Annotated in this window: 51 protein-coding genes (2 of these 51 running past the window's edge); 35 read left to right on the top strand and 16 right to left on the bottom strand. The window is 57.5% G+C overall.

The genetic code is table 11. From position 1 onward, the window contains the following. The 3 genes from ACR0B3_RS01690 to ACR0B3_RS01680 form a co-directional block, all read left to right on the top strand. Window positions 1-39, top strand: the end of a protein-coding gene (locus ACR0B3_RS01690) for a Do family serine endopeptidase (RefSeq protein ID WP_480807584.1). Its footprint begins 1,398 nt before the window's first position; only the last 39 of its 1,437 coding nucleotides appear in the window; the start codon falls outside the window, past its left edge; it ends in the stop codon at window positions 37-39. 163 nt (window positions 40-202) lie between these two features. Next, entirely contained in the window at window positions 203-883 is a 681-nt protein-coding gene (locus ACR0B3_RS01685; protein ID WP_170682905.1) for a response regulator transcription factor, read from the top strand. Beyond that, window positions 876-2,246: a sensor histidine kinase gene (locus tag ACR0B3_RS01680; RefSeq protein WP_480807583.1), complete on the top strand. Its 1,371-nt coding sequence runs from the start codon at window positions 876-878 to the stop codon at window positions 2,244-2,246. The genes ACR0B3_RS01685 and ACR0B3_RS01680 overlap by 8 nt, the downstream gene beginning before the upstream one ends. A 34-nt stretch (window positions 2,247-2,280) precedes the next feature. Here ACR0B3_RS01680 and ACR0B3_RS01675 read toward each other — a convergent pair whose 3' ends face one another. Continuing rightward, window positions 2,281-3,504 carry a cytochrome P450 gene (locus ACR0B3_RS01675; protein WP_480807582.1) on the bottom strand — a complete coding sequence of 408 codons (1,224 nt, stop codon included), beginning with the start codon at window positions 3,502-3,504 and terminating at the stop codon, window positions 2,281-2,283. A 92-nt stretch (window positions 3,505-3,596) separates the two neighbouring features. On the opposite strand from ACR0B3_RS01675, the gene ACR0B3_RS01670 reads away from it, so the two are divergent. Next, window positions 3,597-3,944, top strand: a complete 348-nt coding sequence (locus tag ACR0B3_RS01670; RefSeq protein ID WP_170682908.1) for a TfoX/Sxy family protein — start codon at window positions 3,597-3,599, stop codon at window positions 3,942-3,944. A gap of 60 nt (window positions 3,945-4,004) precedes the next feature. On the opposite strand, the gene ndk is transcribed toward ACR0B3_RS01670, so the two are convergent. After that, window positions 4,005-4,427, bottom strand: coding sequence for a nucleoside-diphosphate kinase (ndk, locus tag ACR0B3_RS01665; RefSeq protein WP_008757405.1), 423 nt, complete (start codon window positions 4,425-4,427; stop codon window positions 4,005-4,007). Window positions 4,428-4,531: 104 nt separating this feature from the next. Next, window positions 4,532-5,734, bottom strand: coding sequence for a multidrug effflux MFS transporter (locus ACR0B3_RS01660; RefSeq protein WP_480807581.1), 1,203 nt, complete (start codon window positions 5,732-5,734; stop codon window positions 4,532-4,534). A 105-nt stretch (window positions 5,735-5,839) separates the two neighbouring features. Between ACR0B3_RS01660 and ACR0B3_RS01655 the strand changes: the two genes are divergently transcribed. The 7 genes from ACR0B3_RS01655 to ACR0B3_RS01625 all read left to right on the top strand — a co-directional run bounded on the left by ACR0B3_RS01655 (window position 5,840) and on the right by ACR0B3_RS01625 (window position 12,761). Then, on the top strand, window positions 5,840-7,693 hold the full coding sequence (locus ACR0B3_RS01655) for an ABC-F family ATP-binding cassette domain-containing protein (RefSeq protein WP_480807580.1): 1,854 nt from the start codon (window positions 5,840-5,842) through the stop codon (window positions 7,691-7,693). Next, window positions 7,690-8,310: a MarC family protein gene (locus ACR0B3_RS01650; protein ID WP_480807579.1), complete on the top strand. Its 621-nt coding sequence runs from the start codon at window positions 7,690-7,692 to the stop codon at window positions 8,308-8,310. Before ACR0B3_RS01655 ends, ACR0B3_RS01650 begins: the two co-directional genes overlap by 4 nt. A 41-nt stretch (window positions 8,311-8,351) precedes the next feature. After that, the gene (locus ACR0B3_RS01645) at window positions 8,352-8,933 is read left to right on the top strand and encodes a retropepsin-like aspartic protease family protein (protein ID WP_480807578.1); all 582 of its coding nucleotides are present in this window, start codon (window positions 8,352-8,354) and stop codon (window positions 8,931-8,933) included. A 49-nt stretch (window positions 8,934-8,982) separates the two neighbouring features. After that, window positions 8,983-9,609 carry an ImuA family protein gene (locus ACR0B3_RS01640; protein ID WP_480807577.1) on the top strand — a complete coding sequence of 209 codons (627 nt, stop codon included), beginning with the start codon at window positions 8,983-8,985 and terminating at the stop codon, window positions 9,607-9,609. Window positions 9,610-9,652: 43 nt separating this feature from the next. Beyond that, on the top strand, window positions 9,653-10,867 hold the full coding sequence (locus tag ACR0B3_RS01635) for an MFS transporter (RefSeq protein WP_480807576.1): 1,215 nt from the start codon (window positions 9,653-9,655) through the stop codon (window positions 10,865-10,867). After that, the gene (locus tag ACR0B3_RS01630; RefSeq protein WP_480807575.1) at window positions 10,864-11,460 is read left to right on the top strand and encodes a YceI family protein; all 597 of its coding nucleotides are present in this window, start codon (window positions 10,864-10,866) and stop codon (window positions 11,458-11,460) included. The genes ACR0B3_RS01635 and ACR0B3_RS01630 overlap by 4 nt, the downstream gene beginning before the upstream one ends. A gap of 80 nt (window positions 11,461-11,540) precedes the next feature. After that, window positions 11,541-12,761, top strand: a complete 1,221-nt coding sequence (locus ACR0B3_RS01625) for an MFS transporter (protein WP_170682916.1) — start codon at window positions 11,541-11,543, stop codon at window positions 12,759-12,761. Between the two features lie 33 nt (window positions 12,762-12,794). Here the strand turns inward: ACR0B3_RS01625 and ACR0B3_RS01620 are convergent, their stop codons facing one another. The 3 genes from ACR0B3_RS01620 to ACR0B3_RS01610 form a co-directional block, all read right to left on the bottom strand. Continuing rightward, a complete protein-coding gene (locus tag ACR0B3_RS01620) occupies window positions 12,795-14,468 on the bottom strand; it encodes a flotillin family protein (RefSeq protein WP_480807574.1) in 1,674 nt (557 codons plus the stop codon). Window positions 14,469-14,503: 35 nt separating this feature from the next. Beyond that, window positions 14,504-15,220, bottom strand: a complete 717-nt coding sequence (locus ACR0B3_RS01615) for an OB-fold-containig protein (protein WP_480807573.1) — start codon at window positions 15,218-15,220, stop codon at window positions 14,504-14,506. A gap of 203 nt (window positions 15,221-15,423) precedes the next feature. After that, window positions 15,424-16,299, bottom strand: a complete 876-nt coding sequence (locus ACR0B3_RS01610) for a hypothetical protein (protein WP_480807572.1) — start codon at window positions 16,297-16,299, stop codon at window positions 15,424-15,426. A 275-nt stretch (window positions 16,300-16,574) separates the two neighbouring features. On the opposite strand from ACR0B3_RS01610, the gene metG reads away from it, so the two are divergent. The 3 genes from metG (at window position 16,575) to ACR0B3_RS01595 (ending at window position 22,905) form a co-directional block, all read left to right on the top strand. Continuing rightward, a complete protein-coding gene (gene metG / locus ACR0B3_RS01605; protein ID WP_480807571.1) occupies window positions 16,575-18,293 on the top strand; it encodes a methionine--tRNA ligase in 1,719 nt (572 codons plus the stop codon). 293 nt (window positions 18,294-18,586) lie between these two features. Next, window positions 18,587-19,768 (top strand): efflux RND transporter periplasmic adaptor subunit, encoded by a 1,182-nt coding sequence (locus ACR0B3_RS01600; protein ID WP_480807570.1) that lies wholly within the window; start codon window positions 18,587-18,589, stop codon window positions 19,766-19,768. Continuing rightward, entirely contained in the window at window positions 19,768-22,905 is a 3,138-nt protein-coding gene (locus tag ACR0B3_RS01595; RefSeq protein ID WP_480807569.1) for an efflux RND transporter permease subunit, read from the top strand. The genes ACR0B3_RS01600 and ACR0B3_RS01595 overlap by 1 nt, the downstream gene beginning before the upstream one ends. A gap of 59 nt (window positions 22,906-22,964) precedes the next feature. Here ACR0B3_RS01595 and glpD read toward each other — a convergent pair whose 3' ends face one another. Next, window positions 22,965-24,542, bottom strand: a complete 1,578-nt coding sequence (glpD, locus tag ACR0B3_RS01590; protein ID WP_480807568.1) for a glycerol-3-phosphate dehydrogenase — start codon at window positions 24,540-24,542, stop codon at window positions 22,965-22,967. A gap of 191 nt (window positions 24,543-24,733) precedes the next feature. Here glpD and ACR0B3_RS01585 point away from each other — a divergent pair, with 191 nt between their 5' ends. From ACR0B3_RS01585 to ACR0B3_RS01570, 4 genes are all read left to right on the top strand, one after another. Beyond that, window positions 24,734-25,492, top strand: coding sequence for a DeoR/GlpR family DNA-binding transcription regulator (locus ACR0B3_RS01585; RefSeq protein ID WP_480807567.1), 759 nt, complete (start codon window positions 24,734-24,736; stop codon window positions 25,490-25,492). A gap of 88 nt (window positions 25,493-25,580) precedes the next feature. Continuing rightward, complete coding sequence (locus tag ACR0B3_RS01580) at window positions 25,581-25,943, top strand: DUF3302 domain-containing protein (protein WP_480807566.1); 363 nt, start codon at window positions 25,581-25,583, stop codon at window positions 25,941-25,943. A gap of 21 nt (window positions 25,944-25,964) precedes the next feature. Continuing rightward, a complete protein-coding gene (locus tag ACR0B3_RS01575) occupies window positions 25,965-27,110 on the top strand; it encodes an HlyD family secretion protein (RefSeq protein ID WP_480807565.1) in 1,146 nt (381 codons plus the stop codon). Between the two features lie 11 nt (window positions 27,111-27,121). Then, window positions 27,122-28,672 (top strand): efflux transporter outer membrane subunit, encoded by a 1,551-nt coding sequence (locus ACR0B3_RS01570; RefSeq protein ID WP_480807564.1) that lies wholly within the window; start codon window positions 27,122-27,124, stop codon window positions 28,670-28,672. A 3-nt stretch (window positions 28,673-28,675) separates the two neighbouring features. Here ACR0B3_RS01570 and mprF read toward each other — a convergent pair whose 3' ends face one another. Both mprF and ACR0B3_RS01560 read right to left on the bottom strand, forming a co-directional pair. Next, the gene (gene mprF / locus ACR0B3_RS01565; RefSeq protein ID WP_480807563.1) at window positions 28,676-31,282 is read right to left on the bottom strand and encodes a bifunctional lysylphosphatidylglycerol flippase/synthetase MprF; all 2,607 of its coding nucleotides are present in this window, start codon (window positions 31,280-31,282) and stop codon (window positions 28,676-28,678) included. A 91-nt stretch (window positions 31,283-31,373) separates the two neighbouring features. Next, entirely contained in the window at window positions 31,374-31,802 is a 429-nt protein-coding gene (locus ACR0B3_RS01560; RefSeq protein WP_170682928.1) for an Lrp/AsnC family transcriptional regulator, read from the bottom strand. 86 nt (window positions 31,803-31,888) lie between these two features. On the opposite strand from ACR0B3_RS01560, the gene rocF reads away from it, so the two are divergent. The 3 genes from rocF to ACR0B3_RS01545 are packed head-to-tail and all read left to right on the top strand — an operon-like array spanning window position 31,889 to window position 34,779. Beyond that, entirely contained in the window at window positions 31,889-32,809 is a 921-nt protein-coding gene (gene rocF / locus ACR0B3_RS01555) for an arginase (protein ID WP_170689881.1), read from the top strand. Beyond that, a complete protein-coding gene (gene ctlX, locus ACR0B3_RS01550) occupies window positions 32,809-33,729 on the top strand; it encodes a citrulline utilization hydrolase CtlX (RefSeq protein ID WP_480807562.1) in 921 nt (306 codons plus the stop codon). Before rocF ends, ctlX begins: the two co-directional genes overlap by 1 nt. Before the next feature lie 6 nt (window positions 33,730-33,735). Beyond that, window positions 33,736-34,779 carry an ornithine cyclodeaminase gene (locus ACR0B3_RS01545; protein ID WP_480807561.1) on the top strand — a complete coding sequence of 348 codons (1,044 nt, stop codon included), beginning with the start codon at window positions 33,736-33,738 and terminating at the stop codon, window positions 34,777-34,779. A 48-nt stretch (window positions 34,780-34,827) separates the two neighbouring features. On the opposite strand, the gene ACR0B3_RS01540 is transcribed toward ACR0B3_RS01545, so the two are convergent. From ACR0B3_RS01540 to ACR0B3_RS01530, 3 genes are read right to left on the bottom strand one after another with little or no spacing between them, the layout of a single operon-like run. Then, the gene (locus ACR0B3_RS01540) at window positions 34,828-36,231 is read right to left on the bottom strand and encodes a TRAP transporter large permease (RefSeq protein ID WP_170682932.1); all 1,404 of its coding nucleotides are present in this window, start codon (window positions 36,229-36,231) and stop codon (window positions 34,828-34,830) included. 3 nt (window positions 36,232-36,234) lie between these two features. Then, window positions 36,235-36,864 carry a TRAP transporter small permease subunit gene (locus ACR0B3_RS01535; protein WP_480807560.1) on the bottom strand — a complete coding sequence of 210 codons (630 nt, stop codon included), beginning with the start codon at window positions 36,862-36,864 and terminating at the stop codon, window positions 36,235-36,237. A gap of 60 nt (window positions 36,865-36,924) precedes the next feature. Next, complete coding sequence (locus ACR0B3_RS01530) at window positions 36,925-37,941, bottom strand: C4-dicarboxylate TRAP transporter substrate-binding protein (RefSeq protein ID WP_480807559.1); 1,017 nt, start codon at window positions 37,939-37,941, stop codon at window positions 36,925-36,927. 408 nt (window positions 37,942-38,349) lie between these two features. On the opposite strand from ACR0B3_RS01530, the gene acs reads away from it, so the two are divergent. The 8 genes from acs to ACR0B3_RS01490 all read left to right on the top strand — a co-directional run bounded on the left by acs (window position 38,350) and on the right by ACR0B3_RS01490 (window position 47,743). After that, on the top strand, window positions 38,350-40,314 hold the full coding sequence (acs, locus tag ACR0B3_RS01525) for an acetate--CoA ligase (RefSeq protein WP_480807558.1): 1,965 nt from the start codon (window positions 38,350-38,352) through the stop codon (window positions 40,312-40,314). Window positions 40,315-40,321: 7 nt separating this feature from the next. Further along, entirely contained in the window at window positions 40,322-41,005 is a 684-nt protein-coding gene (locus ACR0B3_RS01520) for an adenylate kinase (RefSeq protein ID WP_480807557.1), read from the top strand. A gap of 182 nt (window positions 41,006-41,187) precedes the next feature. Then, the gene (locus ACR0B3_RS01515) at window positions 41,188-41,472 is read left to right on the top strand and encodes a DUF4212 domain-containing protein (RefSeq protein WP_010439512.1); all 285 of its coding nucleotides are present in this window, start codon (window positions 41,188-41,190) and stop codon (window positions 41,470-41,472) included. Window positions 41,473-41,477: 5 nt separating this feature from the next. Then, complete coding sequence (locus ACR0B3_RS01510; RefSeq protein WP_480807556.1) at window positions 41,478-43,262, top strand: sodium:solute symporter family protein; 1,785 nt, start codon at window positions 41,478-41,480, stop codon at window positions 43,260-43,262. A 108-nt stretch (window positions 43,263-43,370) separates the two neighbouring features. Beyond that, complete coding sequence (locus ACR0B3_RS01505) at window positions 43,371-45,194, top strand: DUF294 nucleotidyltransferase-like domain-containing protein (RefSeq protein WP_480807555.1); 1,824 nt, start codon at window positions 43,371-43,373, stop codon at window positions 45,192-45,194. Between the two features lie 27 nt (window positions 45,195-45,221). Then, window positions 45,222-45,740: a hypothetical protein gene (locus tag ACR0B3_RS01500; protein WP_480807554.1), complete on the top strand. Its 519-nt coding sequence runs from the start codon at window positions 45,222-45,224 to the stop codon at window positions 45,738-45,740. A 2-nt stretch (window positions 45,741-45,742) separates the two neighbouring features. Next, on the top strand, window positions 45,743-47,155 hold the full coding sequence (locus tag ACR0B3_RS01495; RefSeq protein ID WP_480807553.1) for a 3'-5' exonuclease: 1,413 nt from the start codon (window positions 45,743-45,745) through the stop codon (window positions 47,153-47,155). A gap of 87 nt (window positions 47,156-47,242) precedes the next feature. Next, window positions 47,243-47,743: a flavin reductase family protein gene (locus ACR0B3_RS01490; RefSeq protein WP_480807552.1), complete on the top strand. Its 501-nt coding sequence runs from the start codon at window positions 47,243-47,245 to the stop codon at window positions 47,741-47,743. Here the strand turns inward: ACR0B3_RS01490 and ACR0B3_RS01485 are convergent. From ACR0B3_RS01485 to ACR0B3_RS01475, 3 genes are read right to left on the bottom strand one after another with little or no spacing between them, the layout of a single operon-like run. Then, a complete protein-coding gene (locus ACR0B3_RS01485; RefSeq protein ID WP_480807551.1) occupies window positions 47,740-48,219 on the bottom strand; it encodes a DUF6505 family protein in 480 nt (159 codons plus the stop codon). The genes ACR0B3_RS01490 and ACR0B3_RS01485 overlap by 4 nt on opposite strands. Next, window positions 48,219-48,914, bottom strand: coding sequence for a biotin/lipoate--protein ligase family protein (locus tag ACR0B3_RS01480; RefSeq protein WP_480807550.1), 696 nt, complete (start codon window positions 48,912-48,914; stop codon window positions 48,219-48,221). The genes ACR0B3_RS01485 and ACR0B3_RS01480 overlap by 1 nt, the downstream gene beginning before the upstream one ends. Next, entirely contained in the window at window positions 48,911-49,972 is a 1,062-nt protein-coding gene (locus ACR0B3_RS01475; protein WP_480807549.1) for an Mrp/NBP35 family ATP-binding protein, read from the bottom strand. The genes ACR0B3_RS01480 and ACR0B3_RS01475 overlap by 4 nt, the downstream gene beginning before the upstream one ends. Window positions 49,973-50,104: 132 nt before the next feature. Here ACR0B3_RS01475 and ACR0B3_RS01470 point away from each other — a divergent pair, with 132 nt between their 5' ends. After that, the gene (locus ACR0B3_RS01470; RefSeq protein ID WP_480807548.1) at window positions 50,105-50,833 is read left to right on the top strand and encodes a hypothetical protein; all 729 of its coding nucleotides are present in this window, start codon (window positions 50,105-50,107) and stop codon (window positions 50,831-50,833) included. On the opposite strand, the gene ACR0B3_RS01465 is transcribed toward ACR0B3_RS01470, so the two are convergent. After that, window positions 50,827-52,782, bottom strand: coding sequence for a 4Fe-4S binding protein (locus ACR0B3_RS01465; RefSeq protein ID WP_480807547.1), 1,956 nt, complete (start codon window positions 52,780-52,782; stop codon window positions 50,827-50,829). The genes ACR0B3_RS01470 and ACR0B3_RS01465 overlap by 7 nt on opposite strands. Window positions 52,783-53,034: 252 nt before the next feature. Between ACR0B3_RS01465 and ACR0B3_RS01460 the strand changes: the two genes are divergently transcribed. The 5 genes from ACR0B3_RS01460 to ACR0B3_RS01440 form a co-directional block, all read left to right on the top strand. Continuing rightward, entirely contained in the window at window positions 53,035-53,589 is a 555-nt protein-coding gene (locus ACR0B3_RS01460; protein WP_480807546.1) for a DUF3305 domain-containing protein, read from the top strand. After that, window positions 53,586-54,158: a DUF3306 domain-containing protein gene (locus ACR0B3_RS01455; RefSeq protein ID WP_480807545.1), complete on the top strand. Its 573-nt coding sequence runs from the start codon at window positions 53,586-53,588 to the stop codon at window positions 54,156-54,158. Before ACR0B3_RS01460 ends, ACR0B3_RS01455 begins: the two co-directional genes overlap by 4 nt. Window positions 54,159-54,162: 4 nt before the next feature. Then, on the top strand, window positions 54,163-54,774 hold the full coding sequence (locus tag ACR0B3_RS01450) for a TorD/DmsD family molecular chaperone (protein ID WP_480807544.1): 612 nt from the start codon (window positions 54,163-54,165) through the stop codon (window positions 54,772-54,774). A gap of 56 nt (window positions 54,775-54,830) precedes the next feature. Beyond that, on the top strand, window positions 54,831-55,019 hold the full coding sequence (locus ACR0B3_RS01445; RefSeq protein WP_170652826.1) for a ubiquinol-cytochrome c reductase iron-sulfur subunit N-terminal domain-containing protein: 189 nt from the start codon (window positions 54,831-54,833) through the stop codon (window positions 55,017-55,019). A 105-nt stretch (window positions 55,020-55,124) separates the two neighbouring features. Then, window positions 55,125-57,671, top strand: partial view of a formate dehydrogenase subunit alpha gene (locus ACR0B3_RS01440; RefSeq protein ID WP_480807543.1) — the 5' portion only. 348 nt of this gene lie beyond the right edge of the window; the window shows 2,547 of its 2,895 coding nt (coding positions 1-2,547); it begins with the start codon at window positions 55,125-55,127; its stop codon lies beyond the right edge, outside the window.

Genomic DNA, 57,671 nt, shown 5'->3' with positions numbered 1-57,671 from the left:
GGTGGCAACCAGATCTTCGTCGCGGTCGAGATCGCCTAACCCAACACCTAAGCGCGCCACATGATGGGGAAATCTGGAGCGCTTAATCTGGCCGGCACGGATTGTCCACGCGCCGCCGGAGCTGCCGGGTGCGAAATCGCACCCGGCATGTTTTTTTCAAAGAGTATGTATGTTTATATCCCAGTTAGAAGGAGCCCTGACCATGAGCAGACGCTTATTGATCGTTGAAGATGACCAGGACACGCGGGACTTCATCGCCAAAGGGTTTGGTGAAGAAGGCTATGTTGTCGAGGTCGCATCGGACGGGCGTGAAGGCCTGTATCACGCCACGGATGGCGGGTTCGATGCGGTCGTACTGGACCGGATGTTGCCGGGGCTGGATGGGTTGTCTCTGATCAAATCAATGCGCGCGGCTGGGTTGAAGACCCCTGTTCTGATGCTAACCGCGATGAGCGCGGTGGACGAGCGGGTAAAAGGCCTGCGCGCAGGTGCAGATGATTATCTGGTCAAGCCCTTCTCGTTTCAGGAGCTCCATGCCCGGATTGAGGCGCTGTTGCGACGTCCACAAGAGGCGGAAGAGGCTCCAACTCTTGCCTGCCGCGATCTTGAAATGGATCTATTGACACGAAAGGTTACGCGAAATGGTCGTGAGATCACGCTAACCCCGCGCGAGTTTCAAATTCTGGAGTATTTTCTGCGTCGTAAAAACCGCGTCGTATCGCGCACCATGTTGCTAGAAGGTGTATGGGACTATCACTTTGACCCGAACACCAATGTGGTTGACGTGCATATCTCAAAGCTGCGCCGTCAGCTTGACGAAGACGGGGCAACCCCGATCATTGAAACGGTCCGAGGGGCCGGTTACATGGTTTCGGATGGATAACCTGCGCCTGTCGCTGAAAAATTCGCGCACGAGACTGGTTCTTGCCAGCATGGTTCTTAGCACGTTGCTGACAGCGGCTGTTCTGACCATGGTCTATGTCACCGCCAATCGCACGATTACAGGCGAAACACGCTCGGTCGTCTCAGCGGAACTGACCGGTCTGGCGGATGAATATGAACGGCGCGGCATGATCGGGCTGATTACCGCGATTGAGCGGCGTTTACCCACGGCTGCCGAACGCGATGCGTTGTATCTGCTGACCGGCCCCCAAGGCGGCAAACTGGCAGGCAATTTAGTGCGCTGGCCTGAAGGGATCGCGCCGGGTAGTGGCTGGGTCGACCTGCAGCTCCGCAAGGGTGACACGGAGCAATTTGTTCCGATTTCGGCGGCCTCGATCAGATTGCCAGGCGGAGAACGACTGCTTGTCGGGCGCGATGCGCTGGCGCGGCAGCAGTTTGACCGCGTTCTGTTTCGCTCGGTCGCGCTTGCTCTGGTAACCGCGCTGGCGCTCAGTTTGCTGACCGGCTGGCTGCTGACCCGGCTGGTGTTTTCGCGGCTGAAAGACATTGCCGACACTGCCGACAATATCGTTTCGGGCGATCTGGCTCTGCGCATGCCAATGCGCGGCACGGGGGACGAATTCGATCAGGTTTCGGGCACATTGAACAACATGCTGGACCGCATTGAAGAACTGATCAGCAACCTGCGCACCACATCGAATTCAATCGCGCACGACCTGCGCTCCCCCCTATCGAGGCTGCGCCAAAGGGTTGAGTCGCTGGCCGAGCCCGGTAAAAGCGAGCAGGATCGCGAAATTGATCTGGCGCGTGCGACTGGGGAAATCGATCATCTGCTGCGCGTTCTCAGCCAATTGACCGAGATTTCGCGGGCTGAGGCTGGCCTAGGGCGCGAACAGTTTGAACCAGTTAAGCTGCTGCAACTGGTTGGCGATGTGGTTGAACTCTATGAGCCGGTCGCCGCCGATCAGAACATTCGGCTTGAAGTTGTTGGTAATGCTCAGCCGATCCAGGGCCATCGCCCACTGCTGTCTCAGGCGCTGTCAAACCTTCTTGAAAACGCGATGCGCTATGCACCGCCCGGCACGGCAATCACGATCGAAATCAAGGATGAAGACGACAATGCGCTGCTGAGTGTTCGCGACCGTGGTCCCGGAGTACCCGAAAGCGATCTGCCCCGATTGCAGATGCCGTTCGTCACGCTTGACCCGGCCCGGACCGAACGCAATGCGGGCCTGGGCCTCGCACTTGTTGCGGCGATTTCGCATATGCACGGGGGCACATTTCTGGCCCGCAATCGGAAGCCCGGGTTAGAGACGACCTTAAAGCTCTCACGCAACGCTTAGGTGCATAAAGAATGCCACCCAAACGTTGCCTACGTCACAGAACTGCAGGCAGCGATGCATAACCGTGAAAGCGAATGCGACCGCCTTGCACCCGTTCCTTCAGAATTCCGTAGTTGGGGAACCGGTTCAATAACCGACCTAGTGCGATGCGGCCTTCAAGCCGTGCCAAGGTCAGGCCGACACAGACATGCGGTCCGCCTGCAAAGGCCAGATGCCTGTTCGGCTTGCGCGTAATGTCAAATCGGGTTGGGTCGACAAAAACCCCGGGGTCACGGTTCGCCGCCCCGATACATAGATGCAGGTTTGTTCCCTTCGCGATCCGTTGGCCCCCGATCTCTACCTGCGTCGTCGTTTCCCGATTGCCAAACTGGTTCGGGGATCGAAAGCGCAGCACCTCCTCAATCGCTGGAACAATCAGCTCGGGATTTTCCAGTAAGCGTCCCCGTTGATCGGGATAATCGTTTAACAGCGCCAAGCCGTTGCCGATCAGATTGGTGGTTGTCTCGTGCCCGGCATTCAGGATGAAGATACAGTTTTGCAAAAGCTCAATTTCGCTCAACATCTCTACTGCGCCTTCGCCACGGATCAAGCGCGTCAGAACATCTGTCTCGGGGTCACCCGGATCGGCACGGCGACGGGCAACAAGATCGCGAAGATACGCTTTGAATTCGCGCACCGCGTTGTGTCCGATTTCAAGCTGAGCTTCCGTCAAGGCAGGCTCCAAAGCGCCGAGGATAGCCAAGGACCAATCTCGCAACGGTGCGCGTTCATCCATGGGCACGTCCAGCAGATTACCGATGATCTGGATCGGGATTGTCGAGGCAAAGTCCTCAATCAAATCGACCTGCCCTTTGCCAGCCATACCGTCCAACAGAGCATCAACGGTATCGATCAGGCCCGGCTCCATTCGCGCGATTGCGCGCGGCGTGAGGGCTGAGGTCATGATCTTGCGAACCCGTGTGTGCAGTGGCGGATCGGAAAACACCAGTGAGGTTGTGTGATGTTCGAACAGAGGCGACCCAACACCGAATTTCGGGCCAAACGCCGCCTCTTTATCCGAGGAATAAAGCGTCGTGTTGCGGTAGATTGCATCCAGATCCGCATGACGCGACAATAAAACTGAACCGTCCGGTTGCCGCAGAATAGGCGCATGCAATAGCAAGGCGTCGTAGAACTGAAATGGATCATCAACAAACCCGTCAGGCGGGTTCATCAGGTCCAGATTTTGCGCTATATTCTCAAGGCTTAGATCATTCATACTTCGCTCTCCCAACATTTGGGTAGCGGAAAGGGACGCTTCAAACAACCATGTGCAGGTGACACGTCGGAAAGGGCGGGATAAGACGGGGCATGTCTGACCCGATCTCATCCATTCGCAACCTTGGTCCCGCGTTCGAGCAAGCCTGCGCACGCGCTGGTATAATGACCGCTCAGGAGTTACGCACCCTCGGCGCGGATGAGGCCTATTCGCGCCTGCTCCAAGCCGGAACGCGCCCGCATTTCATTGGCTATTATGTCCTGGTTATGGGTCTGCAAGGCCGACCCTGGAACGACTGCAAGGGCGAGGAAAAGAAGGCGCTGCGTGAACGGTTCGATGCGATTAAGGCCAGTACCAGTCGGGCCCCTGAAAGCCAGTTGATCTCGGATCTGGATGCCGTTGGCGTGCGCGTTACGGCCAAAGATCTCAAACCCGTTTGAGCAATGAAAAAGGCCGCGCCCCCGCAAGAAGGCACGGCCTAGATTTAATCTGACGACAGATTAGCCAACCAGTTCGATACCCGAAAAGAAGTAGGCGATCTCAACCGCGGCAGTTTCTGGTGCGTCCGAACCGTGGACCGAGTTTTCGCCAACCGACTCGGCGAACTCGGCGCGGATGGTGCCGGGGGCTGCGTCTGCGGGGTTGGTTGCGCCCATGACTTCACGGTTCTTCGCGATGGCGCCTTCGCCTTCCAGAACCTGGACAACAACCGGTGCCGACGACATGAATTCGCACAGTTCGTCATAGAACGGACGCTCAGCATGCACGTCATAGAACTTGCCTGCTTGGGCTTTGGTCATGTGAATGCGCTTTTGCGCGACGATACGCAGACCAGCTTCTTCGAACTTGGCATTGATCTTGCCAGTCAGGTTGCGGCGGGTTGCATCGGGTTTAATGATCGAGAATGTGCGTTCCAGTGCCATATTGGCCTCTCCTTGACTTAAGGGCGCGGTCCTCGCGCCGAAATCTATCGCGCGCCGCCTAACATGGTATTTGCCTCATGAAAAGCGTTATGATCGTTTATCACTCAGATCGCATCAGGCAGCGGGTCGGTACGGTCAAGCCTTCTGACGTAGAGCACCGCCAAAAGGCCTGCGAAGCTGCTGCCAAACATCATGCTAAGCACCAGATAGGGCCCGTTCTCAGGGCTTACAAATGTCCCAGTCATCAGGGTCAAAACCGCCCCTAACGCCACGATCAACGCACCCGACAAGCCCGCCGCGCTGCCAGCCAGTTTTGGGCGCACTGACATCACCCCGGCCGAGGCATTTGCATTGGTCAGGCCATTGCCGAACCCGACGCAGATGGCCGATCCAAAAAACACCCAGACCGAACCCATGTTGCCGATGAACAGCAACAGCCCCCAGAACGGCCCGACAGACGCCACGATCCGACCGATCAGGATCATTGTGGTGAGCTGTGTGTGCTTGGCGATGCGCCCCGTCACAAAGTTGCCGACCATAAACCCGCCAGTAATGATCCCGATGCCAAGGCCCAGCATTGCAGGGCTCAGATCAAACCACGCCGCAGCGACCAGGGGTGCTCCGGTAATAAAGCTGAAAAACCCGCCAATGGAAAACGATGCGCATAAGGCGTAACCCCAGAATCTACGCGCGCGGAACAAGTGCGGGTACTCGCGCATCTGCGCCGCAAAAGTGGAAGATCGATTGGTGTTGGTCTCTCCCATGTCGAACCACAGCAGCAGCAGCACCCCTGCCCCAAGCAGCGAATACAGCACGAACCCGGCTCGCCAACCAAACAGCATGTCCAATGCGCCGCCCAGCATTGGCCCAAGCATCGGTGCCAGTGCCATGGCCATCGCAACATAGCCGAGTTTGCTGGCGGCCTCATTTGGTGGATATCGGTCGCGGATTGAGGCACTCGACAACACGGGCCCGGCTACCACTGCGGCCTGAATCATTCGGAACGAGAGGAAAGCCCAGATCGACTCGGCCAAGACGCATCCAATTGATGCAGCAACAAAAACAGCCATCGCAATCAGGAGGACTGGCCTGCGCCCGTAGCGATCTGACAAGGGCCCAACGATCAACTGCAAGACCCCCGAGACACAGAGATACCCGGCCACGGATACGTTCATCAGGCCATACTCCACACCAAAATCTTCGCTCATATGCGCCAGCGACGGCAGGAACATGTTCAATGTCAGAACCGACAATGCCGTCGCAAAGATCAGTGTTATCAGGGTCGGAGGTGTTTGAGCCGCACGCATAGCGAAACCAATTGGAGGACGAACCGGAACAGCGCTAACACATTGCTTCTGAATTGAACATGGCGACCTCTGGCGGCGGTTAGGATGCTCTGGTAAGAGCGGCTCATGCTACGGATCGAGAACATCACCTACGCCGTTGAAGGGCGACTCCTGTTTGATGGGGCCAGTGCAACCATTCCGGATGGTCACAAGGTGGGCCTAGTGGGGCGGAATGGCACCGGTAAAACCACGCTCTTTCGATTGATCCGGGGCGAGTTGTCTTTGGAATCGGGCAATATCGCGCTGCCGAAGCGCGCGCGGATCGGGGGCGTGGCGCAGGAAGTGCCCTCATCAGATGTTTCGCTGATCAACACGGTTCTGGCAGCGGATGTCGAACGCAGTGCTTTGATGGCCGAGGCTGACAGCGCGGCCGATCCGGATCGAATTGCTGAGATTCAGACCCGTCTAGCCGATATCGACGCTTGGTCGGCTGAGGCGCGTGCCGCGTCGATTCTCAAAGGATTGGGCTTTGATGATGAGGATCAGCTCAAGCCCTGCTCGGACTTCTCGGGCGGCTGGCGGATGCGCGTGGCGCTGGCAGCGGTGCTGTTTTCGCAGCCCGATCTGCTGCTGCTGGACGAACCGACCAACTATCTGGACCTTGAAGGTGCATTGTGGCTTGAAAGTTATCTGGCCAAATACCCGCACACTGTCATCATCATCAGCCACGACCGTGGTCTGTTGAACCGCGCCGTGGGGTCAATCCTGCATCTCGAAGACCGCAAGCTGACCTACTACGCGGTGCCTTACGATAAATTCGCCGAACGCCGTGCGGAACGCCTGGCGCAGGCTGAATCCGAAAATGCCAAAGCCAAGGCGCGCATCGCCCATTTGCAGAGTTTCGTGGATCGGTTTCGCTACAAGGCGTCTAAGGCTGTTCAAGCCCAATCTCGCCTTAAAATGATCGAGCGCATCCAGCTGGTCTCAACCCCGCAAGAGGCAGCCCTGCGCGCCTTTTCTTTCCCCGAACCGGAAGAACTGTCGCCCCCAATCATTCAGCTTGAGGGCGGAGTGACCGGCTATGGTGAGACCGAAGTTTTGCGCCGCCTGAACCTGCGCATTGATCAGGATGACCGCATCGCATTGCTCGGCAAGAACGGTCAGGGCAAATCGACTCTTTCAAAGCTGCTGTCCGACCGCCTGCCCCTGATGGCTGGCAAAATGACCCGCAGTTCCAAACTGCGCATCGGCTATTTCGCGCAGCACCAGGTGGATGAGCTGCATGTTGATGAAACACCTCTGGACCATCTGCGCCGTCTGCGCCCCGACGAAGCTCCGGGCAAGTGGCGCTCGCGGCTGGCTGGGTTCGGATTGAGCGCAGATCAGGCCGAAACGCTGGTCGGTCGCTTGTCGGGAGGGCAAAAGGCGCGTTTGTCTTTGCTGATCGCAACCATCGACGCGCCGCATATGTTGATCCTTGACGAACCGACCAACCACCTGGACATCGAAAGCCGCGAAGCGTTGGTCGAGGCACTGACCGCCTATTCCGGCGCGGTTATTCTGGTCAGCCATGACATGCACCTGCTGTCGCTGGTCGCCGACCGGCTTTGGTTGGTTTCGGATGGTACCGTCAAACCGTTCGATGGCGACCTCGAGGCCTATCGCGCCCTTCTTTTGGCCCGCGAAAAACCGGTCAAAGAGAAGCCACAGACCGCCAAACCCAAACGTGCATCACGCGAGACGGTATTGGCACTGCGCGCAGATCTGCGCAAATGTGAAGATCGGGTCGAGAAACTCACGGATATGCACGACAAGCTATCGGCCAAGCTGGCGGACCCGGCGCTCTACGAAGATGACCGGATCAACGATTTAGAAACCTGGAACCGTAAGTTCGCCGAAGTGGTCGAAGCCATGCAAAAGGCCGAGTCGCTTTGGGTCGCCGCCGCAGAACGTCTGGAACAGGCTGAGAACGCCGCATGATCGACATGGGCTTTTTTATTACGGCTTTCACCACGATGTTCGTGGTGATTGACCCGTTCGGCACCACGCCAATCTTTGTCGCCCTGACACAAGAAATGGACGCTGCCGCGCGCCGTAAGATCGCGATCCGCAGCTGCCTGACAGCTGTTTTTATCCTGATCGCCTTCGCCGCGTTTGGTGAGGCCGTTCTGGGCTTTGTCGGGATCTCAATGCCTGCATTCAAAGTGGCTGGCGGCGCTTTGTTGTTCCTGACCGCGCTTGACATGCTGTTCGAGCGGCGCACCAAACGGCGAGAAAACCGCGCGGAGGAGGAAGAGCATCCTGACCCGTCGGTGTTCCCGTTGGCCATTCCGCTGATCGCTGGCCCCGGCTCGATCGCGACCATCATTCTTTTGGCTGGGCAGAACCCGGGCATTCAAGGGATCGCAGCCGCCTGCGCCGTTATGCTGGCCGTTATGCTGGTGGTTTTTGTGTTCTTTCTGGCAGGCGGGCTGATCGCCCGTATCTTGGGTAAAACCGGGCTGAACGTGCTGACCCGGCTGCTGGGTATGCTGCTGGCCGCACTGTCGGTTCAGTTCATTCTTGATGGGCTCAAAGCCTTTGGTTTCGCTTCGTGAACTACCATATTGGTATGAGATAACTGACTCCGGGTGATGGAATGGACGGCTACGATATTGGGCGCTTGACCTATTTGGTTCTGCTGGGTGCGGCCCTGTTGATGTGGTTTATCACTCAGAACCGTCAGTCCTTGGGCAAAACCATGCAGCAGGTCGCGGCTTGGGTGTTTATCTTTATCGGCGTTATCGCTGTTGTCGGCCTGTGGGAGGATATCCGCTCGACCGTCAGCCCCACGCCGCAGCTCACCGTGACGGATCAAAGGATCGAGGTGCCGCGTTCATTTGACGGGCATTATTACTTGCCGATGTTGGTGAATGGTACGGCGGTGACCTTTTTGGTCGATACCGGGGCCAGCAATATCGTCATTAGCCCGAAAGACGCTGAACGAATTGGTATCGATACGGATCAGTTAAATTATCTGGGTCGCGCCTCCACCGCCAATGGCATCGTGCGAACCGCCCCGGTTCGGCTAGACAGCCTGTCTTTAGGCCCGATCACTGATCACGATATCCCGGCCTCGGTCAACGAAGGCGATCTGGATCAATCTTTGTTGGGGATGGCGTATCTGCACCGCTTTTCGAACATCCAGTTTGCCGACGGGCGGTTAATATTGTCGCGCTGACGGCATTCCCTGATTGAGAACAAAATAGGAACATGCTAGGTTGATCAGCATGTCCACCCATCTTCTTGGCCGCAAGCCCGCGCGCACTCCGCCCGGGGTCGCCCTGCACCCACAGATCAGCCTGCAACTGGCCCGTGTGCACGAGGCCTGCGGCCCCGCCCGGCGCAGCTTTGCCCTGTGGCTGGCAGGGCAGATGCGGGGCCCGGTGATGTGGATTGCCCCGGCGTGGGAGGTCGCCCAACTGCACCCCGAGGGCATGTTGCCTTTTGCCGACCCGTCCCGGTTTCTGCTGATCCGCCCTGACAAACCCGAAGACCTGCTGTGGTGCATGGAAGAAGCCTTGCGCAGCGGGGCCGCCCCGCTGATCGTCGGCGACCTGCCCGGCCCGCCGGGTCTGACCCCGGTGCGGCGGATGCATCTGGCCGCCGAACAGGGCGGCACATCGGGGCAGGCTCCGCTTGGGTTATTGCTGACACCTGACGATGGCGGCGCGCAGGGGATCGAGACGCGCTGGCATATGGAGCCGACTTATCAAGACGCGGCCTGCAGTTGGTGCCTGACCCGCCGCCGCGCCCGCGCCCTGCCCCCGGCCAGTTGGCACGTGACGCGGGCCGCCCCTCATTCCGAGCTACAATTGCAGCAGATCAAATCCAAAGACGCGCCCGCGATCACATAACTTGTGACTGGCCAAAACCGGACTTGCCCCCTAGCGTGCCGGAATGACACATCCGATCCATGACAGCCGATACTCTTGGCTTCGCCTGCTGATCACACTGGCCATCGCAACTGTGGTCAATGTCGGCATGTGGGCTGTGGTCGTCGTGATGCCTGCCATCGAAACCGATTTTGGAGCTGGCAGGGCCGCAGCATCGATGCCCTACACACTCACCATGATCGGTTTTGCGTTCGGCAATATGTGGCTTGGCAGGCTGGTGGATCGTCTGGGGGTAACAAAAGCGCTGATCGGGGCGGCCCTGCTAAGCGCCTTAAGCTATCTGCTGGCAACTCTTGCGCCAAACATAGGCCTACTTTCGGTTGCGCATCTGTTGCTGGGATTGGGAACATCGATCGGGTTTGGCCCCCTGATCGCCGACATCTCACACTGGTTCATGCGCCGCCGTGGGATAGCTGTGGCGCTGGTAGCCAGTGGCAACTATTTGTCGGGCGCAATTTGGCCGACATTGTTGTCAGGCATGCTGCAACGTGAAGGATGGCAGCAGGTCTATTTGAGCCTCGCCGTCATCACTCTGATCGTTGTCATTCCCCTGTCCCTGCTCCTGCGTCGCCAGGTCCCGGATGAGGCCCACAGCACCGCCGCAGCCGCCGCACAGATCAAAGCGCAAAGCGTCGGCTTTTCGCCGCGTACCCTTCAGTACATCCTTGGGCTGGCTGGTATCGGCTGTTGCGTCGCCATGTCGATGCCACAGGTTCACATCGTGTCCTACTGCGTCGGCCTTGGCTACGGCCCAGCCGTCGGAGCCGAAATGCTGTCACTGATGCTACTGGGCGGTGTGGTTAGCCGCGTGATCTCAGGCTTGGTCGCAGACCAATTGGGAGGGTTGTCGACACTGCTGATCGGTTCGGTCCTGCAATGCATCGCGCTGTTTCTGTTCCTGCCGTATAACGGCATGGTATCGCTATATGTCGTCAGCATGCTGTTTGGACTGGCGCAAGGCGGCATCGTCCCGAGCTATGCGTTGGTTGTGCGCGAATACATGCCCCCGCAAGAGGCTGGCGCACGCGTGGGCTTTGTGATGATGATGACCATTCTGGGCATGGCTTTGGGCGGCTGGATGTCCGGCTGGATCTACGACGTGACCGGAAGCTATCAACTTGCCTTCATCAACGGTATCCTGTGGAACGGGTTGAACATCGCCATCGTGCTGATGCTCATGAAACGCTCAAGACCGCGTGGAACCGCGGCGATGGCATGACCGATCTTACCCGACGGACACTGATCGCGGGGCTTTCAGCAGCACCTTTTGCGCGCGCGGCACATGCAGCACTAACCCCATATGTTCTGGCGAATGCGCGCAACTCAGTCGAGTTTACCTACAGTTTGTCTGGCACAGCGCAATCAGGGACAATGCCAGTACAGTCAGCGCAAATTCTCATCGACACGCACCGCCTTCAAGACAGTCGGGTCGATGTTGTGATGGACGTGACCCGCGCACGCACGAAATTGCCCTTTGCGCGTGGCCCAATGCTGGGCAACAGCGTGTCGAACTCAGCCCGCTATCCCACCATTCGGTTCACCACGACGAAAATACAATTGGGACCCACGGGCCGTATCTCGGAAGGCGCAACCGTGACCGGCGATCTGACGGTGCGCGATGTCACCCGCCCTTTGACATTGAGGGCAGATCTATACAGAAAACCAGGCAGCGCGGCGGACGATCTGGATGAGTTGTCGATCAGATTGGTGGGCGCACTCAATCGAAACGAATTTGGTGCTTCGGGCTATCCCGATCTTGTGCATCCAACTATAGGTCTGGACATCCACGCCGAGATTCTACGGCAAGAATAATGGCCCAAAGGCAAAAAACGACCTAAGGGCGTCGAATAGGCGCGCGCAATTCGTGGCAGCCGAGACAAGTTGACCTTATCATGCGTACGATCATTTCATTTGCTGCCCTATTTCTTTCCGTAATCCTGCTGCAACTCTCAACAGGTGGCGTTGGTCCTTTGGATGCGATCTCGGGCCTGACGCTTGACTTTTCAACCGAGCAAATCGGTCTGCTGGGGTCGGCACATTTTGTTGGCTTCTTTGTCGGCTGCTGGTGGGCACCGCGCCTGATGGGCAGCGTTGGCCACTCGCGCGCCTTCGCCGTGTGTACCGCTTTGGGCGCGATGGGGCTGATCGGGCATACGTTGACCGAGAACCCCTATATCTGGGCCGCCCTTCGGATCGCCTCGGGCACTTGCGTCGCTGGTTGCTATACGGTGATCGAGGCTTGGCTGAACGCAAAAGTCACCAATGAAACTCGCGGTCGCGCGATGGGCACCTATCGCATTGTTGATATGGGCGCGTCACTCTGTGCTCAGTTGATTATCGCAGTTTTACCCCCGGCCTCGTACGTTTCCTACAACTTGCTGGCCATCCTGTGCTGCGCGTCGATCCTGCCCCTCGCACTGACCCGTGCTAGCCAGCCCGAAACCCCTGCCGCCCCTCGCCTGCGTCCAAAGCTGGCGTGGAATAGTTCGCCACTGGCCGTCGCAGGTGTAATTGTGGCCGCCCTCAGCTCGGCATCATTCCGGATGGTTGGTCCGGTTTATGGACAAGAGGTTGGTCTGGGCGTCGATCAGATCGCCTTCTTCCTCGCGTCCTTCGTCCTTGGAGGAGCGCTGGCGCAGTACCCAATGGGGTGGCTCGCGGACAAATATGACAGGCGTTGGGTGCTGATCTGGCTCTCGGCCGCAGCGGTCGTCAGCTGTGCGATTACAATGGCTGCAGGCGGCACTGGGACACTCGGGGTGATGCTATCCGCCGGTCTGTTTGGCTTTACCACCTTCCCAATCTTCTCGGTTTCATCCGCCCACGCAAACGACTTTGCCACAACCGAACAAAGGGTCGAGCTCTCAGCTGCGCTGATGTTCTGGTACGCGCTCGGGGCAATCGCCTCGCCCTATATTTCCTCCACCCTGATCCAGAACTTCGGCCCACCCGCGCTGTTTGCATTTGTCGCTTTGGGCCATGTCTTCCTGATCGGGTTTGGATTGGCGCGGATGCGCTCTCGCCCAACGCCCGAGGAAAGAACGAATTATGTTTATGCGCCTCGGACCTCCTTTATGATTGGCAGGCTGCTCAAGGGATCGCGCGAGAAGTAATGAAAAGGGCCGGGAAATCCCGGCCCTTATGGCTTATTGCTGTGTCGGTGCGGTGTCGTCTTCAACCACCTCAACCACTTCCGAGGCCTCAACCGTGGGCTCAAGCGCCCCGTTAACCACGCCGCCGACGCCGTTCTCCATTGACAGGCCCAGCTCTTCGCCCAGCTTCTTGAGCGCGGGCATCTGCACCGCCATCCCCATGATCGAGTCCAGCGCCTGATTGACCACTGGTTTATCGTTGTTGGCCGCCCCACCCGCAGAGCCTGCCCCGATCCCTCCAACCTGGTGGATCTTGATCGAGTCGATCTTTTCAGCGGGTTTGACCATTTCCGAGATGATCGACGGCATGGTCTCGATCCGTGCCAGATCAACCTTCATGCGGATTTGTTCAACCGACAGGGCGTTATCCGCCTCGACAATCGCGCGCTTACCTTCTGCTTCGGCCAACATGTCGTTCTTCTTGGCCTCGGCGCGGATGTTCAGCGCATCCGCTTCGGCTTGCGCCTCTTCACGACGGGCTTCGGCGCGGTCAGCAGCAGCCTCTTTCTCGGCCTGCGCAGCCAGACGGATCGCGGTGGCCTGACGTTCGGCTTCACGGGTGGCCTCGATCAGAGCGATCTGCTTGAGACGTTCAGCCTCAGCCACTTCGCGCGCGGTTGCCACAGCTTCGGTTGCCTTGGTCGCTTCGGCCCGGGCCAGATCAGCGGAGGCACGTGCGCGGCTTTCCTCTTCGGATTTCTGCGCGATGATGATCTGACGCTCTTGCTCGGCGACTTCGATCTCACGCTCCTTGGCAATCTCGGCATCGCGGATATTGCGCTCACGCTCGATTTCGGCCGCACGAATAGCTTCTTCACGGGCGATCCGAGCACGCTCGGTCTCGCGCACCGAATCCTCTGTCCGCGCTGCAATCTCGGCCTCTTGCGCCACGCGCAGGGTCTCAACCTGCTGCGTCTGCTCGATGCGTGCCTGCTCTTCGTCCTTTTCAATCAACAGCTTCTGGCGCTGTGCTTCCATCGCCGCACGACGCACTTCCACCTCAGCTTCGGCATCAATTTGCGCGCGCTCTTTCTTCGAGGTCGCTATCACCTCAGCCAGTTTGCGCATACCCACCGCGTTAAAGGCGTTGTTTTCATCCAAAGCTTCAAACGGCGTCTGGTCCAATGCAGTCAGCGATACCGATTCCAGCGACAGACCGTTTTTCAGAAGATCCTCGGACACCGCATTCTGCACCTCTTGCACAAAGTCGGCACGATTTTCATGCAGACCGTCCATGGTCATCTGAGCCGCCACAGCGCGTAGACCATCGATCAGTTTGCCTTCGATCATCTCGCGCAGCTGCTCGACGTCAAAGGTACGATCACCCAGCGTCTGAGCCGCGCGCGCGATCCCCTCTTCGGTCGCCATGACCGAAACGTAGAATTCGACGCCCACATCAACGCGCATGCGGTCCTTGGTGATCAGCGCGGCCTCGCCGCTGCGCTGCACCTCAAGGCGCAGGGTTTTCATGTTTACAGGGCTCACCTCATGCAGCAGTGGCACGATGATGACGCCGCCATCCATAATAACCTTTTTGCCTCCCGCGCCGGTTTTCACCAGGCTAACCTCGCGGGTCGCGCGTCGATAAAGGCGGCCAAGCACAAGGCCAATGAACAAGAGTACCGCTAAAATGGTCACAATTGTGACGGCTAGGAATGGAAGTTCCATGCAATATCCTCCGGATTGGGGTTAAGTTTTTTGGGTTAATTAGACATGCGAACCAGAACGAACCGGTCGCGCCGTCGGTCGCGCAGAACAAGGACGTCTGTACCTTGCTCCAGCGCATCTTTGTCCTGCAGCGGCTCGGCGCGCAGGTAATGGGTGTTGCCAAAGCGATCCATCACGCGGACTTCGGCAGGGCGGCCACGCGAGGCTGTTCCCTGGGTGATCACGCCCCGGCGTCGGGCAAGCATCCGCTCCGACATCGCTTCGGTCTCAGTCTTGGGCAATAGGCGAGCGAAGACACCGCCGAAGCCACGTGCAAACCACAAGCCGAATGCCGCAGCCGGAATCGCGGCCAGCCATGAAGGCAGGTCAAAACCCAACAGATCGCGCAACGCCAATTGCAATCCCATGCCGGTAAGGCCGAAACCGGCAAATAAAACGACGAGCCAGATCATGAACGGCATCTTACCGATGCCCAGCCATCCAAATGGACCAGCGGGCGCAGCCTCGGGCACGTCGGCTTCGATCTCTGCCAGCTCCAGATCACCCAGATCGCTATCGGCGTCGATATCCAGATCAAAATCGGCCACGTCCAGATCGGGTGCGTCGATCGTATCCAGATCAACCTCGCCCTCACCCGCCAGCAGACTTCCGCCCAGAACCAACGCGATCAGTTCCAGGCCCAGCAGACCGAACAATAGCGCAAGAGATAGGGTAAAGGGCACAAACGCGCCCTCTAGAAGAAAGTCGAACATAAGCAGGCTGCCCTCGTTATTGTATACTTTTGTATACACCCAAGATGGGAAGTCATCACTACTATTTCAAGAGGTTGTGATTCCGTGGTTCAACCAGAGGTTATTCACAGCACAAAATTACGTGCAATCAGCAATTCTGAAAAACCCAATTTCTGCCCACCCCTGCAATACGCGACGCTTGTCTGCATTAGTTAAGAAAACCTTTAGTCTGCGGGCTTTGGCGGAGGTGCCGGGATCATCTCATCCAAGATCGCTCCGGCCTCATATCCCAGCAGATCAACCCGCATCCGCCCCGGATCACCAAACGCCCAGGCACCAACATGCCTCTGCATCCGGACGTAACCGGCGTATCCAGCCAGGGCATCGTTTCCGTGTGCGTTCTCAGCAAACAAAACCTGCCCGGCGGCGACCTTTTCCGGCATCACACGCTGCAAATATAGGAGCACAACATTCACGTCTTTGACGCTGGAGCCACCGTGATGCACGACGTACATCCTCGCCCATTCGTCCTCACTCATCGCTGCGCGCGCGTCTGACACGGCGGAATGCAGCGCGTTTAACTCTGCACGCGCAGATTTCTCCATATTCTCAGCCCAAATTGGTCGCATGTCGTTGATCGCCTGCGAAACGGCCTCGCGTGTGATCTGATCCTTATCGAGCGCGGCCTGAGCGAAATCGCGCGCCATCTCGAGCATTTGGCGCTGGTTCGCCGCGTCGTCCTCGGCGATATTCAACTCATCAAACGCTGCAAGAAACGTGTCTATTTCTTTGATGATACTCGCAAACTCTGCCTTCCAACGCGCATCGTCAGTATCTTCATCCGGCCATGGCGTCACCGCCCCGATCAATCCCAGTACAACGTGCGAGGTTGATTTCAGATGCTGATAGGCCGGCGCATCCCTTGGATAGCTCGCCTCTCCGTCCTTGGTCATGACCGTTACATCTCGTGCGATGATCATCACGGGCCGGGTTTCTTTGGTCAGCGCGTCCTGACCTCGGTGAAAGATCGAGAGCATTGCATGATCAAATGCATGAACCGGATCATCTGCGGCTTTCTGGTCGGCGAAGGCGCTAGTCATCAATGATATAGCAGTTCCAAATACAACAGCGACGACTGCACTGCAGCGAGACCATATATTTCGCATATTGAAATCCCCCTGAACTGGGCTTGCCTTATCATCATACACGATCGATGCGCTCGAGGTGAGATTGCCGATGCGGGCAGCGCAATTGACTGAGCGTATTCAAAGGTGCCTTGGAATTCCAGCTAAATTCAAACGGGTATGAATGCGGGCTTTTGCTTGCGGGCCACATAAGGTAGACGGGCGCGCAGACAGATATGTGGAAGCGCATTATGGCCCGGATTCTCATCACCTCGGCGATCCCTTACATCAACGGGATTAAACACCTCGGCAACCTGATCGGCTCGCAATTGCCAGCTGATTTGTACGCACGCTATCAGCGTGGCCGGGGGAACGAGGTCATGTTCCTTTGTGCGACCGATGAACATGGCACCCCGGCCGAACTGGCCGCCGCCAAAGCGGGTAAGCCGGTGGAGGAATACTGCGCCGACATGTACGCGGTGCAGGCCGAAATCGCCAAGCGCTTTGGCCTGAGCTTTGATCACTTTGGCCGCTCATCCAGTGAACAGAACCGCAAGCTGACCCAGCATTTCGCGGGCAAACTGGATGAGGCCGGGCTGATCCGGGAAGTCAGCGAAAAGCAGGTTTATTCCAACGCCGATGGCCGTTTTCTGCCCGACCGCTATATCGAAGGCACCTGCCCCAATTGCGGCTATGATCGCGCACGTGGCGACCAGTGCGAGAACTGCACCAAACAACTGGACCCGACCGACCTGATTGAGCCTCGCAGCGCGATCAGCGGCTCGACCGATCTGGAAGTGCGCGAAACCAAACACCTGTATCTGCGTCAGTCGGCGATGAAAGATCAATTGGATGCCTGGATCGACAGTAAGACTGATTGGCCGATCCTGACCACATCTATTGCCAAGAAGTGGTTGCACGATGGCGACGGCCTGCAGGATCGCGGCATCACCCGTGATCTGGATTGGGGTGTACCAGTCAAGAAAGGTGATCAAGATTGGCCCGGCATGGAAGGCAAAGTCTTCTATGTCTGGTTCGATGCCCCCATTGAATACATCGCCTGCGCCAAGGAATGGGCCGACGCCAATGGTAAGTCTGATGCCGATTGGGAACGTTGGTGGCGCACCGACAAAGGCGCGGATGATGTGCGCTATGTTCAGTTCATGGGCAAGGACAACGTGCCCTTCCACACGCTGAGCTTCCCCGCCACCATTCTGGGGTCGGGCGAGCCGTGGAAGATGGTCGACCACCTGAAATCGTTCAACTATCTGAACTATGACGGCGGCCAGTTCTCGACCTCACAAGGTCGCGGCGTGTTCATGGATCAGGCGCTGGATATCCTGCCCGCCGACTACTGGCGCTGGTGGCTGTTGAGCCATGCGCCAGAAAGCAGCGACAGCGAGTTCACGTGGGAGAACTTCCAGCAATCAGTGAACAAGGATCTCGCGGATGTGCTGGGCAACTTTGTCAGCCGGATCACCAAATTCTGCCGCTCGAAATTCGGTGAAGCGGTTCCCGAAGGCGGCGCATACGGCGAACGGGAACAGAACCTGATTGACGAACTCACCAAACGCATCCGCGCTTACGAAGGCCATATGGAAGCGATGGACGTACGCAAATCGGCGCAAGAGCTGCGCGCGATTTGGGTCGCAGGCAACGAGTATCTGCAGGCTGCAGCGCCATGGTCAACTTTCAAGGAAGACCCGGAACAGGCTGCCGCGCAGGTGCGCCTGGGTCTGAACCTGATCCGGCTTTATGCGGTGCTAAGCGCGCCGTTCATTCCGGATGCCTCGGCAAAGATGCTAAGCGCTATGAACACGTTGGATACCAGCTGGCCTGACGATATCTCTGCCGCACTAAGCGCCCTGCCCGCTGGCCATGAATTCACGGTTCCCGACGTTCTGTTTGCCAAGATCACCGATGAGCAGCGTGAAGATTGGCAGAATCGGTTCGCAGGAACACGTGAATAACAACAAAATGCTATTTATGAATGCCGTAGCGGGGACCTGAGGGGTCTCCGCTGCGAATGCTGTTGACTATTTTGGTGTGCTCGCATCAGTTCGTTCCGGGCAGATAAATCCCTGCGCACGCAGGCTAAGTCTGCCAATTGGCAAGAAATTCCGAACGCTTTCTTCCGATCTCATCGCCTCAACACGCTTGAGTAACTGCGATAAACCCGCCATCCTGCCTTTAAAATCAATCGACTCGTCCGGGTGCATCCGTTGCCCGGTTGTGTAATCTTTAGTTTGAACGAGGCGCCATCATGTCCCTTGCATTTAAGAAACCAATAGAACGTCCAAGCGGATATCTCAGGGCACTCGGCGTATCTGCTGCATTGATTGCATGTTCGAACCTGCCGCAAATGGTGATGGCACAAGATCAGAGCGATGCCCCGGCGCCCAAAGTGTCCATCGCGGCGGCTTACACAGAAGAGATCACCGATCAAGCCACGTTTATCGGGCGGGCCGAGGCGATCGACAAAGTTGATATCATTGCTCGGGTCAGCGGGTTTCTAGATAGCCAGAACGTGGCAGATGGCTCTCCGGTGGAGAAAGATGAACTGCTGTTCACGATTGAGCCGGATCTATATCAAGCCACACTGGACGCACGTAAAGCCGATCTGGACCGGGCGCAGGCAAATCTCGAACTGGCCAAGGTCGATCTGGCGCGTAAAGAAGAGCTGTACAAGCGCGATGCGACACCAGAATCCGAACGTGATATCGCCCGCGCCAACGAACTGGTTGCTGAGGCCGAAGTCAAAGCCGCCAATGCCGCGATCCAACAGGCAGAGCTTGATCTGAGCTACACCCAGATTCACGCCCCGTTTTCAGGCCGGATCGGTCGGGTTGAGACCAGCGTTGGTGATGTGGTCGGCCCCAACAATCCGCCGCTCGTGACACTGGTCAGCGAAGCCCCAATCTATGTGAATTTTTCGTTGAATGAAAAGCAGTTCACGTCGGTTCTTGAACAATTTGGTGAGGACCCGGCCACGCTGGCTGAAAGCAATAAAAGCCCGAATGTACATGTGACTTTGCCGAACGGAACAGAACTGGATGAAACGGGTGAAATAATCTTTGTCGATAACCGCATCGATCCATTAACAGGCGCGATCACGATCACCGCGGAGTTCGAGAACGCCAAGCGGCTGCTTGTCGATGGCGCGTTCATCAACGTCCAGATCGAGGCGCTTGAGCCAACTCTGCAGGTATTGATCCCCCAAGCAGCGCTGCAGCGGGATCAGCGTGGCGAGTTCGTTCTGGTCGTCAATGACAAGCAAATGGTCGAGCAGCGCTATATAACGACCGGCGATACCGTGGACACGGCGATTATCGTGACAGATGGTCTGCGCGAGGGAGAAAGCGTCATTGTCGAAGGCCTGCAACGCGTGCGCCCCGGCGTTGCTGTTGATGCGGTTGTCGCGTCTGAGCAGCCGGAGAATAACTGATGTTCTCAGCCCTGTTTATCAGCCGGCCCAAGCTGGCGCTTGTCATTTCGCTGGTCCTGACCATTCTGGGCGGGATCGGGTATCTGGTTCTGCCGGTTGCGCAGTTTCCTGATATCACACCCCCCGTCGTCAGCGTGACAGCCACCTATACGGGCGCAAACGCCGAAACCGTCGAAAACACCGTTGCCGCCCCGATCGAGGCGCAGGTCAACGGTGTGGACGACATGATCTATATGACGTCCACGTCATCGGATAATGGCTCCTATTCGTTGAACGTTACCTTCGAGGTGGGCACTGACCCCGATATCGCCTCGGTCAACGTTCAGAACCGCGTGGCGCAAGCGATGGCATCTCTGCCGTCCGAGGTGACCTCTTCCGGTGTCGTCACGCAAAAAGCCTCGACCAACATGTTGCTGCTGGTCACGCTGACCTCGCCCAATGGCACTTATGACAGCGTGTTCCTGTCGAACTACGCCTCAATCAACCTGAAAGACGCGCTGGCGCGAGTTCAAGGTGTGGGTAAAGCAGATGTTCTGACCAATCTGGAATACGCCATGCGCATCTGGATGGATCCGGATAAGATGGCCGCGCTGTCGATCACTCCGGGCGATGTGATCAACGCCATCCTCGAACAGAACATCGAAGTCTCTGCAGGCTCAATCGGATCACCTCCAGTGCCAGAGGGCCAGACCTTTCAATACACGATCAAGACAAAAGGCCGCCTGACGTCCGCCGACGAATTTGGGGATATCGTGATCCGCACCGGTGAAGCTGGCGCGATTGTGCGCGTCAAAGACATCGCGCGGGTCGAGTTAGGGGCTCAGTTCTATTCCGCCTCGGGCTATTTCGAAAGCGTGCCCGCCACAGTGATCGGCATCTATCAGGCCCCCGGTGCGAACGCCCTTGCGGTATCTGAACGTGTTCAGGCCGAACTTGAACGTCTGTCACGTTCCTTTCCGACGGATGTCGAATACGATGTTCCATTCAACACGACGGACTTCGTAGAGCAATCGCTGAACGACGTGGTCTCGACTCTCATCCTGACGTTCATATTGGTGATCACGGTGGTGTTCATCTTCCTCGGCAGTTGGCGGGCTACGATCATTCCTGCGGTGGCGATCCCGGTCTCGTTAATCGGAACGTTTGCCTTCCTTCTGGCCTTTGGCATGTCGCTGAACACGATCTCACTGTTCGCGTTGGTTCTGGCCATTGGGATCGTTGTGGACGACGCCATTGTTGTGGTGGAAAACGTTGAACGTATCATCGCTGATGAAGGCCTGCCTCCGGCCGAGGCGACTCGAAAAGCCATGGGCCAGATTACCGGACCAGTGATCGCGACCACGCTGGTTCTGCTTGCGGTGTTTGTGCCGGTGACCTTTATGCCCGGCATATCCGGGCGATTGTATTCGCAGTTTGCCGTCACAATCTCGACCGCTGTTGTGATCTCGTCGATCAACGCGCTGACCCTTTCACCAGCCTTGTGCGGATTGGTTTTGCAGGCGCGCTCAGGCCCACCCAAAGGGCTGCTGGCCGTGTTCGAGTCGTTTATCGGCGGCATGCGAAGCGGCTATGTCGCCATTGTGCGCAAATTGTTGATCCTGCCGGTCATTTCGCTTGGTGTCATTGCGGCCTTCGCAGCGGGCACCGGGACCATCATGGGTAACACGTCCAAAGGTTTCATTCCGCTAGAGGACAACGGATATCTGTTCGTCGATATCCAGCTTCCCGACGCTGCGACGCTTGAACGGACCGAAGCCGTATCAGCACGGATTGATGAGCAGATTCAGCAGATCCCGGGCGTGGCCAGTACGGTTTTGGTCAACGGCTTTTCGCTGCTGAACGGCACAACCACGAACGGAGCGGCGATCTTTGTCAACCTCACCAACTGGGAGGAACGGCAAGAGCCTGACCTGAGTGCGGATGCTATACTCAACAAGGTTCTGGCGATCGCTTACGGTGAATCCGCGGCGTCGATCGTTGCGTTTAACCCACCGCCTATTCAGGGCCTTGGGATGTCGGCTGGCGTTGAGATGGAGGTTCAGCAGACCGGTGGCGGGACGCCACAGGATCTGGCCTCAGCGGTTGGCTCTTATGTTTACGCTGCTAACCAAAGACCAGAGATAGCACAGGCTTACACAACCTTCCGCGCGAACGTGCCGCAACTATTTGTTGATCTGGATCGGGAAAAGGCCAAAACCCTGCAGGTGTCTGTGGCCGAGATTTTCCAGACGATGCAGGCACAGCTTGGCTCGTACTACGTGAACGACTTCAACCTGTTCGGGCGTGTTTATCGCGTGATGATTCAGGCCGAAGGATCGTACCGGAATAAGGTCGAGGATATCTCAGAGCTTTATGTACGTTCAAACAAAGGTGAGATGGTCCCGCTGGGTACGCTTATCGACGTCGAGAACGTATTGGGCCCGGTCCTGCTGAAACGGCACAATCTGTTCCGGTCAGCCACCGTGACCGCTGTTCCCGCAGCCGGGCTTTCTACGGGTGACGCAATCACTGCCATGACCGAGGAGTCGGCAACAGCCCTACCGCCCGGCTATGCCTTTGAATGGACGGGTACGGCGCAACAGCAGTTGGCATCGGGTAACCTTGTCGTCGTGATCCTCGGGTTGGCGATCTTGTTCGGATATCTGTTCCTCGTTGGCCAATACGAAAGTTGGACAATGCCGGTCTCGATCCTGATGTCAGTGACGGTTGCATTGTTCGGCGCGGTCGCAGCGGTGGCAATCGTTGGCAGCGACATCAATCTGTATACGCAGATCGGGATGATCATGCTCGTCGGGCTAGCCTCGAAGAACGGGATTCTGATCGTTGAATTCGCGATGGAACAACGCGCCAAAGGCCTGTCCATCAAGGACGCTGCAGCCGAGGCAGCCTATCAGCGTTTCCGCGCCGTGATGATGACCGCTCTGTCGTTCCTTTTAGGCGTGGTTCCCCTGTTGGCTGCGAATGGTGCCGGTGCCGCCAGCCAGAAGGCAATCGGTGTGGCCGTTTTCGGCGGTATGCTGGCGGCGACCTTGTTCGGGGTCATTCTGGTTCCCGTCCTCTACGCCGTCATGCAGGGCCTGCGTGAGTGGATCAAAGGCAACAAGAACGACCCGGGACCGTCTGAAGAAACGGCTTAACTCTGGCATCAAGAATTAAGACGCCCCGCAATTCTGCGGGGCGTTTTTCTATGGGCGTCCTAATTGCTTAGACGACTGGCCATCCATTCATCGATACGGCCAATCTGCTCGGGCGTCAGACGCAATCCAAGTTTATTGCGCCGCCAAACAACGTCTTCTGCTGAACGCGCATATTCTTTGTCCATCAACCAGACCAATTCGGCTTCGGTCAAAGTTGCCCCGAAATCCTCACCCAAATCGGCCTGGTCTTTTGCTGAGCCCAGAATGTCCCAAGTTTCTGTCCCATAAGCCCGTACCAACCGATGTGCCCAAAACTGGCTAAGGAACGGAAAATCGGCCCGCGCTACACTGATCAAATCCGGTACACCATCCACAGGGAAGTCGCCGCCGGGCAACGAAACACCTGCGGTCCAAGGACCTGCGAGATTTGGAAAATGCTCTGCGATCTTCTCCAGCGCGCTTTCCGCAAGCCGCCTGTAGGTTGTGATTTTACCTCCAAAGACATTCAGCACCGGGGCGCCGCCCTCGGCGTCGACTTTCAACGTATAGTCTCGGGTCGCCGCTGTGGCACTGCTGGCGCCGTCATCATACAGTGGGCGGACGCCGGAATAGGTCCAGACGATATCTTCACGCGTAACGGGCTTTGCGAAATATTTCGATGCAAATACACACAAATACTCCTGCTCAGCCTCGGTACAAACTGGAGGTTCGGATGGGTCCGAGTGATCCTGATCCGTCGTTCCAATCAAGGTAAAATCCTGCTCATACGGGATCGCAAATATGATGCGCCCGTCCTCGCCCTGAAAGAAATAGCACTTGTCGTGATCGAACAATTTGGGCGTCACGATATGGCTGCCGCGTACCAATCGAACGCCCTCGCGGGAATTGACCCGGATCTTGGTCTGGATAATGTCGCCGACCCACGGACCGCCTGCATTGATCAACATCTTGGCAAAGACTGTCTCAGTTTCCCCGCTGTCCCGATCCCGGATTGTAACCTTCCACAAATCGTCGACCCGCTCCGCCGAAAGAACTTCGGTGCGCACCATGATCTTCGCGCCACGCGCCTCGGCGTCGCGGGCATTTAGGACCACCAACCGCGAATCCTCGACCCAGCAGTCCGAATATTCATATGCGGTTTCGAACTTGTCCTGCAGCGGGGCCCCTTCGGGCGCCGAGCGCAATTTCAGCGAGCGCGTACCCGGCAAGATTTTTCGACCACCGAGATTGTCATATAGAAACAAACCCAACCGGATCAGCCAAGCAGGTCTTCGCCCACGCATCCACGGCATGACTGTGCTGAGCAATCGAGAAGTTGGCGTTTCTGAATCGAAACGCATATCGGTGTGATACGGCAGCACGAAACGCATGGGCCAACTGATATGAGGCATCGCACGCAAGAGCGTCTCGCGTTCGATTAGCGCTTCGCGCACCAAACGGAACTCAAAAAACTCCAGATATCTAAGCCCACCGTGAAACAACTTGGTCGAAGCCGAAGACGTTGCTGAGGCCAAATCGTTCATTTCGGCCAATGTGACCGACAAGCCGCGCCCTGCTGCGTCCCGTGCAATGCCACATCCATTGATGCCCCCGCCGATTACAAAAAGATCGGTGGCGTGGTTGCTGTCCGATGACATGTCCAAATGATTCCCCAAAGTGGCAGTTTCGACCGCATTAGCCGCATGATGCTTCGTATCGTCAACTTTTATTTTCGTTATTTTTCGTTAATTACAATGCTCCCTCAGATTCTGTGGCGAAACCTGTAAATCTTGTTGCCAAATTTCGAAATTGGAACAAAAACGAATATACCGAAACGAATAGGCAGCCAATGTCACTCTCATTCCGCCAAGCAGACATCCTTGAAATCGCCAAACAAGAGGGCCGCGTCACGGTTGATGGACTTGCCGAGCGTTTTCAGGTCACGGTCCAGACCATACGCCGCGACCTGACCGAGCTGTCTGAGGCCGGTAAGCTGGATCGGGTCCATGGGGGTGCCGTCCTGCGATCGGGTGTTTCCAACATCGGTTACGAAGACAGGCGCGGGCTGAACTATGAGGCCAAGGCTCGTATGGCCGAGCGGTGCGCGGCTGACATCCCCGAAGATAGCTCGGTCTTTATGAATATCGGCACCTCGACCGAGGCGGTCGCGCGCCAGTTGCTGAACCACAAGAACCTGATGGTCGTGACCAACAACATGAACGTAGCCAATATCCTGACCGAGAATCCGGATTGCCAGATCGTTGTCGCAGGCGGCATTCTGCGCCGATCAGATAGCGGGTTGGTCGGGAATCTTGCGGTCTCAACCATTCGACAGTTCAAATTCGACCATGCGATCATTGGTTGTTCAGCGTTGGATATTGATGGTGATCTGATGGATTTCGACCTGCAAGAGGTGCTTGTCAGTCAGACGATCATCGAACAAGCCCGGAAAATCAGCCTTGTGGCAGATGCTTCAAAATTCCAACGCACCGCACCAGCGCGCATCGCCTCGTTGGCCGATGTAGATGTGGTCTATACCGATCTACCCCTGCCCGGTGACTTGCCTCAGAAGTGTAAAGACTGGCAGACCCAAATCATTGAATGCTGACGCATCTCGCTGATCAGCTAGAAATTGATTGATTGGCTGGACAACAGCGCCCGGGGATGGAACAGTTTGCCCAACAGGAGGCGCGAGCATGGGACTTTTGGGGCAGCCGCTAGGCTACTATGACTATCTGACATTTGTGGCACTTATTTTGCTGCTGGCTGCTGTGATGGCGCTGTTTTTGTTCCTCATGGGCCTGCCGGGACGAATTGCGATCAAACGCAACCATCCCCATGCCGAGGCGGTCAAGATCATGGGCTGGATGGGATTTCTGGCGATCGTCCCATGGGTGCACGCTTTCATTTGGGCGTTTCACGATGGTGTGACCGTCGACATGCGCCGCGGCCCCGAAGACGAGCGCAAGGCAATCCGGGATGAGATCAAACGCCTGGGCGGTACCGTCAAACCGGAATACCAGGATCCTCTGGATACTGACGAACCGAAGCAAGCCTAAAGCCAAAGGAATTCAGCACTCATGTTCGTCGCCCTTGGCATCACGCTGTTCTACATCATTTTTGTCTGGTTCATCTTCTTCAAGGTGCAATGGCTGAAATTCAACATCATGTGGGGGATCGTCTCCTTCTGGGTGGGCGCGCACCTGCTCCTGATCTTCCTGGTCGCGTTGCGGTTCTTTCAGCCTTTCTCGGTCGACAGCCACGTCGTGCGGTCCACCATCCAGATCGTGCCACGCCTGACACAGCCCACAATCCTGACCGATGTTCTGGTCGAGCCAAACACCTGGATCACCAAGGGTGAGCCGCTGTACAAATTCGATGATACCGTGTTTTCGCTGGCCGTAGACAAGGCGAATGCCCAGTTGGTGGCCGCACAGCAAAATGCAAAAATTCTGGAACAGGATGTCATCGCGGCCAGCGAAGCGGTCGAACGCGCAAACGCACAACTGGCTTATGCCCTGACCGAACAGGCACGTTACGAGAACCTTGTTCCCGCAGGTGGCGCGCGTCAGGACGAGCTTGATCGCTGGAACGAACAGGTCGCGGAAGATCAGGCGAAGATCAAGGAAGCGCAGGCCAATCTGGAAAAGGCCAATCTTGCACTGGATTCGCAGATCGATGGGGTAAATACCGGCATACTGGAAGCTGAGGCTCAGCTTGCCGAAGCCGAGTATTTTCTCGAGAACACAACCATCTATGCACCTGAAAACGGCATGATCGTTTCGCAACAGGCGCGCCCCGGGATGGTCGTGGGGGAAATCCGGCTGGGGGCAATCGCGAGTTTTGTCACCGAAGACAGCCCCTATATTCTGGCCACCTTCCGTCAGCAGAACCTGAAATTCGTCGAGGTCGGTCAACCCGTCGAAGTTGCGCTGGATCTCTATCCCGGCGAAATCTTGACCGGCAAGGTTGAGGCCGTCTGGTGGGCGACCCGCCAAGGCCAGTACCTGCCCTCGGGCCGCCTGCCAGGCTTTGAGCTGCCAAAGCTGCCCGGTCGGATCGCTGTTCAAATCTCGGTTGATGTACCCGAAGGGCATACCTTCCCTGCCGGTGGTCACGCTGCAGTGGCAATTTATACTGGCATGGGGCAGAGTTTCGAGTTTCTGAGGCGTATCAATATACGTCTCTATTCCTTCGCCAACTTCATCCGACCGCTGGATATTTGAGGATGCGCGCCATGACCCTCCGCCGTCTACTCGGCACCGCCCTGTGCGCCGCCACCCTTGCCGCTTGTACGCCGGTTGGCCCTGATTTCGTGCGCCCGAACTCTCCGGTCGTGAAGCAATGGATCGAGGTTAACAGCCCTAGCACAGGCCAAAGCGGCCTGACCTCGCGCAGCGCGCCTGTTGTGCGCTGGTGGGAGACATTCGATGACCCAACGTTAAACAAGCTGATCGCTGAAGCCTATGCGCAGAACCTGACCCTACAGGTGGCAGGTGCGCGTGTTTTACAGGCCCGTGCGCAGCTTGGAATCGCGTTTGGAGAGCTCTACCCGCAGTCGCAGGCCGTTGGCGGTTCGCTGCAGCGCCGCCAGATCAGCGACAACCTTGGGCCGATTTCGGATATCCGGCGGATCATCCCTCTGGACACTGAATTCTCCACCTCTCAGGTGGGGTTCGACGCGCAATGGGAACTGGATGTCTGGGGCCAGCAACGACGCGGCGTACAGGCCGCGCGGTCAAACCTCGCGCTGCAAGTCGCCAACTATGACGACGCTTTGGTCACGCTGACTGGCGATGTCGCGGCGCTTTATATCAACATCCGTTCTCTGCAACAGGCACTGCGCATCGCACGGGAAAACATAGCGATCCAGCAGGAATCGGCAGATCTGACCCAGTTACGCTATAACAACGGTGTGACGACCGAGTTGGATGTGCAGGAATCCACCGCTTTGCTGAACAACACCAAGGCGCTGGTGCCCGAGTTGGAAAGCGATATCCAGCAGGCCAAGAACGCTCTGGCGGTGCTGCTGGGCAAAACACCCTCACAAATGGCGGGCTTGATCGGCAATTCAGGCCGTATCCCATCAGCGCGCAGCAACGTGGCCGTCGGCGTGCCTGCCGAGTTATTGCGGCGACGGCCTGACGTCCGTGCCGCCGAATTGGCGGCAGCCACCCAATCTGCGCAGGTAGGAATCGCGTTGGCTGATCTCTATCCGCAGTTTATCCTGTCTGGGTCGATCGGCTTGCAGGCCTCAGGTGGGCGCGATCTGTTTAGCAGCAACAGCGCCACCGGCTTGGCCAATGCAGGCGTTGTCTGGAATGTCCTGAACTATGGGCGCATCAAGAACAACGTCCGCGCGCAGGACGCCGCTTATCAGGCGCTGATCGCGAACTATCAGAACACAGTGCTGACGGCGTATTCCGAGGTTGAAAGCGCGATGGTCGCCTACACCCAAGCCCGCAAACAGGTCACCTTTTACCAGCGAAGCGTCGAGGCGTCGCGCAAAGCTGCCGAAATAGCGGTTGACCAATACCGAGACGGCATCGCCAGTTATTCGCGTATCTTGAACACGCAAACCGCGCTGCTGAGATCACAAGCCAATCTGATCGAAGCGCAGCAAGAAGTCTCATCGAATCTGGTGGCGATCTACAAGGGTTTGGGCGGCGGCTGGCAGATCCGGCAGAATCAAGAGTTCTTACCTGAAACGGTTTTGACCGAGATGGCCTATCGAACCGATTGGGGTGATCTGCTTGAGAAAACGCCAACGCGCGCCAGCCTGAACTAAGCGCTATTTGGTCAATCCGCGTAGACCACCCGATATCAGGATGTTCACCTCATAGAGTATACGCGGCGCCGCCAATCCACCGGGGCTGGCCAGATAATTGGGGCTCCATTCCGGATCGAATTTCTGCTTAAAGGAACGCAGGCCTTCGAAGTGATAAAATTGCTCGCCATGTTCGTAAACGAACCCACCAATACGGTTCCAAAGCGAGGCCAACTGACGATTTTCGATCCCTGAAAACGGTGCCGCACCCAGCGAGAACCAGTGGAACCCCTGCTGAGAGCCCCAGACCATCATTTCAGCAAATAATGCATCCATGACAAAGCTGGGACTGTCTGGTTCGTAACGCATCAAATCCAACGAAAGCTCGGACTTGTTGCCGCCCTGAAACAGGTTGGCGAAAGCCATGATCTTGCCCGTCTCGTCCCGCAAGACTGCATGGTCAAAGTAAGACAAGTAGTCATCGTCAAACCCGCCCAAGGCAAAGCCTTTCTCCTCACCCGCCTTCTGCGCAAGCCAATCGTCCGAGATCTGGCGAAGCTCGGGCAACACAGGCGCAAGCTGTTCCTTGGGGATGATTTCGAACTTGTACCCTTCACGCTCGGCCCGGTTCTTTGCCTGCCGGAACCGTTTGCGCGATTTACCATCCAATGAGAAATCCTGCAGCGGCACGCGGGCCACCTCACCGATCTTCAGGATTGACAGCCCGAGGTCCAGAAATGTCGGCAGATACTTGGTTGAGACACTGTAGAACGCACACAGCTTGCCTTCCCGGTCCGCCATCTCTCGCAATTGCCAGATCAGTTGCTGGCCCGCCTTTTCATCACCCACGGGTTCCCCCTTGGTGATGAGCGCGTTGCCGGTATCGGCATAGGCAATGAATGCGGTCTCATCCGGCGAGATAAGGAATTGTTTGTCACCGGTCAGCGATATCTGCGACTCGGTGTCTTCGCTTTCCATCACAAGCCGCTCGACAACCTCGGGAATCTCGGTCCGGACCGGAGCTGGTATTTCACGCCCGAATAGCGAGTTTACGGCGACGATGCCAAGGATCGCCGCAACAACAAGGCTTGATCGCAGGAAACGGGAAGCATCGCCGTTCCAGGCAAAATCCCACCACAGTGCATTCTGGTATTGGACGTGTGAGTAGGCGAACAACCCGATCCAGAAAATCACGGCCAATAAGGCCACGACGCTGACCAACCATGGGATATTCAGCCGAAAGATCGATGCACCACTGACCCGATAAAACGCCCCCCGGAACATTGCCAAAAGCCCAATCGTAAATAGCAACGAAATGGCCTCGTGAGTGTCCAGTCCTTTGGCCAGCGAGGCGAAGAAACCGGCGACCATCAGCAGCATGGCGACGACCCATGCCCGGTAAAGCTTGCGGAACAGGCCCCGTGAGACCAGCAACAGAAGCACCCCAACCGCACTGCCTGCAAGATGGGACGCCTCGACAAAGGACAGCGGCAAAACTTCGCGCAGCACGCCCAAATTCTGAGAGCTTGAGGGCAATGCGCCCGAGACCAGCAGGATCACCCCTGCCACCGCGGCCACACCTGCAGCCACCATTGGTACAATGGGTCGAATAGCGCGATACACCCACGTCAGCGCACCTCCGATGCGATGCCGCTGGGTCACTGCGGAAGCGACCGCAATCGACAAGCTTGCAATGGCAAACGGCAAAAACGTGTAGACCAGCCGGTAGAGCAGAAGCGCTGCGATTACATCAGACCGGCCCGATGCCCCCAGACCTGCAATCAAGGTGGCTTCGAACACGCCAATCCCGCCCGGTGCATGGCTTAGGATACCCACCGCAATAGCGCCGATATAGACTGCGAAGAAATAGGGGAAGCCAACCCCCAGATCGTCCGGCATCAGCACGTAAAGCGCCATTGAGGCACCGAACAGATCGCCAACGGCAGCAACGGTGAGCAGACTGGCCAGCTTGCCGCCGGGCAGGTTGAACCCGAACCCACCATAAGACAAACGCCGTCCACCGCTTGAAAGCCAGACGAACAAAGCAACAAGCCCGGCCAACATGCACAGCCCGATCACGGTTTCGGTCGTCTCGCTGATTGGCAAGACCTTGGAGATGCCGTCCGGGTGTATGGTCAGCAACAGCCCCAGCAGCAGGATTAGCCCCATCCAAAACGCCACCCATGAGGTCGCGATCACCCCGGCGACGCGGCCCAGATCAAGCCCCAGGGACGCATAGATGCGATACCGGATTGCCGTGCCCGTGATGTAGGAAAACCCCAGGCAATTTGACACCGCATAACCGCTGGCCCCAGCCATCCCAGCGACAGGCAACGGCACTTTGCCATCGGCAACGCTCTGCACCGCGAGCACATCGTAGAACGAGAGCGATAGAAAACTGAACGCGGTCCAGAACATCGCGAAGAACATGAACTTCCATGGCTTCGCGGCGATATCGCTTTGAATATCTGACCATTGCACATGTGCAGACAGGTCATGCAGAACCGCCAACGCAATGCCGGTAATCAACAAGGGAACCGCGATCTTGACCAGAGGCTTTTCCAACAGCCCTGTCACACGCTCGGCCAGACGCATGGCGCGCGTATCTTCGGTTGTCGGTTCTGTGGTCATTCCTGTGGCCCCTGCCCTGCGATCTTCAGATCAATGTTAATTCAAAGCTTTGCACGAATTTCCCATTGGGCAAAGCGCCTTGCGCAGCCACTTACGAGCGGCCCTTGCGCGTTGAAAGCAAAAGGTTGGTTTCAGACCGTGTAATGCCCTCCATCCGCCTGATCTGAAACAGGACCTCATCTAGCTCATCCAACGTATCTGTTCCGATCTCGGCGATCAGATCCCAACTGCCATTGGTCGAATGCACAGCGCGAACCTGACGCATGGCGGCGATCCGCGATCTGATGCGTTCGGTGCCTCGGCCCTCAATCTCAAGCATCATCAACCCGCGCACCGGGCTTTCCGACACACCTTGCCGTGTTACCACGGTGAAGCCCACAATTTCACCGGATTGCTTAAGGCGCTGAAGCCGACTGCGCACGGTCGTGCGGGTTACGCCAAGCAGTTCTGCCAGCTCTGACAAAGATGCACGCGCATCTCTGTGCAATGCGTTCAACAATCGATTGTCCAGTTCGTCCATATGCGATTACCAAATCGGAATTAGTTGATCCAGTTTGACCAATTTGCCCCCTTTTCTCAACTCATATCGCGTCGGTAGACAGGCTTATGAGCAAAAAGAACATCATTCTCGCCGGAGCCCCTATGGACGTAGGCAAACGCCGCCAAGGCTGCCTGATGGGTCCCGACGCCTATCGCGTCGCGGGGTTGGCACAGGCCCTGTCGGACCTGGGTCACACCGTCACTGACATCGGCAATACGCAACCGGATCCTGTTGGCATACCGGAGGACCCCCATCTTTACGCGCTGCCGGAATGCGTGGGTTGGACACAAGCACTTTGCCGCACGGCGCAAGAGGCTGCACAGGATGGCCTTCCCATCTTTATGGGCGGTGATCACGCACTGTCGATGGGTACTGTGACCGGGATGGCAGCCCACGCAAAGAGCATCGAGCGCCCCTTGTTTGTCCTCTGGTTGGACGCGCACAGTGATTTTCACACGCCCAGCAGCACCGCCAGTGGCAATCTGCACGGCACACCGGTCGCCTATTTCACTGGTCAGCATGGTTTTGAGGCTTTTCCTGCTTTGGAAGCCCCAATCCCAACGGACCGCGTGGGAATGATCGGTCTACGCTCGGTCGATCCTGCCGAACGTGCCGCGCTGGAAAAAGATCAGGCAATGCTCGCTGATATGCGCAGCATCGATGAACACGGTATCAAGACCCCCCTACTGGCCTTTCTTGACAAAGTGCGCGCAGCGAACGGCATGCTGCATGTCTCGCTGGATGTAGATTTCCTTGATCCATCCATCGCGCCCGCCGTTGGCACAACCGTTCCGGGTGGCGCCACCGAGCGCGAGGCGCATCTGGTCATGGAACTGCTGCATGAAAGCGGCCTCGTCTGTTCGCTGGACCTTGTTGAGTTGAACCCGTTTCTTGATGAACGCGGTCGAACTGCAAAACTGATGGTCGACCTCGCAGCATCGCTGATGGGGCGACGCATTTTCGATCGCCCTACCCGGAGCTTCTGATGATATCTCTGCAATCCCCTTCAGCGGTCGTAATGGTTCGCCCCCATGCCTTCGCGTCGAACCCAGAAACCCGTGACGATAATGCGTTTCAAACGCTGGCAAATCGATCCGCTGCGGCAACCTCAGCAGCCGCGCGTGATGAGCATGACGAAGCGGTAGAACGGCTTCGCGCTGTCGGTGTAACCGTTCATGTGTTTGACGACGAAGGCGAACACGATACGCCAGATAGTGTTTTTCCAAACAACTGGTTTTCAACCCATCCCGGCGGGCACGTCGCTGTTTATCCGATGTTCGTTCCTTCTCGCCGACGCGAGAGGCGTTCAGACGTAATCGAACTGCTTAAGCAGGAATATCGGGTTCAGGACGTCATAGACTATTCCGGCCTCGAACAAGACGACCTTGCGCTTGAGGGAACCGGAGCAATGGTTTTGGATCACGTTGGCCGCATCGCCTACACCGTTCGATCGAACCGCGCTGATCCGGTTTTGTTGGAAAGGTTCTGTACCCATTTCAACTATGAACCGATCGCCTTTGATGCAAAAGACGCCGAGGGCCGCGACGTCTATCACACCAATGTGCTGATGGGGATCGGTACGTACTATGCGCTAATCTGTCTGGACATGATCTCTGACCCAGAGCGCCGCGCAACTGTTAAGGCGCGGCTGGAAGAATCCGGTCGTACCGTGATCGATCTGTCCCATGAGCAGATTGCAGATTTCGCCGGAAACGCGATTGAGTTAAGTGGCAAAGATGGTCTTGTTCTGGCACTGTCCAGCCGAGCGCTAAAGGCTCTTACGCCCGTTCAAGTCGCGGTTATCGAAGCCAGCGCAACACCGCTGCCGCTCTCGGTTCCCACAATTGAAACAGCCGGTGGATCCGTACGTTGTATGATCGCTGGTATCCATCTTTCCCGCCGATAGGAGTCTTTGATGCAACCTTCTGATAAGGCCCTCGTGCCGTTTGTATCCGTCGACAACATGATGCGTCTGGTCCACCACGTCGGTGTCGAACAGATGATCACGCAGATCGCCGCGCAGATCGAATCCGATTTCAAACGCTGGGAGAGTTTTGACAAAACGCCCCGCATCCCGGCCCACTCACCGCATGGGGTAATCGAACTGATGCCCACATCGGATGGTGAGGCTTACGGGTTCAAATACGTCAACGGGCACCCCAAGAACACGTCCGAGGGCCTGCAAACCGTGACAGCGTTTGGCCTACTGGCTGACGTCTATACCGGCTACCCGACATTATTGACCGAAATGACTATGCTGACCGCGCTGCGGACGGCGGCAACTTCGGCGCTGGTTGGCAAATACCTCGCACCCAAATCGGCGACGACGATGGCGATGATTGGAAACGGCGCGCAGTCCGAGTTCCAGTGCCTCGCCTTCAAAGCCATGTGCGGGGTAGATACTGTCCGGCTGTTTGACACTGACCCGAACGCGACCGCGAAATGTGCGGTCAATCTGCAGGGCAAAGGGCTGAGGGTCGTGCCATGCAAAACGCCAGAGGACGCGATCGAAGGTGCTCAGATCATCACGACCTGCACCGCCGATAAGAAATACGCCACCATCCTGACCGACAACATGGTCGGCCCCGGTGTTCACATCAATGCTATCGGAGGCGATTGCCCCGGCAAGACCGAACTGCATCGCGATATCCTGCTGCGCTCGGAGATATTCGTGGAGTACCCCGAGCAGACGCGCATCGAAGGTGAAATTCAGGCGCTGGACGATGATCACCCCGTCACCGAAATGTGGGAGGTTATGACCGGACAAGCCACAGGTCGCACTGATGATCGCCAGATCACGTTGTTTGACAGTGTGGGCTTCGCAATCGAGGACTTCTCGGCACTGCGTTACATCAAGAGCGCGATTGAGGGCACAGATTTCTTTGAACCATTGGACATGCTTGCCGACCCCGACGACCCGCGGGATCTGTTTGGGATGTTGATGCGGGCAGGATAGAGAACCCGCACATCAAAGACTGACCCCGGCCCCTGGTCGGGGTTTTTCTTATCCAGCAAGCGATGGCAGGTAGAGAACGATCCCCGGAAACGCCACCAACAAAGCGATTGTCAAAGCATCCGCGATGAAAAATGGTGTGACACCTTTGAACACGTCCTGAACGCTGAGGTCCGGCCGCACTCCGGCAACGACGAAACAATTCAGGCCGATGGGAGGTGTGATCAGGCAGAACTCGGCCATTTTAACCACCAGAATTCCAAACCAGATGGCGCACATCGGCCCGGACATGCCAAAAGCGCTGTCTGCAGCGCTGACCGCCTCGCCTCCGTTCAGGGCCATCACCGCGGGATACACGACTGGAAGGGTCAAGAGCAGCATACCGATGGCATCCATGAACATGCCCAGCACGGCATAGGCCAGCAGGATGCAAATCAGGATCAGCATGGGCGACATTTCGAGCGAGGTGATCCAATCGGAAAACGCCCCCGGCAAATCAGCGAAGCCCAAGAACCGCACGTAGATCAGAACACCCCAAATGATCGCAAAAATCATTGCGGTCAGCTTGGCGGTTTCCAGCAATGCTGATTTGAACTCGGGCCAACGCATGCCATGGATCAGCGCGAAACAGAACACGATGAAGGCCCCAATGGCTCCGCCCTCAGTCGGGGTACCCCAGGCCTTGTCGCCAAATGGATTGTAGACGAAGCAGATAATGATGAGGATTACCGCCACGATGGGCAACGCGCCCGGAAGTGCGGTAAATCGTTGCTTCCAGGTAAAGCCTCTTACCGGGGGTCCAACGGATTTGAAGATTACCGCGATGCCAACGATCAGCAAGCCATAAATAACCGCCGAAAACGCGCCGGGGATGAAACCCGCAAGCAGCAGTTTGCCCACGTCCTGCTCAACTATGATTGCATAGATCACAAGGATCGCTGATGGCGGGATGAGCGAGGCCAAGGTCCCGCCGGCGGCGACAACTCCGGCTGCAAAGCGTTTGTTGTAGCCAACGGCCAGCATCTCGGGGATAGCGATGCGTGCAAAGACGGCAGAAGTGGCTACCGACGCACCTGAGACAGCGGCGAAACCTGCAGTCGCAAAGATCGTTGAAACGGCCAGCCCACCGGGAACCCATGCCACCCAGCGCTTTGCAGCTTCGAACAAAGCACGGGTCAGACCGGCATAATATGCCAGATAACCGATCAGGATAAATGTGGGGATCAGGCTCAGCGTATGCGATGCAACCTTGGAATGCGGCACCTGCCCTGCTGTTTTGACAGCAACTGTCATCGCCTTGCCAAACCGCTCGGGGTCATATCCAAACTTGGCCCAGAAAATCCAGATCAGGCCAACCAAGCCCGCTAAACCAGCAGCGAAGGCAACGCGCATGCCGGTGACGACAAGCACCAGTAGCCCAGCGGTAACCCAAAGGCCGATTTCAACCGTATCCATGGATCAGGTCCGCCCTTCGAATTGTTCGGCTTCGGCCGCAGCCTGCGCCGCCGCGTCCTGTATCAGCGGGACGGCAACCGGGGTCTCAAGCCCCAACATAAAGGCGCGCCCATATCCCCAGATCTGCAGAACCAGCCGGGCGCAAAGAACCGAGAAAGCAATCGGTGCCAGCAGTTTTGCGGGCCAGAGTGGAATTCCGATGTCAATCGAACTGTCACGGCTCCATAGCGGAGCTCCAAAGTCAAATGAGCGGTCAAAGTGGGACCAGCTACCCCAAACCAGAGCGAGCATCAGCAGCAGAATCAAAACAACCGAAATCAGCTCGAATAACCACAGCGCCCGCCCTTTCAGGCGAGAGATTACGATGTCCATCCGAATATGTCCGCCATCGCGCTGAACATAAGAGATGCCCAAAAACGCGATCAGGGGCATCGCCTGTTCGATCCAGTCCACATAGCCCGGCAAGGGCGCATTCAGTGCGTTACGCCCACTCACCGAGATGACGGCCAATACCATTAGTCCGAAGACCGCCAAACCACTGATCAACGCCATAAACCGCTCTAACTTAAGCAAACGGTGATCTAACCGGCTGAGAAGACTGCCGTCCTCTAGCACCGTGGCATGTCCTGCCATCTTTCTATCCCTTTATTGGAAGGAAAAGCCGAGTGCCCATAGGCACCCGGCTTAAGGCGATCAGTTGCCGCCGCGCTGCTGCTGCAGCGTGGACTGCACAAGATCATAAAGCTCTTGCGCAGGCATGCCTTGCGCCGTCATGTCCTCGATCCATTTCGCACGGATCGGATCGGCGGCCTTGGCGCGAAACTCCTCAAGTACGGCTTCGTCAATCTCGACCTTTTCAACGCCCTTCTCTGCCAGAACGCCGTCCCACTTCTCAAGCAGCCCGCTATAGTTGGCTAGATAATGCGCAATCGCTTCGTCGATCGAGCTATCCAACGCCTCGCGATGCTCGGCAGGCAGAGCCTCGTAAGCGTCGATATTCACGACCACCGGGCAATTCACTGTTCCCGGGTTCAGGTTGGCCGTCCACCAATCCGCTTCGTTAATCGTCCCGAAAGACAGGTGCGCGTGCTGTGCAAAGGCCACGGTGTCGACCACGCCGGATTCCATCGCGTTGAAAGCTTCAGTAGCGGGTACGGATGTCGGCACACCGCCGACCGCTTCAAAAGCCTGCCCCAGACCGCCGGTGGCGCGGACGCGCATACCGTCGAACTCGGCCAGTTCATCACGTGGATCACCGGTGCCGACAAGATTATACTGCGGCATTGGCGAGGTCATGATGATGCGGGCATTCCATTGCGCCATCTCATCCTTGACCGCAGGATGATCGTAAACCGCGTGGCTGACCGCCACCTCTTCATCCAGAGTGTTCACGCCCAGGAACGGCAGTTCCAGAACGGTAATCGCGCGGTTCTTGTCGCGGTGATAGCCCGCGCAGAACTGCGCCATCTCAAATGCGCCAATTTCGATACCATCCAGATTTTCGCGCGGTTTCGACAGCCCGCCGTAGCTGACATTGATTGTGAAATCGCCACCGGTTTTCTCGCTGACCAACTCGGCCAGTTTCTCGACATGTTCAGTAAAAGCACGGCGTTTACCCCAAACCGAAGCGTTCCATTCAGTCGCCGCCGCTTCAGCGACAAATGCCACGCTCAGGGCGGCAAAGGCCGCACCGCTCAATATCTTGTTCATCGTGATCTCTCCCATTGGTGCGCCCCCTATCGAAGCGCTTGAAAGAGAAGCTAGCGCCAAGTCCGGAATCTGCCAACCCCTGCAAGCAGATGTGGTGTTACCGCAACCAATCCGAGAGAGCGTAGCGAGGCTGGAAACTAATGCCAAATGTAAACACCAAAGTGCCTCTAAATCGTTACATCCATCATATTGATTTAAGGCTATTTTTTATAAGTTATTTCTGAAAGTTTACTTTTTTCTCAGCAATCAAAAAATTTATTTACAAAGAAATCCAAGGATTATGGCAATTTATTTATTTCTTTTCTGATCCCCGTATTATCCAAATTGGGGAGGAACCGGATCGACTTTGCCTGATCGGCGGGCAATATCGATCCTATGTAATCCAGTCCAGAGGGAGGAGCCTCAAAAATGACTACCGCTGCCCAGGCAGATGCCAAGACATATCCGCCATCCGCAGAAACCGTCGCCCGTGCGCATGTCGACGCCGACAAATACGCAGATATGTATGCTGCGTCGATCAATAACCCTGAGGCGTTTTGGGATGAGCAAGGCAAGCGCGTTGACTGGATCAAGCCCTATACTCAGGTCAAAGACGTCAGCTATGATTTTGGATCGGTTGGTATCAACTGGTATGCCGATGGCACACTGAACGTTTCAGCCAATTGTCTTGACCGTCATTTGAATACGCGTGGCGATCAGACGGCGATCATCTGGGAGCCGGATGATCCGAACGACGACGCTCAGCATATCACCTACGCCGGGCTGCACCGCCGTACCTGTCGGATGGCCAACATCCTCGAATCGATGGGCGTACGCAAAGGCGATCGCGTTGTGATTTATCTGCCCATGATCCCCGAGGCCGCTTATGCCATGCTAGCTTGCGCGCGGATTGGCGCGATCCACTCCATTGTTTTTGCAGGATTTTCGCCCGATGCGCTGGCGGCACGTATCAATGGCTGTGACGCCAAGGTTGTCATCACAGCCGACGAAGCGCCGCGCGGTGGCCGCAAGACTCCGCTGAAGTCGAACGCGGACGCAGCCCTGCTGCACTGCAAGGACACCGTGAAATGTCTGGTGGTTAAGCGCACCGGCGGGCAGACCACTTGGATTGATGGCCGCGACTACGACTACAACGAAATGGCGCTTGAAGCGGATGACTATTGCGCGCCCGCTGAGATGAATGCCGAAGATCCGCTGTTCATTCTTTATACTTCGGGCTCGACCGGCCAACCCAAGGGTGTTGTCCATACCACCGGAGGCTATCTGGTCTATGCGGCGATGACGCATGAGATCACGTTCGACTACCATGAAGGCGATGTTTACTGGTGCACTGCTGATGTCGGCTGGGTCACCGGCCACAGCTACATCGTCTATGGGCCGCTGGCCAACGGGGCCACTACGCTGATGTTCGAAGGCGTGCCGACTTTCCCAGATGCTTCGCGCTTCTGGCAGGTGTGCGAGAAGCACAAGGTGAACCAATTCTACACCGCGCCCACTGCGCTGCGGGCCCTGATGGGACAAGGCAACGAATGGGTCGAGAAATGCGACCTTAGCGATTTGCGGACGCTGGGCACCGTGGGTGAACCAATCAACCCCGAAGCCTGGAACTGGTACAATGAGGTCGTCGGCAAGGGTAATTGCCCCATCGTGGATACTTGGTGGCAGACCGAAACCGGCGGTCACCTGATGACCCCCCTGCCCGGCGCGCATGCGATGAAGCCTGGCTCGGCGATGAAGCCGTTCTTCGGCATTCAACCCGTGGTTCTGGACCCTCAGTCTGGTGTTGAGATCGAAGGCAATGGCGTCGAGGGCGTTCTGTGCATCAAGGACAGCTGGCCCGGCCAGATGCGCACCGTCTGGGGCGATCATGAGCGGTTCGAAAAAACCTATTTCTCGGATTACAAAGGCTACTACTTCACCGGTGATGGCTGCCGTCGGGATGAGGATGGCGATTACTGGATCACCGGCCGCGTCGATGATGTGATCAACGTCTCGGGTCACCGGATGGGTACTGCCGAAGTGGAAAGCGCGCTGGTGGCACATGCCGCCGTGGCCGAGGCCGCCGTTGTCGGGTATCCACATGAAATCAAAGGGCAAGGCATCTATTGCTATGTCACATTGATGAATGATCGAGAGCCTTCCGATGAGCTGCTGAAAGAGCTACGCACCTGGGTCCGGACCGAGATCGGCCCGATCGCCAGCCCGGATGTGATCCAGTGGGCGCCCGGCCTGCCCAAGACACGCTCGGGCAAGATCATGCGCCGTATTTTGCGCAAGATTGCCGAGAATGACTTTGGTTCCCTGGGCGACACCTCGACCCTCGCCGATCCTTCGGTGGTCGAAGACCTGATTGAAAATCGTGCGAACAAGTGAGGATGTGATGGACGCTGCCACGACCATATCCCCCGCTGTTCTCATCCTTCTCGGCCCTCCGGGCGCCGGGAAGGGTACGCAGGCCCGTATGTTGGAAGACAAGTTCGGGCTTGTACAACTCAGCACCGGTGATCTGCTGCGCGACGCGGTTGCCGCAGGCACCGAGGCTGGCAAAGCTGCCAAGGCCGTTATGGAAGCAGGCGATCTTGTAAGCGACGGCATCGTTATCGCGATCCTGCGCGACCGCATGGCGGAACCGGACTGCGCCAAGGGCGTCATTCTTGATGGGTTCCCGCGCACTACGGTTCAGGCGGAAGCGCTGGATGGATTGCTTGCGTCTTCAGATCAGAAGATCAACGCGGCCATCAGCCTTGAAGTTGAAGACGCTGAGATGGTTACACGGATTTCTGGCCGCTACACCTGCGCTGGATGTGGTGAGGGCTATCACGACACGTACAAGCAGCCCGTGGAAGACGGCAAATGCGATAAGTGCGGCCACACAGAATTCAAGCGCCGCGCTGATGACAACGCCGAGACGGTCGCCTCGCGGCTCACCGCCTATCACGCGCAAACCGCACCATTGATTGACTACTATCAAGCCCAGGGCGTTCTGAAAGGCATCGACGCCATGGGCCAGATCGACGACATCGCACAAGACCTTCAAGAGATTGTCGGCGACGCCATGAGTTAAGGGGAGGAGATAAGCCCTAGGGCTTTGATCCAACAACAGAATACTTCAATGGACCCGCCATGGCGGACCAGAGAAGTTTTGCCTGACGTCACGGGGCGTTTGGCACAACCGAGAAGCGGCCCACCGCACTGGAGGAGTTGGGCAATGGGCCGCCTAAGAGGGAAGCGAAGGAGGAACCCGCAATGGCGGATCATTCAACAAACTCCGCGCAGACTGCCGAAGCCGATAAGGGCTATTGGCAGGCCAACCTGCGCCTCATCTACATCAGCCTCGCGATCTGGGCGCTGGTGTCGTTTGGATTCGGCATTCTGCTGCGTCCACTGCTGTCCGGCATCGCCGTTGGCGGTACAGATCTGGGCTTTTGGTTCGCTCAGCAGGGATCGATCCTGGTCTTTCTGGTGCTGATCTTCAACTACGCCTGGCGCATGAACAAGCTCGACGCTGAACACGGCGTGGACGAGGAGTAATCGGCATGGATCAGTTTACCATCAACTTGCTGTTTGTGGGCGCGTCCTTTGCGCTGTACATCGGCATCGCGATCTGGGCCCGTGCGGGTTCCACATCGGAATTCTACGCTGCCGGTCGCGGCGTTCACCCGGTCACCAACGGTATGGCGACAGCGGCGGACTGGATGTCTGCGGCCTCGTTCATCTCGATGGCAGGCCTGATTGCCTTTACCGGCTATGATAACTCGACCTTCCTGATGGGTTGGACCGGTGGCTACGTGCTGCTGGCGCTGCTGCTTGCGCCTTACCTGCGTAAGTTCGGTAAGTTCACCGTCTCGGAATTCATCGGCGACCGTTTCTACAGCCAGACCGCACGTATCGTGGCGGTGATCTGTCTGATCGTTGCGTCGGTGACCTATGTGATCGGTCAGATGACCGGCGTGGGCGTGGCCTTCGGCCGCTTCCTTGAGGTGTCCAACACCACCGGTCTGCTGATCGGCGCCGGCGTTGTGTTTGCCTACGCAGTGTTTGGTGGGATGAAGGGCGTGACCTACACTCAGGTCGCTCAGTACTGCGTGCTGATCACCGCCTATACCATCCCGGCCATCTTCATCTCGCTGCAGCTGACCGGTACACCTGTTCCGGCACTGGGTCTGTTTGGTGACACCGCCAGCGGTGAGCCCCTGCTGACCAAGCTGGACGCCATCGTAACCGAGTTGGGCTTCAACGACTATACAGCCCACCACTCGAACACGCTGAATATGGTGTTGTTCACCCTGTCGCTGATGATCGGTACTGCGGGTCTGCCGCACGTCATCATGCGCTTCTTCACCGTTCCCAAAGTGTCTGACGCTCGTTGGTCGGCGGGCTGGGCGCTGGTCTTCATCGCTCTGCTGTACCTGACCGCCCCCGCGGTTGGCGCCATGGCGCGTCTGAACATCACCGACATGATGTGGCCAAATGGTGGCATCGATGGTGGCGCTGTTTCTGTTGAGGAGATCGACACCGATCCGCGTTACGACTGGATGGCCACATGGCAAAAAACCGGTCTGCTGGATTGGGAAGACAAGAACGGCGACGGCAAGATCCAGTATTACAACGACAAATCTGAAGCGATGACTGCAATCGCCGAAGAAAAAGGCTGGGTTGGTAACGAGCTGACCAAGTTCAACCGCGACATCCTGGTTCTGGCCAATCCCGAGATTGCCAACCTGCCGGGTTGGGTGATCGGTCTGGTTGCTGCTGGTGGTCTTGCGGCTGCTCTGTCGACCGCTGCGGGCCTGTTGCTGGCGATTTCGTCCGCTGTGTCCCACGACCTTGTCAAAGGTGCAATCAACCCGTCGATCTCTGAAAAGGGTGAACTTCTGGCGGCACGGATTGCCATGGCGGTAGCCATCGTCGTTGCAACCTATCTGGGCCTCAACCCTCCGGGCTTTGCGGCGCAGACGGTTGCATTGGCCTTCGGTCTGGCGGCTGCCTCTATCTTCCCGGCGCTGATGATGGGGATCTTCTCGACCCGTATCAACAACACCGGTGCGGTCGCAGGTATGCTGGCTGGTCTGGTCGTGACTCTGGTCTACATCTTCCTGCATAAGGGCTGGTTGTTCATTCCGGGCACCAACTCGTTCACCGATGCTGACCCACTGTTGGGTCCGATCAAGTCGACTTCGTTCGGCGCCATCGGTGCGATGATCAACTTCGGTGTTGCTTACGTCGTCGCTGGAATGACCAAAGAGACTCCGCAGGAGATCAAAGAGATGGTCGAAAGCATTCGCATTCCCCGTGGTGCGGGCGCAGCTCAGGATCACTGAGTATGATGCGGTCGGCGGCTCTTGTCTTTGACCGTATCTTTCGACTTACTGTTCCCGCCTGGCACACCACCGGGCGGGACTTTTCATTCAGAACCCCGGAGAGCGTAAATGCCCCTGTCCCACGACGAAATCACCCGGTTTCTGAAATCCGTCCACCCCTATGACGCCCTGCCCCAAGATGCTCTGGACGATCTAGCCAAGCAGATTGAGGTGCGCGAAGTCGACGCAAATGGCAGCATTTACCAGCTAGGAAATGCCCTGCCCGGCGTCTTTGTGATCTACGAAGGACAGGTTGAAATTACCGATGAGAACGGCGCTGTCGTCTCACATCTGGGATTGCGCAATTCGTTTGGTGAGCGGGGATTGCTGAAGGATGGCAAGGCCGCAACCCATGCGCGCGCGCATTCACCGTCGGTGCTGATCGTGCTGCCACCAGATTTGGTGAAAAACCTGATCGACGGGCACGACGTGGTGTCCAAATTCTTCAACCGCACACGCGGTGGACGCAGCGGGCCACAAAGCCTGGCCACCAGTGCAATTGACATTCTTATGGCGCGCGACCCGGCCACCTGCCCGCCCGACACCTCGATTCAAAGCGCTGCTCAAATCATGCGCGACCGCCATATTTCATCGCTTTGTGTTACTGATGGCGACGAGTTGCTTGGCATAGCAACATTGCGCGACATCTCGGGCAAATTCGTTGCCGAGGCGATGCCTGCTGACACAATGATTTCGGCCATCATGACCACCAACCCGATCACGCTGGCGCCCACCGATATCGGCTCGGACGTGCTGCATGTGATGATGGAGCGTGGTATCGGGCATATCCCGATTTCCGAGGCCGGACGGTTGGTTGGCATCGTCACTCAAACCGACCTCACCCGTTATCAGGCGGTCAATTCTGCCGAGTTGGTGGGCCGGATCGCGCGCGCCAACACTGCTGACGAGATGGCCACGGTCACTGCCGAAATCCCCCAACTACTGGTCCAGCTCGTCGCGGGCGGCAACCGGCACGAAATCGTGACACGACTGATCACCGACATCGCAGACACTGCGACGCGGCGCTTGCTGGCACTGGCTGAGGCTGAACTGGGTGCGCCGCCAGTGCCCTACTTGTGGCTGGCCTGCGGCTCGCAAGGACGGCAGGAGCAGACCGGAGTTTCGGATCAGGACAATTGCTTGATGCTTGATGACAGTGTGGCGGATGGCGATATGGCCTACTTCGCTGCGCTGGCCAAATTCGTATCGGACGGGCTGGATACCTGCGGTTATTTCTATTGTCCCGGGGATATGATGGCGACCAACCCGCGCTGGTGTCAGCCCGTGCGTGTCTGGCGCGAGTATTTTGATGGCTGGATTGCCAAACCCAATCCCGAGGCACAGATGCTGGCCTCGGTCATGTTCGACCTGCGCCCTATTGGCGGGTCTTTCGACCTATTTACCGATCTGCAAGCAGACACCTTGGCGGCGGCCAATGCGAACTCGATCTTTGTGGCGCATATGATCTCGAACTCGCTGAAACACACCCCTCCACTGGGTCTGTTGCGCGGCTTTGCGACGATCCGCTCGGGCGAACATCGCAACACGCTGGACCTCAAGCATAACGGTGTGGTGCCGGTCGTGGATCTGGCGCGCATCTACAGCCTGCAAGGGCAATTGACCGAGGCGAACACGCGTGCGCGGCTCAGCGCCGCTGAGGCGGCTGGTGTCCTAAGCGCTACTGGAGCACGCGATCTCTTGGACGCCTATGATCTCATCGCTGAGACCCGGCTTGAACATCAGGCACGTCTGGTCAAGGCCGGTGAAGTGCCCGACAACTACCTCCCTCCGGCTGATTTGTCCGACTTTGAGCGAAGTCATCTCCGCAATGCATTTGTGGTGGTAAAAACGATGCAATCGGCGGTTGGACACGGCAAGGGAATGCTGGGTTAGAAAACTGGAAATGAACGGAGAAACCATATGTTTCTGGAACTGATCGGCACGATTTTTGCGGGCTTTGCGTTTGCGGGTGTCGTGATGGTTGTGAACAAGCTGACCGGGGGACGCCTACCCAAATGGGCCGCGCCGGTTGCAGCAGGTATCGGCATGATCGCGATGACGATCACCAGTGAATACTCCTGGTACGATCGCACACGTGACCAACTGCCCGACAGTTTGACTGTGGTGCAAGAGGTCGAGAGCCGTGCCTTTTATCGCCCCTGGACCTACGCGGTACCGTTTGTAGACCGCTTTGCCGCAATCGATTCTGCCTCGGTCCGTACAAATGACAGCGTGCCCGACGAACGTTTGGTCGATCTGTATTTCTTCGGTCGCTGGGCACCAGTGTCGAAGATGCCCGTTGCGGTCAATTGTGCCGATAACAGCCGGGCCAATCTGGCTGACGGGGCCGAGTTCGCTGATGATGGGCGCCTCCTGAATGCCAGTTGGATCAAGATTGGCGCCGATGATCCGGTGATTGCGGCAACCTGCGGGGTCTGAGAATGCTGAACCATCTAAGCCTGCGCCTGAGGGTCTTTCTGTTCTTCCTTCTGCTTGCAGTGGGAGGGCTGGTTATCAGCGCATTAGCTTTGTGGGTCGGCTATCAGAGGGCACGTGATCCCGACCTCATGGATGCGTTCATCTTTGCAGAGATTCTAATTGCGTTTGGGATGCTGGCGCTGGTTGCCGGAGTTTGGCTTCTGTTTGATGACAATGTTGCTAAACCGATCGAACGGCTTTCGGCCCAACTGCGCGCACGTGCTCATGCCGGTGTCAGCACCGATCTGGACCTTCAGGCCGCACGCTATTTAGGTGATCTCGCCCCTGCCGCTGCCGGGCTTGCCGAACAACTGGCCGCGAATGCCATGAACACGGCAGAGGCCGTGGCGGCTGAGACCGCTCATCTGGCATCGGAAAAACAACGCCTCACCGCGCTGCTGACCGAAATCCCGGTTGCCATGCTGCTGGCGGGACCCAAGCATCAGATTGTTCTGTATGACGCGCAGGCAGCCGAGGTTCTTGCGCAAATCGCGCATCCTCGGCTGAACGCCTCGCTGTTTGACTACCTCGAAGCCACCGGCCTGACGGATGCCTATGCCAAGCTGATCAAGACCGGAAAGGATGTGCATTGCACATTGACCAGTGTTGACGGGCGGCAAACCTATTCAGCGCGAATGAAACCATTGGGCGATGCGCCCGGGTATATGCTGGTTTTCGACGACAGCGCAGCACAGATCGAACCGGACGAAGCGCGCCCACTGGTCTATGATTTCGAGCTTCTTGAAACACCCGGCGACGACGCGTTTGAAGAAAGGTCGTTACTGGATCTGTGCTTTGTGGTGTTTGACACCGAAACCACGGGGCTTCTACCCCACAAGGACGAAATCGTTCAGATCGGCGCGGTGCGCGTCGTGAAGGGCAAAATTGTCGAGGGCGAGCGGTTGGACACGTTGGTTAATCCTGGCATCCCGATCCCGCCAGCCTCGACCAAGGTGCACAAGGTCAGTGACAGGATGGTTCAGGGTGCACCGGATATTGCCGAAGCTGGCCGCAGCTTTCACCAATTCGCCCGCGATGCAGTTATTGTTGCGCATAACGCGCCATTCGACATGGCATTTCTACACCGCCACGCAAAGCGTATGGAGGTAGAGTGGACTCACCCCATTCTGGACACTGTCCTGCTGTCAGCGGTGCTGTTCGGGGCAAGCGAAACGCACACGCTGGATGCGGTATGCGAACGGTTGGGTATCACAATCCGCGAAGCCTTGCGTCACACGGCATTAGGCGATGCGGTCGCCACGGCAGAAGTGCTGGTTCTGATGCTGCCAATGCTGAACGCGCGCGGCATGGTGACCTTTGGCGACGTCATCGCAGAAACGCGCAAACACGGTCGGTTGCTGGAAGACCTTAACTGATCGGAAAATCCCGAAATCACATCAGCTTTTCATGGACAATCCCTACGTCACATGGCACCTCAGACTGGCCCATTGAACGAGCGTGCGATGACGGAAAAGACATTCATTCCCGGCCCCGAACAGAGCCTTGCGTTTCGCGAGGCTTTGGGGTGTTTCGGAACCGGCGTCACCGTTGTCACCACCAACACTTCCGATGGCCCGGCCGCGATTACCGTAAACTCGTTTGCATCCGTGTCGCTGGACCCGCCATTGGTTTTGTGGTGCCTTGACCGGAACTCGAACCGATATGATGCATTCAGCACTTGCGAGCATTATGCGATCCACGTGATGGCCCAAGATCAGCATGATCAGGCATTGCAGTTCGCGCGCAACGGGTCTGATTTTTCTCATGCAGAGTGGCAGGAAGATGAAGCTGGTCGGCCTCGTTTGGCCGAATGTCTAGCCCGTTTCGACTGCCGCCTCTCAGCCCGACACGAGGCTGGGGATCACCTGATCCTTGTGGGCCATGTCGAAAAGGTCATGCACCGCCCTGGCCAGGGGCTGATATTCAAACGCGGTCAGTTTGGCGGTTTCGCGGATTTTATCTAATCGTCCAGTGAACCGTGGACAGCCAGCGCTTCAAGCTGCGTTTCCTGCGGGGTAATCACACGAAACGCCTCATGCACGCCTGCCTCCGTCAGTTCTCGGGCGACGGTTAGCAGAGTGTTCGGCGGGTGATCCTCGCACATTTCGGCCATATGCGATATTTCGGTTTGTGCAACATCCATCGCTGCATCAGCTGAAGGCGCACCGTAGAATTGTACGAAATGTTCGGCCAAGTTCTGGGCGATCTTGTCAATCTCTGCCTGCTCAACCTGCGTGACCGCAACGAAGGTCACGCGCCCAAATGTCTCAAGGCCCAACCAGCCATTGGAGAAGGCTTGCCGCGCCTTGCCTTCCAGATCCGCCTGCCCCCAGTTCGAGAATTCGAACCCGCCCGAGATGCACCATTCGCCTGTTCTCGCGGGCGAATGAAACACGTTCATGTCACTTTCATCAAAGTGGATAGCACGGGCGAGTTTCATCAGGCGGTCTCCAACAATTTCGTCAGTGGGCGCAGGTGGGTGTCAGCACCGTCACGGATCAGCATGCCGAACCGCTCATCAGTGCCAAGAAAGACCCCGGTTTCCCCGATGGGTTCTCCGACACCGCGCAACAACCCCATCCACTCGGCATGGATTGGTGCGTTGCCTTCATCCTGCCAGCGGTTCAGCCAGGTCAGCGTGTGACGCGACCAGCTTTCGACCAGCTGTGTCGCAGATACCTCTGCGCAGCCTTCGTCATACAAAGCGGTGACATCCGGCGTTTCGCCGGGCGCGTCGCCGGTCTGCATCAAAGCAAGCTCCCAACCGATTACAAGCCAATCGGGAACTTCACCAGCATCAGCAGACGAAGCCGCAACCTTGAACATCCCGCATTTGGCCCCATTCACACAGATCAGCCCATCCCATCCCAGATGTACCGCAACCTCCGGGGGGGCCAGCGCGCCCAGCGCATTCTGTAGCCCAACGGCGCAAAGCGGAAGCATAGCCATCGCGTCCTGCAAAGGAACCTCGGGCGCAAACACAATCGCCACACGCAGGCGGTCAGCCTGAATGTTGTAGACCACCGTCCCCCCGTCACAGCCCAGCGCCGCCATCGACTGAGCCCGCTCGAACGGGTCCTCTCCGGCTTTGGCAGGATGTCCGCTAAGCAAAGGGGGAAAGACGGGCTGGGTCATGCGTTCCCTTTGGCAATCATGTCGCGGGCAATCTTGCGGAAGGCTTCGGCCTGCGGGCTGTCGGGTTTGCTGACCACGATCGGTGCGCCACCGTCCGCCGCTAGCCTGATGTCCAGATGCAACGGGATTTCCCCCAACAGCGGAACGCCCAGCCCCTCAGCCTCGGAGGCCACTCCGCCATGTCCAAAGATATGCTCTTCGTGCCCGCAGTTCGAACAGATATGCGTCGACATATTCTCGATCATCCCGACGATAGGTGTCTTGAGTTGATTGAACATGTCGATCCCTTTGCGGGCATCGATCAAAGCCACATCTTGCGGAGTCGAGACGACTATTGCGCCATCCACCTGAAACTTCTGGCTCAGCGTCAGTTGCACATCACCAGTGCCGGGCGGCAGGTCGACGATCAGCACATCCAGCGCACCCCATTGCACCTGACTCATCATCTGCTGCAAAGCCCCCATCAGCATCGGGCCACGCCAAACGACTGCTTGCCCTTCGTTGGTCATCAGCCCCATCGACATCATGGTCACGCCATGATTTCGAAGCGGCAAGATTGTCTTGCCATCCGGGCTGGCCGGACGACCGGAAACACCCAACATGCGGGGTTGCGAGGGTCCATAGACATCCGCATCCAGCAGACCCACGCGCCTACCTTCAGCGGCCAAAGCGCAGGCGAGATTCGCAGAAACCGTCGACTTGCCAACACCCCCTTTGCCCGAAGCCACAGCAATAATCCGGTCCACGCCCGGCACGGCCTGAGGGCCTGTTTGCGAGGGCTTCGGCTTTGGCTTCAAATCCGGTGGCGCCTTTTCCGAATGTGCCGTCATCATGGCCGAAACATTGGCGACTCCGTCCACCATCTGAGCCGCCTTTTCGGCGGTCGCACGGACAGGCTCCATTTTTTCGGCCTGCTTCGGATCAATCTCCAGCACAAACCGTACGGTATCACCTTCGACATTCAGCGCGCGCACGATGCCCGCGCTGACAATATCCTGCCCCGAAACCGGGTCAGTGATCTTTTTCAGGTTCGCCAGAACCGCATCACGGATGCTCATGCCGTCTTCCCCTTGATCCACCCTGCGATCAGGGTCTTGCGTATCGACAGGTTATAGTCGCCGCTCATTGCATGTGTCTCCGTCTCTTTCTGTTCATTTGACGCATGCGGCTTGCCCCCGTTAGGTTTGCCCATGCGCTTTGTTCTGTTGTGCCTGAGCCTGACGCTCACCGCCACCCCCTCTTGGGCGCAAGAGGCTTTGGGTCTTGCCGCCCCGGATGAGGTTACAAACTCGGGTCTTTTGCAACATATTCTTCCGCGCTTCTCACTCAAGACCGGGATACGCGTTGTTGCGGATGAAAGTGGTGTCATGTCCCTGGCGACGTCCCCGCCCGGTGATCCGGTCTTTGCGCGCGGCGATGTGATTTACCACCTGCGCATCGAAGACAATGCCAAACAGGCCCGGTTCCGCGACTGGCTTCAATCCGATATCGGCAAGCGCACCGTCGAAGGTTTCGCCCCCGCTGAAGGCACGCACTTTAGCGCAAGTTTCGAAATTGCTGTGGTCACCGAGGATACTGAGATCGACGGCAATGCGCTGCTGGGTGAAGACCTGTCGATGACACACTGTGGCCGCTGTCATGTGATTGGCCCGCAAAACCGTATGAACGGATTGGGGTCCACCCCTTCCTTTGCGGTGCTGCGCGCGATGCCGGATTGGTCCGAGCGGTTTCAGGCCTTCTTTGCCCTGAATCCGCATCCTGCCTTCACTCAGATCGAAGGCCTGACCGAACCCTTCCCGCCCGAGCGCCCCTCGCCCATCCATCCGGTCGAGATAAGTCTGGATGACCTCGAAGCGATTCTGGCTTTCGTCGCCGCCCTCCGCGCCGCCGATCTTGGCGCTCCGCTGCAACTTCAGTGATCCTTGCGTTTTGAAAGATAGTCGTCGGTCGTGACAACCCGTGGCCTTGGGGCCGACTGGAACGGATTGTCGGTGCTGTGAAACTGGGCATTCACCCGGCAATTGTCACACATCTGGATCATCCGTGCCTGATCCGAAGTCGCGAACATAGGATGCGTGCCCGACAGCTTCTCCATGATCCGCTCAACCGTTGATTTGACACCAAAGGCCGCGCCGCATTCGACGCACTCGAAGGGTTCCTCTTCATTCAGCACCTGCTGCGAAAGGGCTTTGTCGCTCAGATCAAGCTGAGGCACCAACGTGATCGCCTGTTCGGGGCAGATCGTGCGGCAGATCCCGCATTGCAAACAGGCATCCTGTTGAAAGTTGAGCTGCGGCTTGTCCGGGTTGTCGATCAAAGCGCCTGACGGGCAGAGAGATACGCAACTCAGGCACAATGTACAGGTGTCGGTGTTCACCGCGACCGCACCATAGGGCGCGCCTTCGGGTAAGGCCAACGGTTCCTCGGCCTCGGGGTTCAGGGCCTGCGCCGCCAAGCGAGTGACCTGACGGCGGTTGCCCAGCGGCAGAACCGGTTCTGAAACAGGTTGCGAAACCTCTTGCGCATAAAGCAGATCAGCCAGTGCGTCCGGGTCTGCTACGTCGATCAAGCTCAGCACGTCCTGCCCCGAAATGGCCTGCGCCAGTGTAAGTTCCCGATCCAGTGCTTCGCGTTCGGTCTTGTGGCCCAGCAAGACGTCGACACGGGCAAAGCCATGCGCCAGCCCGGCCAGCATTTCGGCATGACCAAAGCCCGAAACTACATTAAGCTCCAGCGGAATGACATCGGCAGGCAGGCCCCGGCCGTAGCGGGCCGCCATCCGTATCATCTGCGCGCCATGGCCATCATGTACGAGCAAGCGCGGTGCCAAGCCGCCCGCGCGCCGGAAGGTTCGGGCCAGAATGTGCATCCTAGAAAGCACAGCGGATACGGGCGGATCTTCATATGTAATAGCCGTCGAAGGGCAAAGGGCCGCGCATGCCCCGCATCCGGCACAGATCATCGGATCGATCGCCACGTGATCGCCCGCAGGTGTAATTGCTCCGGTAGGACAGTTGTCCAGACAGTTTGAGCACCCCGTTTGCTCGGCCCGGGAATGGGCGCAAAGCGATTCATCCAACCTGACATATAGCGGTTTCTCAAAGGTACCGACCAGTTGCACCACATCGAATGCGATACGTGCAACAGCCACAGGATCACGAGGATCGGCGCGCAGATATCCTTCGCGTTTGTCCGGAGCCGCAACCAGCGGCGACGCACCGGTTAAATCAACAACTATATCGCATCGTGAGGTCGCGCCATCGCGCGGGGCGCTCCAACTGAATTCTCCGCGCCCGCCGGGTAGCAGTTGCTGCACCTGATCCAAATGCCAAGTGAACCCGCCCAGTGCGCCGCCAAGTTTGCGAACCCTCGCCCTCGCAACGTCGTATGATCGGCTGAGGGGCTCAGCGTCATCCGTCACCAACACGGTCACGGCCAGGACACCAGACAGCTGTTCCGCCAGTGGATAGGCAACCTCCCCCGACCCTATGATACAGCAGGTGCCTTCGCTGATGACATCAACGCTGGACGTTATAGGGTGCGACAACAGCGCCTCGGCCGCAAGCGCCGCCATCTTAGGGGTTGCGTCTGCGCTTTGTTCAGACCAACCGGCCCGGTCGCGCAAATCGACAAAGCCGGGCTCATCAACACCCAACTCTTCAGCAAGTTCGCGAAATACAGCGCTTTCCTGTCCGCAGGCAATGACCACTTGTTCATCGCCTTTTAACAGCTCCGCTGCAGTCTCAAGCTCACGCGTGCAAAGCGCCGTATGAACCTTTGAACATTCCAACGCGCAAGGTTCAGCGATACCTTCTGCATTCAGAGACTGAGTTCCCTCGCAATCACACAATATGAGCTTGCTGGCCATATCCCCTCCTGGCGCTGCTGGGTTTCCCTCAGCACCTTAGGGCTAATCCCTGCGGAAGCAATGAGCAGGTTGTGCGAAAAGATAGGAATGTGCACTATTTTTCATCTTCCGCGATCTATCAGATTGAAACTTTACGAATAAAGAGGATGTGAATACGACACAATTTACCAAAACTGGACTTGGCAGAACGCCAATTTATGTACCATAGTACATCACAGCGAAGGCAGGGGAGAGCCTTCCGGGGAGGAGCCAGTGGCCAAGGCCGCAAGCCAGACTGAAATGCCAGTTGGCGTCATCGTGCGCAAAACACCTGGGGTAACTCGCTGGGCAAAATGGAGTTGGCGTGCTGTCGCCCTATTACCGGGTGCCGGGCCCGCTGATTGGCAGGAGTTGCGCCGTGAAGGCGAGGCTGTTGAATACCACGCGGCCACCCTCCCCTTGACGCTTTGGGCAGATGAGACTGAGGCCTATATGGTCAACCTATCGGATGGGCAGCCGTCTCTTTATCTAGTGCTTCGTAATGAACTAGAGGGCGAGACGCCTTTGAATGCCGTGCTCCTGACCGCCTCGCCTTTTGAGGGGCAAGACTATGCTGATACCGGCGAAGAGATTGTCGAGAAAATTCCGATGACAGAGGGCCTGATCGCTTGGGTGCGCGATTTCACATTGCAGCATCATCAGGACGAGGTGTTTGTAAAACGTCGCCGGGACAAGAAACGCATTGATCTGGTCGAAGACGGCAAAGGGGATGCGCGCATTCGGCAAGACTCGGATGTTTACCGTGCACCACGGCGGGTTCTGCAATGACTGAGACCCGCGATTTCTGGTCACGTCGCAAGGCCGCCGTACAGGCCGAAGCCGAGGCTGAGGCTTTGGCAACGGAGAACGAAATCGTCGCGGCACAACACGCCGAGCTGGAAGAGAAGACCGATGCCGAGATTTTGGCCGAGTTTGACCTGCCCGATCCCGACACGTTGCAAGCAGGAGATGACGTTTCGGGCTTCATGGCCAAAGCCGTCCCGGATCGTCTGCGCCGACGCGCTCTGCGCCGGTTATGGAGGTTGAACCCTGTTCTGGCCAATGTCGACGGACTGGTCGACTACGGAGAAGACTATACCGACGCCGCCTGCGTGATTGAGAACATCCAAACCGCCTATCAGATTGGCAAAGGTATGCTGGCGCATGTCGAAGCACTCGCCGCCGAGGCAGAGCCCGAGGAAACCGAAACCGAAACCGAAGAGCTCGAGGTCATCGAGGAACCCGCGATCACCGCCAAGCCTATTTCAGAACCTGTGTTGATGGCCGAAGTGGAAGAACCAGAGGAAACCGACCTGGCCCCTGCTCCGCGCCGCATGAAATTTGAATTCGAGGGATAGCTCTATGACCGCAGACAACGCGCAAACCATTGATGTCTCGGCCGAGGATCGTCTGCGCGCGGATTTCTATAACTTTCTGGGGCTTTTACTAGCAGGCCCGCCTGATCAGTTGTTATTGGACCAGATGGTGGGGCTCAGCGGTGATGACTCAGATCTGGGTCAAGCCATTCAGGCGATGGCACGCGTGGCCAAAGTCACCAAACCCGCCGCTGCCGAACGCGAGTTCAACGCGCTGTTTATTGGGTTGGGGCGTGGAGAGTTGCTGCCCTATGCCAGCTTCTATCTAACTGGGTTCCTGAACGAGAAGCCTCTGGCACAGTTGCGCAACGACATAGCTGCGCAGGGCATCACGCGGGCGCAGAATGTTTATGAACCCGAAGACAACATCGCCTCGTTGATGGAGATGATGGCGGGCATGATCGTTGGTCGGTTCGGCACGCCCGCGACGCTAGAAGATCAAAAGGCGTTCTGGAACAAACATATCGGCCCATGGGCTGCACATTTCTATTCGGATTTGGAAGGCGCCGAAAACTCGGTTCTTTATGCCTCGGTTGGCACGGCTGGCCGGGTGTTCATGGAGATTGAGCGTGAAGCCTTCCGAATGACGGCGGCCTAGCCCGCCATTCGCCGGTGCCACAGCGCACCAAACCGCAATTGGGACAGGAGGAGCCCATGAGCAAGACCAAGGAAGAAGGCGCAACCCGCCGCGACTTCCTGAAACTGGCCGGAACCGCAGCGCCCGCTGCTGTCGCCGCTGCCAGCCTGACCGGGAAAGCCGAAGCGGCCGAGCTGCCAACGGACGATACCCGGATGCAGGACACCGCGCATACGCGCGCATACATCGAAAGCACCCGGTTCTAAGACCGGACGTTTTCACACCTGACAGACGGTTGCGATTGGCCCTGACGTCGGGATCAGCAGTACCAAGCCAGCCGTGGCTTACACGGCGCGCAAGGGAGGAAAGAAATGCTTAGGAAAAAGACCAACGGGGTTGCGAGACGCCCCCAGCGGACAAGTATCCTGTCCCAGGTCGGCGAGAAAACCGTCGATCGCCGCGCATTCCTGCGTGGCTCGGGCCTGACGATCGGCGGCCTCGCCGCGATCAGCGCCACGGGTGGAACCGTGACGCCCGCCAGCGCCCAGACAGCGGCAAACGCCGCCGTCGAAAATATCAAATCCGTATGCACCCACTGCTCGGTCGGCTGTACAGTTGTTGCCGAAGTTCAAAACGGCGTGTGGGTCGGGCAGGAACCCGGATGGGACAGCCCGTTCAACCTGGGTGCACACTGCGCCAAGGGGGCCTCGGTCCGCGAGCACGCCCATGGCGAGCGCCGCCTGAAATATCCCATGAAAAAGGAAGGTGGAGAGTGGAAGCGCATCAGCTGGGAACAGGCGATCGACGAGATCGGCGACGGCATGATGAACATCCGCCAAGAATCCGGGCCGGACAGCGTGTACTGGTTGGGGTCTGCGAAACATAACAACGAACAGGCCTATCTGTTCCGTAAATTCGCCGCCTACTGGGGCACGAACAACGTGGACCATCAGGCCCGTATCTGCCACTCGACCACTGTTGCGGGCGTTGCGAACACATGGGGCTACGGCGCCATGACCAACTCGTACAACGACATGCACAACAGCCGGGCCATCTTCATCATCGGTGGTAACCCGGCCGAGGCGCACCCCGTCTCGCTGCTGCATATCTTGCGTGCGAAAGAGCAGAACAATGCCCCTCTGATCGTCTGCGACCCGCGCTTTACGCGCACCGCGGCCCATGCGGATGAATATGTTCGCTTCCGCCCCGGTACGGACGTCGCTCTGATCTGGGGTATCTTGTGGCACATCTTCGACAACGGTTGGGAGGACAAAGAGTTCATCCGCACCCGTGTCTGGGGTATGGACCAGATCCGCGAAGAGGTTGCCAACTGGAACCCCGAAGAAGTTGAGCGCGTCACCGGCACTCCCGGCTCGCAGCTGCGCCGCGTTGCCAGGACCATGGTCAACAACCGTCCCGGCACTGTCGTATGGTGCATGGGTGGTACCCAGCATACCAACGGGAACAACAACACCCGCGCCTACTGCGTTCTGCAGCTTGCCTTGGGCAACATGGGCACAACGGGTGGTGGCACCAACATCTTCCGCGGCCATGACAACGTGCAGGGCGCCACAGACCTTGGTGTTCTGTCCCACACCCTGCCCGGCTACTATGGCTTGTCCAAAGGCGCATGGGGTCACTGGGCCCGCGTTTGGGGGGAAGAGCCCGAGTGGCTTGCAGGCCAGTTCGCCACGATCAAAGACAAGGAAGGCAAGGATAAACCGCTGCAGAATGAGCGCGGCATCCCGGTCTCCCGCTGGATCGATGGTGTTCTGGAAGATCCGGCTAACATGGATCAGGACAACAACGTCCGCGCAATGGTTCTGTGGGGCCACGCGCCCAACTCGCAGACCCGGATGACGGAAATGAAGACGGCGATGGAGAAGCTGGACATGCTGGTCGTGATTGACCCGTATCCCACCGTTTCTGCCGTTCTGCATGACCGCACCGATGGCGTCTATCTCTTGCCCGCCTGTACGCAGTTCGAAACCCGTGGCTCGGTCACGGCATCGAACCGGTCATTGCAGTGGCGCGACAAGGTGGTTGATCCGCTGTTCGAAAGCCTGCCGGATGAGGTCATCATGGCCAAGTTCGCCAACAAATTTGGCTGGGCAGATCGGTTCTTCCGTAACATCGAAATGGAAGACCCGGAAACCCCGAATGTTGAAAGCATCACGCGTGAGTTCAACTCGGGCCTCTGGACCATCGGCTATACCGGTCAGTCGCCGGAACGTCTGAAAAGCCATATGGCCAACCAGCACACGTTCGACAGAACCACGCTGCAAGCCATTGGCGGACCTAACGACGGTGAGTATTACGGTCTGCCCTGGCCCTGCTGGGGAACCGCAGAGATGGGTCATACGGGGACACCAAACCTCTATGACATGTCCAAACCGGTGGCCGAAGGTGGCCTGACCTTCCGCGCGCGCTTTGGCGTGGAACGGGACGGCGACAATCTGCTGGCTGAAGGGGTTTATAGCGTTGGATCGGAAATTCAGGATGGTTATCCCGAATTCACGATGCAAATGCTGATGGACCTTGGTTGGGACGGTGACCTGACGGCTGAGGAACGCGCGGCCATCGACGCCGTTGCGGGGCCAGAGACCAACTGGAAAACCGACCTTAGCGGCGGCATCCAGCGGGTCGCGATCGCTCATGGCTGTGCGCCCTTCGGGAACGCCAAAGCCCGCGCGGTTGTCTGGACCTTCCCGGATCCGATCCCACTGCACCGCGAGCCGCTTTACACAAACCGGCGCGATCTGGTGGAGGACTATCCAACCTACGACGACCGTCAGGCTTATCGCCTGCCGACCCTTTATGCTTCGATCCAAAAGAACGACTTTTCAAAGGATTATCCGATAATCCTTACGTCTGGTCGTCTGGTCGAATATGAAGGTGGCGGGGATGAGACGCGGTCG

It is taken from the genome of Ruegeria sp. CE9, from assembly GCF_056537425.1.
This window is presented reverse-complemented; position numbering and strand designations above follow the sequence as displayed.

Coding starts and splice junctions, on each gene's coding strand:
- ACR0B3_RS01685 (WP_170682905.1), top strand. CDS start 203: ATGAGCAGACGCTTATTGATCGTTGAAGATGACCAGGACACGCGGGAC.
- ACR0B3_RS01680 (WP_480807583.1), top strand. CDS start 876: ATGGATAACCTGCGCCTGTCGCTGAAAAATTCGCGCACGAGACTGGTT.
- ACR0B3_RS01675 (WP_480807582.1), bottom strand. CDS start 3,504: ATGAATGATCTAAGCCTTGAGAATATAGCGCAAAATCTGGACCTGATG.
- ACR0B3_RS01670 (WP_170682908.1), top strand. CDS start 3,597: ATGTCTGACCCGATCTCATCCATTCGCAACCTTGGTCCCGCGTTCGAG.
- ndk (WP_008757405.1), bottom strand. CDS start 4,427: ATGGCACTGGAACGCACATTCTCGATCATTAAACCCGATGCAACCCGC.
- ACR0B3_RS01660 (WP_480807581.1), bottom strand. CDS start 5,734: ATGCGTGCGGCTCAAACACCTCCGACCCTGATAACACTGATCTTTGCG.
- ACR0B3_RS01655 (WP_480807580.1), top strand. CDS start 5,840: ATGCTACGGATCGAGAACATCACCTACGCCGTTGAAGGGCGACTCCTG.
- ACR0B3_RS01650 (WP_480807579.1), top strand. CDS start 7,690: ATGATCGACATGGGCTTTTTTATTACGGCTTTCACCACGATGTTCGTG.
- ACR0B3_RS01645 (WP_480807578.1), top strand. CDS start 8,352: ATGGACGGCTACGATATTGGGCGCTTGACCTATTTGGTTCTGCTGGGT.
- ACR0B3_RS01640 (WP_480807577.1), top strand. CDS start 8,983: ATGTCCACCCATCTTCTTGGCCGCAAGCCCGCGCGCACTCCGCCCGGG.
- ACR0B3_RS01635 (WP_480807576.1), top strand. CDS start 9,653: ATGACACATCCGATCCATGACAGCCGATACTCTTGGCTTCGCCTGCTG.
- ACR0B3_RS01630 (WP_480807575.1), top strand. CDS start 10,864: ATGACCGATCTTACCCGACGGACACTGATCGCGGGGCTTTCAGCAGCA.
- ACR0B3_RS01625 (WP_170682916.1), top strand. CDS start 11,541: ATGCGTACGATCATTTCATTTGCTGCCCTATTTCTTTCCGTAATCCTG.
- ACR0B3_RS01620 (WP_480807574.1), bottom strand. CDS start 14,468: ATGGAACTTCCATTCCTAGCCGTCACAATTGTGACCATTTTAGCGGTA.
- ACR0B3_RS01615 (WP_480807573.1), bottom strand. CDS start 15,220: ATGTTCGACTTTCTTCTAGAGGGCGCGTTTGTGCCCTTTACCCTATCT.
- ACR0B3_RS01610 (WP_480807572.1), bottom strand. CDS start 16,299: ATGACTAGCGCCTTCGCCGACCAGAAAGCCGCAGATGATCCGGTTCAT.
- metG (WP_480807571.1), top strand. CDS start 16,575: ATGGCCCGGATTCTCATCACCTCGGCGATCCCTTACATCAACGGGATT.
- ACR0B3_RS01600 (WP_480807570.1), top strand. CDS start 18,587: ATGTCCCTTGCATTTAAGAAACCAATAGAACGTCCAAGCGGATATCTC.
- ACR0B3_RS01595 (WP_480807569.1), top strand. CDS start 19,768: ATGTTCTCAGCCCTGTTTATCAGCCGGCCCAAGCTGGCGCTTGTCATT.
- glpD (WP_480807568.1), bottom strand. CDS start 24,542: ATGTCATCGGACAGCAACCACGCCACCGATCTTTTTGTAATCGGCGGG.
- ACR0B3_RS01585 (WP_480807567.1), top strand. CDS start 24,734: ATGTCACTCTCATTCCGCCAAGCAGACATCCTTGAAATCGCCAAACAA.
- ACR0B3_RS01580 (WP_480807566.1), top strand. CDS start 25,581: ATGGGACTTTTGGGGCAGCCGCTAGGCTACTATGACTATCTGACATTT.
- ACR0B3_RS01575 (WP_480807565.1), top strand. CDS start 25,965: ATGTTCGTCGCCCTTGGCATCACGCTGTTCTACATCATTTTTGTCTGG.
- ACR0B3_RS01570 (WP_480807564.1), top strand. CDS start 27,122: ATGACCCTCCGCCGTCTACTCGGCACCGCCCTGTGCGCCGCCACCCTT.
- mprF (WP_480807563.1), bottom strand. CDS start 31,282: ATGACCACAGAACCGACAACCGAAGATACGCGCGCCATGCGTCTGGCC.
- ACR0B3_RS01560 (WP_170682928.1), bottom strand. CDS start 31,802: ATGGACGAACTGGACAATCGATTGTTGAACGCATTGCACAGAGATGCG.
- rocF (WP_170689881.1), top strand. CDS start 31,889: ATGAGCAAAAAGAACATCATTCTCGCCGGAGCCCCTATGGACGTAGGC.
- ctlX (WP_480807562.1), top strand. CDS start 32,809: ATGATATCTCTGCAATCCCCTTCAGCGGTCGTAATGGTTCGCCCCCAT.
- ACR0B3_RS01540 (WP_170682932.1), bottom strand. CDS start 36,231: ATGGATACGGTTGAAATCGGCCTTTGGGTTACCGCTGGGCTACTGGTG.
- ACR0B3_RS01535 (WP_480807560.1), bottom strand. CDS start 36,864: ATGGCAGGACATGCCACGGTGCTAGAGGACGGCAGTCTTCTCAGCCGG.
- ACR0B3_RS01530 (WP_480807559.1), bottom strand. CDS start 37,941: ATGAACAAGATATTGAGCGGTGCGGCCTTTGCCGCCCTGAGCGTGGCA.
- acs (WP_480807558.1), top strand. CDS start 38,350: ATGACTACCGCTGCCCAGGCAGATGCCAAGACATATCCGCCATCCGCA.
- ACR0B3_RS01520 (WP_480807557.1), top strand. CDS start 40,322: ATGGACGCTGCCACGACCATATCCCCCGCTGTTCTCATCCTTCTCGGC.
- ACR0B3_RS01515 (WP_010439512.1), top strand. CDS start 41,188: ATGGCGGATCATTCAACAAACTCCGCGCAGACTGCCGAAGCCGATAAG.
- ACR0B3_RS01510 (WP_480807556.1), top strand. CDS start 41,478: ATGGATCAGTTTACCATCAACTTGCTGTTTGTGGGCGCGTCCTTTGCG.
- ACR0B3_RS01505 (WP_480807555.1), top strand. CDS start 43,371: ATGCCCCTGTCCCACGACGAAATCACCCGGTTTCTGAAATCCGTCCAC.
- ACR0B3_RS01500 (WP_480807554.1), top strand. CDS start 45,222: ATGTTTCTGGAACTGATCGGCACGATTTTTGCGGGCTTTGCGTTTGCG.
- ACR0B3_RS01495 (WP_480807553.1), top strand. CDS start 45,743: ATGCTGAACCATCTAAGCCTGCGCCTGAGGGTCTTTCTGTTCTTCCTT.
- ACR0B3_RS01490 (WP_480807552.1), top strand. CDS start 47,243: ATGACGGAAAAGACATTCATTCCCGGCCCCGAACAGAGCCTTGCGTTT.
- ACR0B3_RS01485 (WP_480807551.1), bottom strand. CDS start 48,219: ATGAAACTCGCCCGTGCTATCCACTTTGATGAAAGTGACATGAACGTG.
- ACR0B3_RS01480 (WP_480807550.1), bottom strand. CDS start 48,914: ATGACCCAGCCCGTCTTTCCCCCTTTGCTTAGCGGACATCCTGCCAAA.
- ACR0B3_RS01475 (WP_480807549.1), bottom strand. CDS start 49,972: ATGAGCATCCGTGATGCGGTTCTGGCGAACCTGAAAAAGATCACTGAC.
- ACR0B3_RS01470 (WP_480807548.1), top strand. CDS start 50,105: ATGCGCTTTGTTCTGTTGTGCCTGAGCCTGACGCTCACCGCCACCCCC.
- ACR0B3_RS01465 (WP_480807547.1), bottom strand. CDS start 52,782: ATGGCCAGCAAGCTCATATTGTGTGATTGCGAGGGAACTCAGTCTCTG.
- ACR0B3_RS01455 (WP_480807545.1), top strand. CDS start 53,586: ATGACTGAGACCCGCGATTTCTGGTCACGTCGCAAGGCCGCCGTACAG.
- ACR0B3_RS01450 (WP_480807544.1), top strand. CDS start 54,163: ATGACCGCAGACAACGCGCAAACCATTGATGTCTCGGCCGAGGATCGT.
- ACR0B3_RS01445 (WP_170652826.1), top strand. CDS start 54,831: ATGAGCAAGACCAAGGAAGAAGGCGCAACCCGCCGCGACTTCCTGAAA.